This window comes from Janthinobacterium sp. BJB304 (assembly GCF_002735765.1).
In the GTDB taxonomy this organism is placed as follows: Bacteria; Pseudomonadota; Gammaproteobacteria; order Burkholderiales; family Burkholderiaceae_D; genus Janthinobacterium.
This window is the reverse complement of sequence record NZ_PDZN01000014.1, coordinates 1-55197: the sequence shown is the minus strand read 5'-3', so window position 1 is coordinate 55197 and position 55197 is coordinate 1. Positions and strand designations below refer to the sequence as shown.

The window sequence follows — 55197 nt, the reverse complement described above, 5'->3', positions numbered from 1 at the left end:
GCGCCCGTCCACCTGGCGCACGCGCAAGCCCGCATGGTGGCGGCACAGCTGCAAATCGGGCGTATCGACATAGATATCGTGCATCTGTAGCACCTGCACCTCTGCTTGCGCAGCCTGCGCCAAGAGCGGGTGGGCGCGCAGACGGGGTGCGTCCTCCGGCGCCAGCAGCAATTTCAATTCGATTTCCATGTCCGCTCCTTGCGAGATTCCTGAACGCCCATTGTAAGGCGCGTCCCGCCGCGCGCAAGGCGCACGCACGCACACCTTGATTTTGCGCCAAAATAGGCGATTCATTTACAAGGAGACGCCATGACCTATCACGCCGCCGAGAACCGCTACGACAGCATGCCATACCGCACGTGCGGGCGCAGCGGGCTGAAATTGCCGCTGCTGTCCCTGGGACTGTGGCATAACTTTGGCGACAGCAACAATCTGGCTTCGCAGCGCGACATGCTGCGCACCGCGTTCGACCTGGGCATCACGCATTTCGACCTGGCCAATAACTACGGCCCGCCGTATGGCAGCGCGGAAAGCAATTTCGGCAAGCTGCTGCGCGACGATTTTTTACCGTACCGCGATGAGCTGATCATTTCCACCAAGGCGGGCTGGGACATGTGGCCGGGCCCGTACGGCCAGGGCGGCGGTTCGCGCAAATACGTGCTGGCCAGCCTGGACCAGAGCTTGCAACGCCTGGGCCTCGACTACGTCGACATCTTTTACTCGCACCGCTACGACGCCGACACGCCGCTGGAAGAAACCATGGGCGCGCTGGCGACCGCCGTGCAGCAGGGCAAGGCGCTGTACGTGGGCCTGTCGTCGTATTCGCCGCAAAAGACGGCCGAGGCGGCCGCCCTGCTGAAGGAGTGGAAAGTGCCGTGTTTGATCCACCAGCCTGCCTACAATATGCTCAACCGCTGGATCGAGGAAGACGGCTTGCTCGACACGCTGCAAGAACAGGGCATGGGCTGCATCACGTTCACGGCGCTGGCGCAGGGTTTATTGAGCGACAAATACCTCGATGGCGTGCCGCAGGATGCGCGCGTCAACCGGCCCGGCGGCGGCTCGCTGCTGCAAAAGCATCTGAGCGCGGAAAACCTGGCCCGCGTGCGCGCGCTGAACCAGATCGCCGCGCAGCGGGGCCAGACCCTGGCGCAGATGGCGCTGGCCTGGGTGCTGCGCGATCCGCGCGTCACCTCGACCCTGATCGGCGCAAGCAGCAGCGCGCAAATCCGCGAAAACGTGGCCGCGCTGCAGCAGTTGTCGTTCACGGCCGACGAGCTGGCCGCCATCGACGTGCAGGCGCGCGAAGGCCATATCAATCTGTGGGAAGGCCCGTCGCGGGCCACCTGAGGATCGTCCCCCGCTTGTGGCGGCGGCAGCCAGCAGGTAGACTGCCGCCTCCCACGACATCCGCGACATCCGCGACAAGGTTTCATGCAAGCCATCACCGCCATCACCGTCTGTTTACTGCTTTCCTGTGCGGCCCCTGCCAGCGCGGCCAATTATTGCGACTCGCCGCAATGGTCGATCGTGCATAACAAGAGCTACGACGAGGTGATGCAGATCGCCACGAAGCGCGACAAGATCCGCGACGCCGAATGCAGTTTTACCGATGTGATCCTGCGCATCCAGAACGAGGAGGCCGGCATCGGGCGCTATCCGGGCATCCTGCTCATCGCCGACGCGCAGGATGAACGCTTCGTCGTCACCAGCCGCGTCGGCGCCTACACCATCTTCAGCTACCGCTATAACGACAAGCGCCTGCTGCAGTTTGCCATGAAGGATCACAGCTGGGAGGAAGGCGAAGCGTTCCAGGCCGGCGCCTACAAGATTACCGGCACCAAGGAGTTCAAGACCATCACGGGCTTTCCCGCCACCTTGCTGGTAGTACAGACTTTCCAGTTTTACGGCCCCAAGTAGGGCGGCAGCAGCGCGCCCAGCTCCTGCGCCACTTGCCGGCGCCGCTCGGGCGTGGCGAACAGGCCCACCGCCACATGACGGGTAGCATCACACATATCGTTGATGTGTATCAATTGGCGCGGCCCTTGCGGCACGGCGATGCGCGTGCGCCACGGCGAAAAGTGGTGGCGCCGGCAGCGGCCTGCGCTGACCTGTTCGACGATCAGCTCGCCGTCGCGCAGGGCGATGTGTTCATAGTCGCGCGCGTGGCGCAGGTAGTGCAGCAGAGCAGCGGCCACCAGGCCCAGTTCGGCGAACGAAAAGACGGGAATGTACCAGAGGCCGCGCAGCGCAAAGGCGGCGGCGACGACGAGGGAAAACAGGCATAGCAAGCCATAGGCGCGCAGCAACTGGCGCGCCGTCAAGGCACTGTGGCGCGCCAGCAGCCATTGCGGCTGCTCGCGCGAGTGATCGCGTGGCATGGCGCCTCCCGCACTATCGCTCCATCACCGCGGCGGCCTTCGCCGCCGCCAGGTTCCGCCAGATCGTTCAGCCAGCGTACGCCCGGGTCAGGCGCCCATCCTCACCAGCGCGTGGCCCACGTGCTGCCACCAGTGATCGCGCGACTTGACCTGTTTCAGGCAAGACGTGTCGATTTCCGTCGGAAACACGCGATCCTGGCACGCCTTCGTTTCCAGGGCATAGCGCTGGTTTTCCGCCGCCGCCAGGGCCACGATCAGCCAGAACGCCAGGGCCAGCAAGACCACCAGCGCACTCCAGGCCAGGTGATTGGTGTTACTTTTTTCGCCAAAAAACTCGCGCGGCCGCGTCTCGCGGTACATCGACATCAAGCCTTTTTCTTTCTCTTCCGACATCTGCGTTTGCATCCTCTGACATCCTATCCTGTGCCGGCCGGCTGGCCATGGCGGCAAGCACGCCGCCTTGCCAGCATTTTACGCTGATGGCGCCAGAGCGACAGCAATTTGCGGCCGGCCGCCGGCATCAGGGGCGCGGCGCTGGCGCCTGGGGAACGCCGGGTTCGCCATCGCCCTCCTCTGCGGGCCGCACGGGCGCCAGGCTTTCCACATGATCGACATCGATATCGCCGCCGTCGGGCGCCGTATTGCGCGGTTCCACGCCGGCCCGTTCGCCCGTGCCGGCCGCATCGCTGTCGTTATCGAGTTCTTCCGCATCCTGGCCGGGCACGCCCTGCATGTCGCTGCCGCTGTCGGAACTGTCGCTGGGACCGAGCGCGCCCTTGCCATGGCCGCTGCCCAGGACACGGTCGGGCGTGACGGGCAAATTGTCCGGATCGAGTGTGCTGCTGCTCATGGCTGACTCCCGTTAACAAAAAAACCAGCTTACTCTCCTGGCCAGTCGAGCGGCGCACGGCTGCCCGACCTTTTCCGAGGGGCAAATGCGGCGGCGCACAACTATTTTCAGAATTTACTTCACAAATGTAATATTCATTGCTATAGTTAATCCAAGTAAGCATCTTCTCATCCAGAAACTGCTTCATCGGCGGCACGGCGCCCACCAGCGCCATGCCGCCGAACCGACCGGTACGTGGCGATCCGGCCCATCCACCCAGCCATCATGCACATTTTGGAGTCTTATCATGCAAGCCAAATCACTCATCGCAGCATTGTTTGCCATCACCACCGCCACTGCGGCGTTTGCCCAGAGCGCCGCGCCTGCCGCTGCCACCCAGCAACTCACGCGCGCTGACGTCACGGCCGAATACATCCGTGCCCGCAACGCCGGCGAAATCGCCACCAGCGAAGTCGACTATCCGAAAACGCCGGCCACCGCCGCCAGCAAAGTGACGCGCGACCAAGTCATGGCCGAGTTCTACGCCGCCCGCAAAGCTGGCCTGATCCCGCAAACGGAAGCGGACTTTGATGTCGCGCAAACGGCCAAGCACGTCGTGCAATAAGAAACCAGTCAGCCGGTTTCTGTCAGTAACAACTCAGTTGCGGCGCAGCACTCGGGCCACTCCCGAAGCTCCCCGCGGCGAGCTGTGATACCCCAGCAGCACCCCCAACACCACCTCTCCCGGAGTCCCTGCATGTCCCTGCACCGCCGTTTGCTTGCCGCCAGCCTGATCCTTGCCTTGAGCGCTTGCGCCGACATGGGCCATATCGCGCCGCAATCGGCCATGCTGGACGCCAACAAACTGCAGGCGAGCCAGGCCATGGATGCCGCCGCCAGCGCCGCCATACAATGGCCGCGCACGCAATGGTGGCAAGACTTGCACGACCCTCAATTGAACCGTTTGATGGAGCAGGCGCTGGCCGACAGTCCCACCCTGCGCGGCGCCCAGGCGCGCGTGCGCCAGGCCGAGGCGCTGGCCGGCGCGGCGGAAGACAAGACCCGGCCGCAGGCGGACGCGAACGTCTCCATCAACCGCGAACTGTATTCGCAGCACGGCAGCACGCCGGCGCCGCTGGCCGGCAACTACGCGTGGCGCAACCAGGCCACCGTCACGGCCTCGTACGACCTGGACCTGTGGGGCCGCAACCGCGCCGCCCTGTCCGCCGCCCTGGGCGACGTGCAGATGGCGTCGGCCGAATCGCAGATGGCCCGCCTGGCCCTGGAAACGGCGCTGGTGCGCACCTACATCCAGCTGTCATACGAATTCCAGCTGCAGGACGTGATCGAACGCAGCCTGGCGCAGCGCGCCCGCATCCTCGACATCACGCGCCAGCGCAAGCAAGCCGGCATCGGCACGGACATTGACGTGGCGCAGATCGAAACCACCTTGCCGGCCGGCCGCCGCCAGCTGGAGCAGTCGGCCGAATCGCTGGCCCTGCTGCGTAACCAGCTGGCGGCCCTGGAGGGCAAGGGTCCGGCGGCTGGCGCGGCGCTCACGCGCCCCGTGCTGCGCCTGGACCAGCCGCTGGCCATTCCCGCCGCCCTGCCCGCCGACCTGATCGGCCGCCGCCCCGACATCGCCGCCCAGCGCTGGCGAGTCGAAGCGGCGGCGCAGCGCATCGACGCGGCCAAGGCCGAGTTCTACCCGAACGTCAACCTGGTGGCGTTCGCCGGCTTCCAGGCCTTCGGCTTCAGCCACTTTCTCGACGCCAACTCGGAGATCCGCGGCGCCTCTCCCGCGCTGAGCCTGCCCATCTTTGCCGGCGCCCGCCTGCGCGCCCAGCTGGGCAGCCAGACGGCCGTGTACGACGGTGCAGTGGAGCAGTACAACGCCACCGTCATCAATGCCATGTCGGATGTGGCCAACGCCGTCACCCGCGCACAGTCGCTGGCCAAACAGCATCAGCTGACCGTGCAGGCGCTGGCCACGGCGCAGCGCGCGCGCGACCTGGCGGAAAAAGCGTACAAGGCGGGCATGAGCGACGCCATCGCCATGCTCAACACGCAAGTGGCGCTGCTGGCGGAAGAACAGCAGCAGGCGCAAAATGGGGCGCGCGAGCTCGATCTGTACGTTTCCTTGATGAATGCATTAGGAGGCGGCATCTAAGCTTGCAATCCTGGCATTGCCCTAGCCCAACAAGATACAATCGGAACTTTATTCACACATGAAGGAATATGACATGACCGCTTTTGACGCCACCTCCAAGCGGCTGCAAAACATCCGCACGCGCATGCCAGGCTTCCCCATGGAACTGATGCGCCTGCTGCGCATGACGTACCACATCCAAAAAGGCATGAAGGACCTGACCAACGCGGCGCTGAAAAAGCACGACCTGGTCGATGCCAGCTACATGGTGCTGGCCGTGCTGTACGGCACGGACGACGAAACCTCGAACGCCTGCACCCTGGGCATGGCGTGCCATGAAAAGCCGGCCAACCTGACGCGCGTGTGCAACGACCTGGAAACGCGCGGCCTGATCCACCGCGGCACGCGCCCCGGCGACCGCCGCTCCGTGATGATCTCGCTGACCGACAAGGGCCGCGCGCTGATCGAAACGGCGCTGCCCGACGTGTACCAGGAAACCTCGGCCCTGTACGACGGGTTCACGGAAGAAGAGCTGCAAGTGCTCGACAAGCTGTACATGCGCCAGCTGCGCAACCTCAACAATCTCAACAACCAGAACTGATAGCCTATCGATGACGCCAGCCACAGCAACAAAACCCACATATGGCCCCCTGAACCGGGCGGCCCACTGGCTGGCGCAGGCGCTGCAGGACTGGCGCGCGACGGAAGGCGAACGCTGGATCTACGTCGGCAAGAACCTCATCGCATCGTTCTGCGCGCTGTGGCTGGCCTACCGCCTGGGCCTCGATTCGCCGAGCACGGCGATGACCACCACCATCATCCTGGCCCTGCCCAGCAGCGGCATGGTGCTGGAAAAAAGCTTTTACCGCCTGTGCGGCACCCTGCTGGGCTGCACGGCCGCGCTGACCCTGATCGGCCTGTTCCCGCAGCAGCCCGTGCTGCTGTTCGCCGGCCTGGCCCTGTGGGTGGGCCTGTGCACGAGCGGCTCGGCCCTGCACCGCAACGCCCAGTCCTACGTGTACGTGCTGGCCGGCTACACGGCCTGCATGATCGTGCTGCCCGCCATCGAACAGCCGATGCAGGTATTCTCGCTGGCCGTCACGCGCGTGGCTGAAGTGAGCCTGGGCATCATCTGCTCGGCCGCCGTCTCCAGCGTGCTGCTGCCGCGCCACCAGGGCACGCAGGTGATGCGCACGGTGCAGGCGCGCTACGGCAAATTCCTCGCCTTCTGCCATGACGTGCTGCAGCAAAAGCTCACGCCGGCGCAGGTGGAACTGACGCATCTGCAGTTCGCCGCCGACGTGGCGGCGCTGGAACTGGGCCGCTCGGCCGCGCTGTTCGAAGTGACCAGCAAAGTGAGCCACGTGCGCGCGCAAAACCGCAAGCTGCACGCCTTCAACGCCACCTTCATGACGGCGCTGACCACCTTCTACACCTTCCACCGCCTGTTCGACCGCCTGCAGCGCGATGGCGAAACCCAGGTCATGCAGGCGTGCGCGCCCCTGTACGCCATCGTCGCCGAGGCGCTGCAAACGACGCCTTCGCAAGACTCGCTCGACACCATGCAGCGGCATTTGCAGGCGGCGCTGGCGCAGGCGCGCGCGGACATCGACGGCGCGGCCATCGTGCATGCGCAGCGCATCGACTTCGACACCGTGTGCGAGCTGCTCGAGCGCTTCGCGCGCGACATGAGCCGCTTTCACGAAGTGTATTTCAGTCTCGTGCACGACACGCCGCTCGACGTGAGCACGCCGCAGGCATATGCGCCGAAGACGCCGCCCGCGCTGGTGCTCGCCAGCGGCGCGCGCGCCGGCATCAGCCTGGCCCTGCTGGCGCTGGGCGCCTACTTCCTCGCCTGGCCCTACGCCAGCACGGCGATGTTGATGGCGGCCGTGTTCTGCGCGCTGGCCTCTTCCTCGCCGCGCCCCATCATGATGATCCGGCAAGTGCTGACGGGCTTTTTGATCGCCATGCCCCTGTCGCTCGTCTGCGTGTATTTCGTGCTGGTGCACGGCGACGGCTTCCCCATGCTGGTGCTCAGTTTTGCGCCCTTCCTCGCCCTCGGCCTGTACCTGATGACGAATCCGGCCAAGCTGGGCGTGGGCCTGGGCGTGTCCACCTTCATCACGCAGATGGCGCCGACGAATCTGATGCACGTCGACGGCGCGGCCTTTTTGAACACGGGCATGGCGCTGATCGTCGGCCTGATGCTGGCCGCCCTCGTGTTTGCCGTGCTGCTGCCCGAGCACACGATGGGCCACAAGGACCATATCGGCCCGGCCCTGTGGCGCGAAGCGCTGCAGGCGTGCACGGCGCCGGCGCGCCGGGTCAAGCATCGCTTCGACAACCGCGTGCGCGACCTGCTCAGCCAGCTCAATGCGGCGGCCGGGCCGGCGCCGGGCGAGGCCACGCGCGCCGTCGTGCGCCAGGCCCTGACCCTGCTGGAAATCGGCCATTCCGTGATCGAATTGCGCGAACTGATCGCGACCGCCCGCCCGGGCGCCACGCGCCATGCGCTGCAGCAGTGCGTGGACGGCATCGCCGCCTGGCTGCGCACGCGCGGCGATGCGCAACTGCAGGCGGCGCTGGCCGCCACCCTGCAGGCGGGCGCCGTGGTGCGCGCGGCGCAAGCGGAAGCGGAAGCGGAAGCGACAGCCGAACGCAGCGCACGGTTGCAGACGGCCTTGGCCGACCTGCATTCGATCTACACCTCATTACTCGACCATATGGCGCCTGGCGCCGGAGACCACCATGCCGCGTGAATTCGCCCTGTTCGGAATTCTGATTCCTACCCTGCTGCCCCTGTTCATCCTCAGCATCGGACTGCAAACCCTGCTCGACCGCGTGCTGGGCTGGCTGGGCGTGTACCGCATGGTGTGGCACCCGTCGCTGGCGCGGCTGTGCATCTTCATCGCCATCTTCGGCGCGCTGGCTCTATCGCTTTACAAATAAAAAAAACTGTTCAACCTGATCAAGGAAAGGCTGCCGACATGGTAAGCAAACTGACCCGCTATGCAATCACCCTGCTGCTATTGGCCGCAGCCCTGTGGATAGGCAAGACCGTCTGGGACCGCTACATGGAGTCGCCATGGACGCGCGACGGGCGCATCAAGGCCGACATCGTCAACATCAGCGCCGACGTGGCCGGCACCGTCACGGACGTGCTGGTGCGCGACAACCAGGTGGTGCAAAAAGGCGACGTGCTGTTCGTCGTCGACAAGGAACGCTACACCAGCGCGCTGGCCCAGGCCGACGCCGTGCTGGCCACACAAAAAACGGAAATGGGCCGCCGCGGCAAGGAAGCGCAGCGCCGCGCAGGCCTCGACGCCAGCATCATCTCGACGGAAAGCCGCGAAAGCGCGGCCTACGCCGCCAGCTCGGCCTCGTCGCAAGTGCAGGCCGCCGTGGCCGCGCGCGCGCTGGCCCAACTGAACCTGGAACGCACCACCGTGCGCGCCCCCGTCAGCGGCTACGTGACGAACCTGAACGTGCACAAGGGCGATTTTGCCGCCGTCGGCGCGCCCAAGCTGGCCGTCATCGACAGCGCCTCGTACTACGTCGTCGGCTACTTCGAAGAGACCAAGCTAAGCATGCTGGCGCAGGACGACAAGGCGGAAATGAATTTGATGAGCGGCGGCACCCTGCACGGCCACATCGAGAGCATCGCGCGCGGCATTACCGACCGCGACGCCGCCACGGGCCGCGAACTGCTGGCCGACGTCAATCCCACCTTCAACTGGGTGCGCCTGGCGCAGCGCGTGCCCGTGCGCATCCACATCGACGAGCAGCCGAAGGGGCAATTGCTGGTAGCCGGCACCACCTGCACCGTGGTGATCACGCCCCATTCGGCACCGGCGCCGAAACCGGCGGCGGCGCACCCCGCATGATGCGCGGCGGCGCCGGGCGCCTGGCGGAAATCGCCCTGTTCCTCGACGCTGCGGTGCTGGGCAGCTTTTCCGCCGCCGGCCGCAAGCACGGCCTGTCGCCGGCCGCCGCCAGCGCCGCCATCGCGCGCCTGGAAACGGCGCTGGGCGCCACCCTGTTCGAGCGCACCACACGCCAGCTGCGCCTGACGGAAGAAGGTTTGCACTACCGCCAGTACAGCGAACAGGCGCTGGACTTGCTGGCGCAGGCCGAAGACGGCTTGCACGCGGGCGGCGGCGCCGTGCGCGGCATGGTACGAATCTCGGCGCCGTCCGACATCGGCCGCCAGCTGCTGCTGCCCATGCTCGACCGCTTTGCCGCGCTGCACCCGCAGCTGCGCCATGCGCTGACCCTGACGGACATGACGGCCAATCTGGTGCAGGACGATATCGACCTGGCCATCCGCTACGGCGAGCTGCCCGACAGCGACATGGTGGCGCGCCTGCTGCACCGGGGCCGGCGCGTCGTGTGTGTGGCGCCCGCGCTGGCCGCCAAGGTGGGCGTGCCGGCCGCGCCGCGCGACCTGGCACAGCTGCCGACGCTCGTGCTCACGGCAGGCGACGGCGCGCCGCAGGAATGGCGCTACCGCGAAAACGGCAAGCGCCACAGCCTGCGCCTGCCGGGGGACTGGCACAGCAACGACGGCGAAATCATCCGCCGCTGGGCCGTGGCCGGCCATGGCTACGCCTACAAATCGCTGCTCGACATCGGCGACGACCTGCGCGCGGGGCGCTTGCAGACGGTGCTCGACGATTATTTTGCCGACAGCGTCCCCCTGAACCTGCTGTACCGGCGCAGCCGCTTCCAGCCGCCGCGCGTCGCGCTGCTGGCCGACTTCCTCGTGCAGCAGTTCGCCGCGCTGCAAGCCTGACGGCCGCCCTTACTGCGGCAGCACGCCCAGCTGGCGCAGCAGGGTCAGGTTGTCTTCCAGGTGCCAGTTGTCGCTGATGCGCCCTTGCGCATTGACACGGTACAGATCAAACGCATGGAAATCGACGGCTTGTCCCTGCCCCTGCAAGGGTCCCTGCGGCGTGGGGAAGACACCCGTGAAGCGGCCCGTGAAATGCAGGCGCAAAGTCACCCGGTCGCCCGCCACCAGCATCTCCTCGATGGCCACCTTCAAGTCCGGCACGGCCGCGTGGAACGCCTGCGACGCCTGCAGCGGGCCGGCCAATCCCTGCGGGCGGCCGGCAGGCAAGGTACGGTCCGTAAAATCGTCGGCCAGCGCCAGGCGCGCCAGGGCCGGGTCGCCGCTTTCCCAGAACGCGGCATAGCGGCGCGCGGCCAGCGCCACCGCGGCGTCGGCTTTCGCGCCGGACAAGTGGGCGGGCAGGGGCAGATTGATGGCGGAATGGGCCGGCGCGGCGGCCAGCAGGGACAGGGCCAGGATGGCGGGAGCAAAAGCGGACATGGTGGTTCCAAATGAGTTGATCGGCGTGCAATGGCACACCGTCATTCTGAACTCGCTTGCCCTGCTTGATAATTGGCCCCGCACTTGAAGCAATTGCTTGCAAGGGTTGAAAATAAGTTGAAAATGCGTTGAAAATCAGCGCCCGCCCGCCACGTCGAGGATACTGCCCGTCACATAGCTGGCCCCCGGCCCCAGCAGGTACAGGATGGCGTCGGCGATTTCTTCCGGCTGGCCGCCGCGCTGCATGGGCACGCCCGATGCCAGGCGCGCCACCCGTCCCGGTTCGCCGCCCGAAGCGTGGATGTCCGTGTAGATGATGCCGGGCCGCACGCCGTTGACGCGGATGCCTTCGGCCGCCACTTCCTTCGCCAGCCCCAGGGTCAGGGTATCGACGGCGCCTTTCGAGGCCGCGTAATCGATGTATTCGCCCGGGGAGCCGATGCGCGCGGCCACCGACGAGACATTCACGATGCGTCCGCCCTGCCCGCCATTCGCCGTCGACATGCGCCGCACGGCCTGCTGGCAGCACAGGAAGTAACTGATCACGTTGGTGCGCAGCACGCGTTCGAGGCGCTGCACGGACATGTCGGCCAGCCGGCATTTCTGCTCCAGCACGCCCACGTTGTTGACCAGCGCCGTGAGCGTGCCCAGGCGCGCATCGACTTCATCGAACAGGCGCGCCACGTCCGCCTCGTCGCTGACGTCGGCCTGCACGGCGATGGCCTCGCCGCCCTCGGCCGCGATTCGCGCGCACAGTTCCCCGGCCGCCTGCGCATCGCGCACATAGTTGATGCAGACGGCATAGCCCTGGCGCGCCGCCAGCAGCGCCGTCGCCGCGCCGATGCCGCGGCTGCTGCCCGTAATCAGGATCACTTCCTTCATTGTCCCTCCTTGGTGGTTGTCACATCATCATACGCGGACGAAAAAAAACCCGCGCAAGGCGGGTTTTTCTGGCAGGCGCATTCAATTTCGGAAGTGCGTCATGGCGTAAGTCAGGTGCTGCCACCAGTGTTCGCGCGTCTGCACGCTGGACAGGCATTTCGCATCGACCTCGTTCTTGAAAGCGGGGTCCACGCAAGCCTTGCTGGCCAGCGCATTGCGCTGGTTTTCCACGTTGACGATGGCAATCGACAACCACGCCACGAGGGCGAGGGCCAGCACGCACAAGGTCCAGGGCAGCTGTTTCATGGTTTTCTCCAGTGTTACTTCTTCGCTGGCGCGGGAGCGCGCTCTTTCAGGACGCGCGCCACCAGTTCATCCATCACGCGCAGGGTCGCCGCCTGGGTTTGCGGCTCGGACTGGCCAGGACGCGACAACTGCGCCGGCGACGTCACGAAGCGGCCATCGATGACGATGGTCGGCGCGCTGTCGATCTTGCTGGCGGCGATCAATTGTTCATTGCGTTTCAGCTTGGTCTGCACGCCGAACGAGTTGAACATCTCCAGGTATTTCGCCTTGTCGATGCCGTTCTTGACCAGCAGGTCGAGGATGGCGTCATCGCGGTTCAGACGATTGCGCTCGACGTGGATGGCGCGGAAGATCTTGTCGTGGAACTGGTCCAGCTGGCCCATCGCTTCCAGGGTGGCGTAGGCGTGCGCCTGCGGATCCTTCGGACCCGAGAAGGCCAGGTGGATGCGGCGGAAGGCGATCTTGTCGCCCTGCTTCTTGACCCAGTCGTGCATCAGCGGATCGAGCGCGTAACAATGCGGGCACGAGTACATGAAGTACTCGACCACTTCCACCTTCTTGCCCGTGTCCGTGCGCACTGGCGTCGGGAGCGTGGTAAAGCCGGTATCGGCCGCCATGGCGCCGCCGGTGGCCGCCACCAGGGTGACGGCGGCAAGCAGGGGACGCAAGAAACGCAGAAAACGCATAATAATCCTTCATCATAAGTGGTCGTGAACGGGGCGAGATTACCACTTTTTGCGCCGGGCGATGAACCCCGGGCGGAAAAAAGGCGCTTTTGCGCGCTCCGTTTGCGCCCGATTAAGCCGCTCTTAAGCGCCGCCGTGCCGCTGCCTCAGAAATGGTAGCGCGCGGCCACGCGCAACTGGCGCGCATCATTGAGGTAAATGCTGGAGCGGCAGCCCGGCGCATCGCCGTAATGGCGGCGGTTGGCCAGGTTGCTGCCGGCCAGCTCCAGCTCCCACGCGCCCAGCTTGCGCACGTAACGCCCGTCCACGGTGGCAAACGCAGGCACTTGCGCCAGGCAGCTGCCGGCGAAATCGGGGCCGTAGCGCAGGGCGCGCAGCCATTGCACGCCTACGTCGGCACTGGCGCCGCCCTGCCCCGTCCAGTACAGGCGCAGGCTCGCCAGGGTTTTCGGCACGAGCGCGATGTCCGGGCCGTCATAGGCGTAATCGTCATAGCGCGCATGCACTTGGCGCAGCTGAGCGTCGAGGCGCCAGTCGCGCGCCAGCGCCATGCCGGCCTCGATGGCGATGCCTGCGCGGCGCGAGGGGTCGAGGTTGCCCGCAAAGCCCAGCTGGCCCAGGTTCTGGTCGAAGACGATCTGGTTGCTCAGGCGCTCGCTGAACACGCGCACGGAAGCGCTGCGCGCCGCGTCGCCGTAGGTGGCGCCCACTTCCATTTCGCGCCGCAGCTGCCCCGCCAGGGGACGGTAGCCGGCGCGGGTATAGCCATCGTCATCGATGCGGTAGCTGCGCGCGGCCCTGGCGTACACGCTCAGCTGCGGGCGCAGCTGCAGGCTGCCCTGCAAGTCCCACGCATTCTGGTTTTCCCAGTCGCTGCCGCCGGCGGGCATGTCGGCCGGGTCGAGCTGGAACTGTTCATGCCGCAGTCCCAGCAGCAGTCGCGGCGCATATGCGCCGCCGAAGGCCAGCTCTTCGCGCAGCAGCAGCGCGCGCGAATACTGGCGGCGCTGCGCATCGCCCGCGCGGCCCGAGCGCCGCTGCCACTGCATCAGGTCCAGGCCCACTTCCGTGTCCGTGCCCACGCCAGCCACCTTGCCGTAATGGCGCAGGCGCGGCGCCAGCTGACGGCGGCGGCTGCTGTACGTCGATTCGGTGCTACCGTCCTCGCCCGCATAGTGGGCCGTGGCGCGCTTTTCCCGCTGCGACATTTCCACGCCCAGCTCGAAACTGCCCACATAGCGCTGCACGAAGGCGCTGGCGCGCCGCACCTCATAGCGGTACAGGTCTTCCGGGCGGGCCGCCAGCAAGGACAGGAACGGTGCTTCGGGCGCGGGATAGCGGGTGTCCTGCTTCAGCTGGTCGGCGCTGAAGCCGAAGCGGCCCTGGCGCAGCTTCCATTCCGCGCCGCCGTTGAAGCCGCGCTGGTGAAACACGCTGCCATCGCGGTAATTGCCGTTACGCAGCCCGTCGATGGCCACGTCGAGCGACATGCCGCCCTGGTCGCGCGACAGGGCGCCGCGCATGCTGTGCTGGCCGCCCTGCGCCAGTTCGGCGGACAAGTCGCCGTGCGTGACGCCGTCCGCGCCACCATCCGCGCCGTCCTGTGCGCGCGCCGGCATGGCCAGGGTGCACAACAGCAAGATGCGCGCGGCGATGGTCAGGGCGGAAGGGGCAGGCATCATGGCGGAAAGCTGGGTGCGCTACCTGGGCGCGAACGCACGGTAGTAGGAGGATGGCAAAAGCGAATCATTATACGCACGGCGCGCGGCGCCGCAACAGCGAGCTGGGCTCGCCAGCATAATCCATTGCTTATTTGTAATTTTTATAGGTATATTAACGAGCGCCCGGCGATCCTGGGCGCAGCCGACTGCATTTGAAAATCAACAAGTCACTGTGGGAGTCACGCATGGAAAGTCGTAGCACGCCGCGCCGCCGCATTGTCCCCCTCGCAGGCAAGCTCAAAGCCCTTGCCATCGCCGCCCTGCTGCTGGCCGGCCTGGCCCTGCAGGCCGAGCTGTTCGCCCAGCCGGACCAGGGCAAGCCGGCCAGCGCACCCATGCCGCCGGCGCCGTCGGCCGACGGCATCGCCCTCGCCTCGCCGCATGCGGCCGCCGTCACCACGCCCAGCGCCAGCAACGCCTGGGGCGGCGCGCACACGGGCGCGCAAGCGACCCTGTCGGACCGCGTGGTCGACTACCAGATCGAAGCGACGCTCGATCCCGTCAAGCACACGATAGACGGCCGGCAGAAACTGCGCTGGCGCAACCGCAGCGCGCAAGCCGTCAGCAGCGTGTACCTGCACCTGTACCTGAACGCCTTCGAGGGCGAGCATTCGACCTTCTTTACCGAGAAGCGCAAGTTCGATACGGGCTTTCGCTCGGGCGTCGGCACGCGCGACGGCGAGTGGGGCTACATGGAACTGCGCAGCATGACGCAGAACGGCGCCACGGCGCCCTGGCATTTCGTCCAGCCCGACAACGGCCCGGCCACCGACCGCACCGTGGTGCGCGTCGACTTGCCGCAGGCCGTCGCGCCGGGCGCCGAGACGACGCTCGACATGCGCTTCTTCGACCAGCTGCCGCGCGTCATCGCGCGCACCGGCTATTTCGGCAGCTTCCACCTGGTGGGCCAGTGGTTCCCGAAGATCGCCGTGCTGGAACTGCCCGGCGAACGGGGCGCCACCGCGCCGCGCTGGAACGCGCATGAATTTCACCTCAATTCGGAGTTCTACGCCGACTTCGGCCGCTACGACGTGAAGCTGACCGTGCCCAGGGAGTACACGGTGGGCGCCACCGGTGAATTGCAGGGCGCGCCGCAGGAGAAAAACGGCATGCTCACGCACCACTATGTGCAGGGCGACGTGCACGATTTCGCCTGGACGGCCGACAAGCGCAGCGCAGCGCCATTGACGGGCAGCTGGAGCGCCCCTGGCAGCCCGCCCGTGGCCATCAAGGTGCTGTACCCGCCCGAGTATGCGTCGAACGCGGCCCCCGCGCTGCAGGCGGCGAAAGACTCGCTGACATATTTCTCGCGTACCCTGGGCACGTATCCGTACAAGACCCTGACGGTGGTGATCCCGCCGTTCAATGCGGCCGAAGCGGGCGGCATGGAATACCCGACCTTCATCACGGCCTCGAGCTTCGCCAGCCTGCAGCCGAAGACCCTCGCCGGATTCGGCCTCGACTTCGTCACCATCCACGAATTCGGCCATGGATATTTTTACGGCATCCTGGCCTCGAACGAATTCGAGGAACCGATCCTCGACGAAGGCTTGAACGAGTACTGGGACCAGCGCATGCTGCGCGCGCGCGGCCAGGACATCCACGCCACCACGCCCCTGCTCAAGCGCCTGGGCTTCGCTCCCGCCTTCAAGGTCTTCGAGGCCGAACGCATGGCCGCGCCGCGCCAGGATGCGGCCGACCCGCTGGGCCAGAATGCGTGGGACCGCCTGCAGGGCGTAGGGCCCGTCTACAGCCGCACGGCCGTCACCCTGCGCGACCTGGAAGCGCGCATCGGCAGCGAGGCCATGGAGCGGGGCTTCAAGGCCTATTACGAACAATGGAAATTCCGCCACCCCAGCGTGGCCGACCTGCGCGAAGCGCTGGCCGAAGCGACGGGCCAGCGGCGCATCGTGGAACAGGTCTTCGCGCAGCAAGTCCATGCCAGCGCGAATATCGACGACCGCATCGGCAGCTTCACCAGCGAAGAGCAGACGCCGCTGGCCGGCCTGGCGCTGGTGAACGGCAAGCGCGTGGAACGCACGCCCGAGGCGCTGGAAAAAGAAGAGGACAAGGTGCGCGCAGCATGGGACAAGGCGCACCCGGACGCCAAGCCCGGCACCGGGCCCTATCCCTATCTGACCAGCGTGGTGCTGCGCCGCCGCGGCGCGCCCGTGCCGCAGGTGCTGCTGGTGAAATTCGCCGACGGCAGTTCCGAACGCATGGTGTGGGACAACGGGCAGCTGTGGCAGCGCTACACCTGGAGCAAGCCCGTGAAGGCCGTCTCTGCCGAACTCGATCCCGACCGCGTGCACTACCTCGACGTCAACAAGCTCGATGACAGCCGCACCCTGAAAGCCGACACGTCCGCCGCGCGGCGCTGGAGCCTCGACATCGCCGCCGCCTTCCAATACCTCCTTTGCCTGATCGCCATCGTATGAGCGCCACTTCCACCACACGGGCCAGCGGCCTGACCCTGACCACGCGCGCCAGCCGCGCCGCCCTGCAATGGCGCTTGCTGCTGCTGTGGGCCGGCCTGCTGCTGATCCCGACCATCGTTGCCGTCATTCCCGTCTGGCGCACCTTGAGCGCCAGCCTCGATCAGGCCGTGCATGCGGCAGCGCTGGCACAGCGGCTCGACCTGATGACGGTGGCCGACCTGGCCGCCAATGCCAGCCGCAACGGGGCCGCCATCAGCCAGGCCGTCATCGCCGCCATCGCCCTGACCCTGCTGCTGTCGCCGCTGCTGAGCGGCCTGGTGGTGACGGCCGCGCGCGCCCTCGCGCCGCCCGGCTTCGGTGCCCTGCTGACGGGCGCCTTCAGCGAATACGGCCGCATGCTGCGCATGCTGTTGTGGAGCATCGTGCCGCTGGGCGTGGCACTGGCGATCGGCGCCGCCGCACTGAAACTGGCCAACAAGCATGCGGCGACAGCCATCCTGGAAGCCGACGCCGACCTGGCCCGTCACCTGGCCTTGCTGCTCGCGGGCGTGCTGTTCCTGCTGGCCTGCGCCACGCTCGACGCGGGCCGCGCGGCGCTGGCCGTCGACCGGCGCCGCACGTCGGCCGTCAAGGCCTGGTGGCGGGGTCTGGGCATGCTGCGCCAGCGTCCGCTGGCCTGCCTGGCCATCTACCTCGTCATCACCGTGCTGGGACTGGCCCTGTATGCGCTGCTGGGCGTGGCCCGGCTGAACCTGGCCGGCCCCGGTCCGCTGGCCATCGCGGCCGGCTTGCTGGCGACGCAGCTGGCGGCGCTGACGCTGGCGTGGATGCGCAGCGCGCGCCTGTTCGCGCTGATCGACGTCAGGCGTTCAATCGCCTAGTCAGGCCCCCAGGCGCCCTTCATCGGCGAGGAAGTCGATGAAGGTGCGCACCTTCGAGGATAGGTAGCGGCGGCTCGTATAGACGGCGTACACCTTGCCGCCCGCCAGCTTGAAATCGTCGAAGAGGCGCACCAGCCGCCCCGCCGCCAGGTCGTCATCCGTTTGCCACGACGGCAGCAGGGCGATGCCCATGCCGTCGAGCGCGGCCGCGTGCAGCAGGCTTTCGTTATTGCATTGCAGCACGGGCGTAAACTTCACCGTCTCGCGTCCCTGCGGCCCGTCGAAGGCCAGCTCATTGCCGTTCGCCAACAAGGAATAGCTGATCATGGCGTGCTGCGTGAGGTCTTGCGGCAGCTGCGGCCGGCCCGCGCGCGCCAGGTAGGCGGGCGCGGCCACCAGGTGAAAGGCAATGCTGCCGATGGGCCGCGCGATCAGGGCCGGCGACGGCGCCTGGCTCACGCGCAGGGCCAGGTCGAAACCTTCTTCCACCAGGTTGACCACTCTCCCGCTCAAATCGATGTCGAACGTGACTTCCGGGAAGCGCTCGCGGTAAGCCACCAGGGTGCGCGTAAAGATGGCGTTGGCGAACCAGACAGGGGCACTCAGGCGCAGCATGCCGCGCGGCACCACCGTCGTGCGGCCTACCGTCGCTTCCACTTCGTCGAGGTTGTCGAGCATGTCGCGGCACTGTTCAAAATACACCTTGCCGATTTCCGTCAGGCTCAGGTGGCGGCTGCTGCGGTTCAGCAGGCGCGCGCCCAGGTGGCGTTCCAGGTGCATCACGTGCTTGCTGACCATGGCCGGCGACAGATCGAGGCGCTCGCTGGCCCGCACGAAACTGTCCAGTTCCACCACGGCGCGAAACACGCGCATGCTGCGCAAGGTATCCATGACTGCCCAATCATCAACAAAATGGAAATGATATATCAATAATAGCGATCTTGATCAACTGACCGCGCATGACTATCATCGATAGCATCAGTCATTCCACTCCGGAGCCGCCATGCAAGAGCACACCTTCCCCACCTACTTCCTGTCGCACGGCGGTGGCCCGTGGCCCTTCATGAAGGAGCAGTTCGGCGGCCGCTACGACGTGCTGGAAGCATCGTTACAGGATATCCCGCGCCAGATCGGCGCGCGTCCGAAAGCCGTGCTGGTGGTCACGGCGCACTGGGAAGGGCCGCAATTTCTCGTCTCGGCCAGCCCCAAGCCGGGCATGATCTACGATTATTCGGGCTTTCCGCCGCACACCTATCAAATCCAGTACCCGGCGCCTGGCGCGCCGGAGCTGGCGGCGCAGGTAAAACAGTTGCTCGATGCGGCTGGCCACCCGGCGCGCCTGGACCACGAGCGCGGCTTCGACCACGGCACCTTCAGCGCCCTGTTCCCCATCTACCCGCAGGCGGACGTGCCGCTGGTGCAACTGTCGCTCAAGCACGGCTACGACCCGCTCACGCACGTCGAAGTGGGCCGCGCGCTGGCCGGCCTGCGCCGGCAGGGCGTACTGATACTGGGCAGTGGCCTCAGTTATCACAACCTGCGCCAGTTCGGCCAGGCGGGCGCCGTCGCCTCGCACCAGTTCGACGCCTGGCTGCGACAGACGATGGCCTTGCCGCCGGCACAACGGCTGCAACAGTTGCTGGCCTGGGACCGGGCCCCGGGCGCGCGCCAGGCCCACCCGCAAGAAGACCATCTGCTGCCACTGATGGTGGCGCTCGGCGCGGCCGAGCAGGAAGCGGCGCACGTCGTCTACCACGAAGAGGATTTCTTTGGGGCGCTGGCCGTGACCAGTTTCAGGTTCGGATAATCCGCCAGCACAGAAAAAAAGCGCCGCGACAGCAATGTCGCGGCGCTTTTTGTAAGAGCTGGGTTCAGACGGAGACACCGGAAGCCGGGGTCAGACGGGGACGCCGAGTCCCGCAACACCGCCAACGGCAGGTTCGACGCCTACGTCACCGGGGGTCTGACCCCAGAATTTGCTTTGGGGTGAATTGGCGGCCGTGAATTACGTGCCGCGCTTGCCCCGCGCCGCATTTTTCGCCTTTTCAGCGGCAATTTCCGCCGCCTTCGCCGCTTTTTCCGCCATCTCGGCCGCATGCTGGGCCATCAGGGCCGCGCGCGTGTCCGGCGTTTCCAGCGAGATGCGGCCCAGGATGCCGCTGCGGTAGTCGAGCAGCAGGGTATGCGACGCTTTCTCGAAATCGTAGTCGCCGCCCTTGATGCGGAAGCCGCGCTTGGCGGCGATGCCTTCGACCACGCCGATGGCGTCGACTTCGCCGATCTTGGTGCCGTAGCGGGTTGCCAGCAAGTCCGGGTAGCGCTTGAGCAATTCCTCGGCCAGGAACACGGCCACTTCCTCTTCGATCAGCGCGTTCGAGCCGATGGCGTGGCTGGCCGCCAGCATCAGGCCGTCGCTGGGGATGGCGATCTTCGGCCACAGCATGCCTGGCGTGTCGACGAGAATGGTGTTCTTGTCCAGGTACAGCTTTTGCTGCATTTTCGTCACGGCCGGCTCGTCGCCCACCTTGGCCACGCGCTTTTTCAGCAGCGCGTTCATCAGCGTCGACTTGCCCACGTTGGGAATACCCATGATCATGATGCGCAGCGGCTTGGTCGGCACGCCGCGGTGCGGCGCCAGCGACTTGGCCAGGTCAGGAATGCGCGCCACATCGCCCGGCTTCTTGGTCGTCATCGCATACGCGGTCACGCCTTCCTGGGCATTGAAATAGGCCACCCAGGCGGCGGTGGCGGCAGGGTCGGCCAGGTCTGTCTTGTTGAGGATTTTCAGGCAAGGGCGCTGGCGGAACAGGCGCAGCTCGTCCACCATGGGATTGCAGCTGGCTGCCGGCAGGCGCGCGTCCACCACTTCAATCACCAGATCGGTGTTTTCCATGGTTTCGGCCGCTTTCTTGCGGGCCGCGTTCATGTGTCCTGGGTACCATTGTATCGCCATGCTCTTGCTTTCAAAATCGTTCGGTCAATCCGCTATTTTACGTGGTTGCCGCCGCGACGTCCCATTTTCCGCCGCCAGCGCCAGCCGTGCGACGCGAACGAGACAATTGGTGATAATTTGGCAGTTACACGAATGATAAGATCCGCAGTCCGTCCAGCCTGGCCGGTTTCCACATTGCAAGTACAACCTGGCACGCATTCCATGCATCTTCCCCGTTTTTTCCTCCTCGTCCCCCTTTGCGCCTGTCTGCTGCCCGCCATGGCCCAGGAACAAGCGGCGGCGCCAGGCGACGCAGCGAACCAGGAAATACAACAGATTGTCGACGTGCAAGGCACGCGCGATCCCGACCTGCGCCCCTACCGCACCATGCTCAAGGGACTCGATGCGTACGCCGACTACCAGCGCCTGGCGCCAGGCGCGCCGCTGCGCTTCATGCTGATCCCCGCCACGCCGAAGGCCAGGCTCGAAGGCGTGACCCTGCACCTGTCGGCCGACAATCTGTCCATCCCCGTGCCGCTGGCAGCGGACGGCGGTTTCACCTTGACGCGCGACAAGACCGCCTACGATGCAAATGCCGACCTGGTCAGCAACAAGAAGCGCGACACCGTGCGCTGGCGCGCCGACATTCACACGCCCGGCCTGCCCCAGAACGTGCGCCGCCTGGGCGACTTGCGCCTGGAATGCGAAATCCGCTGGGCCGTCGAGCAGGATGACCTGCCGTTTGTGCGGCGCAACCTGTTCCGTCTGGCGGGCGGACCTTGCCACTCGTCGCTGATCCACGTGCCCTTTCCCGTATTCCGCAAGCTGCTTGCCGTGCAGGCGCGCTCGGGCGAGCGCACGCTGGACATCCGCATCACGGAAGACCGCCAGCGCTACGTGCCGCCGCTGCATGACGTGAGCTGGGACGACAATACCCTGCTGACCCTCACGTATGCCGATGACGGCAACATGGCGGAAGCCGCCCCGGCACCACCCAAGAAGGCGGCGCTGCGCCAGTGATACGCGCGCGGGAACCGGGTCAAATATTTCTACAAGGACTTTTATATTTACTGAAAGAAACAAAAAAGTATGCTCTAATATCGCCTCTTAAATGAAAAGCAATGTTTTCCGGACTGGCTGGCACAGGCGCACGGAGACAGGCGATGGGATAGCTCGATATGATGATGGAACACACTGGCATGGCGCTCAAGCGCGTGCCGCGCAATGACTGGAAGAAGGAATGCCGGCAGCTGCAGGGGCAGGTGGCGCAGCTCGAGGAGCGCTTGAAACGTCAGAGCGCCGACAGTTATGGCTTGCAAATGCTGTATGACCAACTGGTCAATGAAATCAAGCACCACCGCGACATGTTGCAGCTTGACAGCTTCGATGCGGATAAATCATCGCTCGTCTACACGCAAGCATGGCGCCGCTTCATGGCCGGCGACGCGCTCGACTATCAGACCCACCGCCACACGCATTCCAGCCGCCGTCCCACCTTGCTGTAGTGCGCTGCGCCGTTACAGTTCCGCCAGCGCCTTCACGTGCGCCGCCACGCTGCGGCCCAGGGACGACAGGTTGTAGCCCCCTTCGAGACAGCTGACGATGCGGCCCTTGCCATACTGATGGGCCACGGCCATCATCTGCTGCGTCATCCATGTGTAGTCGGCCTCCACCAGGCCCATGCCGCCCACGTCGTCTTCGCGGTGGGCATCGAAACCGGCGGAAATGAAAATCATCTGAGGCTGTTGCCGGTGCAGCGCCGGCAGCCAGTGGTCGAGCACCAGCTGGCGCACGGCGTCGCCCTTCGAGCGGGCCGGCACGGGCACGTTGACGCGCGTGTCGGTGTAGGATTCCACATCGCTGTACGGATAGAACGGGTGCTGGAAAAAACTCACCATCAGGATGCGCGGGTCGTGCGCCACGGACTCGGCCGTGCCATTGCCATGGTGCACGTCGAAGTCGACGATGGCAACGCGCTCGAGGCCACGCACGTCGAGCGCATGCTTGGCGGCGATGGCGACATTATTGAACAGGCAGAAACCCATCGGTTCGCTGGGCCGCGCATGGTGGCCGGGCGGGCGGATCGCGCAGAAGGCGTTGCTGATCTCGCCATCGATGACGGCATCCGTGGCTGCCACGGCCGAGCCGGCCGCAGCCAGTGCCGCCTCATAGCTGTGCGCATTGAGCAGGGTGTCGCCGTCGAGCGGATAGTAGTCGCCCTCCTGCGGCACATTGTCGCGCACCAGGCCGATGGCCGTGGCACTGTGGTTGCGCTCGATATCGGACAATTGCGCGCGCACGCCGTCACGATGCTCGACCAGGTCGCTGATGTGCGCAAGGATCAATTGATCGTTGATGGCCTGCAAGCGGGCCGGTGATTCTGGGTGCCAGTCGCCCATTTCATGGCGCTGGCAATCGGGATGGGTATAAATGGCTGTGCTCATGCGCTGTACTGGTTACCTCTGTCTCTGTCCATTCTCCGGGAACACTGCATGGCATTCCTGTTCGCCCTGCGCGTTCTCGCATAAAATCACTGGCTGGTCTGTGCCGCCGTCGCTGCCTCTCTAATCTACCACGTGCGCGCAACGGGCGGGCGGCACGACTTGACCTGGCCAAAGCGATTGTAAATTAAATAATCCGACTTACTGTGATAGAAATAGCATGTTTTCGAAAATACACCAGGCCGCACAGCAGATCGGCGAAGTTCTCGTCGGCAAACACTTGCAGATCCGCCAGGCCCTCGCCTGCGTGCTGGCCGGCGGCCACCTGCTGATCGAAGACGTGCCCGGCGTGGGCAAGACAACCCTGGCCCACGCGCTGGCCATCTCGCTGGGCCTGCAATGGAAGCGCCAGCAATTCACCAGCGACCTGCTGCCCGCCGATGTGGCCGGCATGAGCGTGTATGACCGGGGCAGCGGCAGCTTCCTCTTTCATCCCGGCCCCCTGTTCACACAAGTGCTGCTGGCCGACGAGATCAACCGCGCCACGCCGAAGACGCAATCGGGCCTGCTCGAAGCGATGGAAGAGCGGCAAGTGACGCTCGACGGCGTCACGCATGCGCTGCCGCAGCCGTTTTTCGTCATTGCCACGCAGAACTGCGCGCACCAGCTGGGCACCTTCCCCCTGCCCGAATCGCAGCTCGACCGTTTTCTCATGTGCGTCACCCTGGGCTACCCCGATGCGGCCGCCGAACGGGCGCTGCTGCTGGGCGCCGACCGCCGCGCCATGCTGCACACCTTGCCTGCCGTCATGAACGCGGAAGAATTGCTGCAGGCGCAAGCGGGCCTGCGCGCCATCCACGCCTCGGCCGCCGTCGTCGACTACGTGCTGGCCCTCGTGCATGCCACGCGCGCGCCGGGCGTGTTTGCCGATGGCCTGAGCCCACGCGCCGCATTGGCGCTGCTGCAGGCGGCGCGCGCCTGGGCCGCGCTGGCCGGACGCGACCACGTCACGCCCGACGATGTGCAAGCCGTGCTGCTGCCCGTCTGCGCCCACCGCCTGCATGCGGCGCAAGGCTCGCTGGATAGCCGCGCGCTGCTGCAGCACATGCTGTTGAGCATTCCCGTCTGAGCGGCATGCGCTGGCGCAATATCTCTTGGCTGCCGGCGCGTCCCTGGCTGGGCGCGCAGCGCGTGCACATCCGCCCTTCGCGCGCGGGCCTGGCGTTTGCCGCGCTGCTGCTGGCGCTGTGGATCGCCGCCGTCAATTACCGCCTGGGCCTCGGTTATGCGCTCACGTATTTCGCCGCCGCCTGCGCCATCGCCGACATGCTGTTTGCCAGCCGCAACCTGGCGGGCCTGGCGCTGGCCGCCACGCCGGGCAGCCCCGTGTTCGCGGGCAGCCACGCCTTGTGCACCTTGCGCCTGATCAACCGCAGCGCGCGCCCGCGCCATGCGATCCACCTTGCCATCAGCGGTGTAGAGGCAGCGCCCAGCCTGGCCGATATCGCCGCCCACGGGGAAACGGCCGTCAGCATCGTCGTAACGGCGCGGCAACGCGGCTGGCTCGATGCGCCCTCCGTGCGCCTGTCCGGCAGTTTTCCGCTGGGCCTGTTTGTGGCATGGTGCCACTGGCAGCCCGACGCGCGCGTGCTCGTGTATCCGCAGCCAGAACAGGGCGCGCCGCCGCTGCCCTTGCCTGCCTTCACGGTGCGGCCGGCAAAGCAGGCATGGCAGCCAGACTCGCCCGATGGCACCCTGGAACTGGCCGGCGTGCGCGCCTACCGGCCCGGCGACCCTTTGCACCGCCTGGCCTGGCGCCAGATCGCCCGCCACGACGGCGAGCACGTATTCAGCAAGCAATTCCAGCCTGCCGCCGGCGCTCCCGCAGGCGCAGCCCATGGCAGCATCGTGTTCGAGCACGCCTCGCTGCACGCGCTGGCGCCGGAAGCGCGCCTGTCGCGCCTGGCCGCCTGGGTGCTGCAGGCGGAACGCAAGGGCCTGCCATATGGCTTGCGCCTGGGCGCGCTGACCTTGGCGCCGGCCCTGGGCGCCAGCCACCGCGACGCCTGTTTGCGCGCACTGGCCCTGCACGACTTACCTCCCAGCAAGGAGTCACCATGATCCGCTGGTTCAACAGCTTGCCGCGCGAGAAAGCCGACATTGTGCTGCTGTTGCTGGCGGCCGCCATGGTGCTGGCTCCGCACGCGCTGCACCTGCCCCCATGGCTGTCGATGGCAAGCGCCGCCCTGCTGCTGTGGCGCGCCGTCATTACCGTGCGGGGCAGGCGCCAGCCGCAGCTAACCCTGCTTGCGCCGCTGGCCCTGCTCGGCATTGCCGGCGTCTACGCCAGCTATGGCACCGTGCTGGGACGCGATCCCGGCGTGACCATGCTGGCCCTGCTGCTGGCCTTGAAATCGCTGGAAATGCATGGCCGGCGCGACATCTTCGTCTTCGTCTTCCTCAGTTTTTTCCTTCTGCTGGCGAACTTTTTCCATACGCAAGGCATCCTCAGCGCTGCCTGGATGCTGGCCACCGTCATCGTCCTGCTGGCCGCCCTGCTGTCGGCACAGTACGGCGCCGTGCAGCCCCGCCTGGCGCAACGGTTAAATTTGCTGGGACGCATGCTGGCACTGGCCGTCCCCCTGTCGGCCGTCATGTTTCTTGCCGTGCCACGCGTCGACGGCCCCCTGTGGGGCGCCGCACCAGAAGACGCGCAGGCACGCACGGGCTTGTCCGACAGCATGCAGCCGGGCGCCATCGCCTCGCTGGCCCTGTCAAGCGACCCTGTCTTCACGGCCCGTTTCAGCACGCCGATCCCGCCGCAAGACCAGCTGTATTGGCGCGGCGTGGTGCTGGGCGACTTCGACGGCGCCACCTGGACGCGCAGGGGGGCGAAGGGGCGCGCGCCTGCCAGCGACAGCCGCATCGACATCGCGCTGGAAGGCCAGCCCAGCCAATACGAAGTGACCTTGCAGGCGAGCGGCCAGCGGCGCATCTTCGCGCTTGACGTGCCGCGCAGCATCGAACGCTTGCCCGGCAACCCGTATGTCGTGTCTTCGGCGCTGGAAGTGCTGACCATACAGCCCATTACTTCGACCGTGCGTTACCGCGCCAGTTCCCAAGCGCGCTACCGGCTGCAGGCCGGCTTGTCGGCCGCGCAGCAACAGCCATGGCTGGCCTTGCCCGCTGGCAGCAATCCGCGCAGCGTGGCCTGGGCCCGTGCCCTGCGCGGCCATGGCGCGCACGCGCTGGCGCCCGCCGACGCCGTCGCCGCCGTGCTCGAGCACTTTCGCCGCGCGCCCTTCCGCTACACCCTGCAGCCGCCGCTGCTGGGCAAGCATGGCGTCGACGACTTCCTGTTTCGCACGCAGGCGGGTTTTTGCGAACATTACGCGGGCAGCTTTGTCGTGCTGATGCGCGCCATGGGCATCCCCGCGCGCGTCGTCACCGGTTACCAGGGCGGCTCACGCAACAGTGACGGCGCCAGCCTGACGGTGCGCCAGTCCGACGCCCATGCGTGGAGCGAAGTGTGGCTGGCGGGCCGGGGCTGGGTGCGCATCGATCCCACCGGCGCCGTCGCGCCCCTGCGCACGGAGCGCAACCTCGACGCCGCCCTGCCGCCGGCCCCGTCGCCGCTGACGGCGTGGCGCGCTCTGGCCGGCCTCGACGGCGGCGCGCACGGGGCGCTTGCCGCCTGGCGCCAGCAATGGCAGCAGGCCGAGCACGCCTGGAGCAGCTGGGTACTCGACACCACGCCGCAACGCCAGCGCGCCATGCTCGATCACTTGAAAAACTTGCCAGCGAAGCAGCTGGCATGCGCTTGCGCCGTGCTGGCCGTGCTGTCCGCCGTGGCCGGTGGACTGGTCTGGTGGCGGCAGGCGCGGCAAGGCGATCCGCTCGACGCCCTGTATGCACAATTTTGCCGCCAGCAGGCGCGGCGCGGCTACAGCCGTGCGCCGCATGAAGGTCCGCACGGTTATGCTGCACGGTTGGCCGCAGGCAAGGCCACACAAGAGGCGCATGCCGCCATCGCACAGTTTCTGGCAATCTATGCCGCGATGAAGTATGGTAATGCCCACCCAGACGAACAACTCCGCGCGCGGCGCAGCTTGCGCCGCCTGTTAACCCAATGCCGATGAGACGCTCCTTGTTACCGATCAAAACCTCCGCCCTGTCCCTGCTCCTCTCCCTTCCCCTGTGCCTGACGACCGCGCACGCTGGCGAAAACAGCCATATTTCCGCTGCCGACCGCGCCCGCGCCGTGCGCGCGGCCAAGGCCCCGCCCGCCAAGGCGACAGCCAAGAAAGCACCGGCAAAATTCGACTTCGAAGGCGAGTTTGTCGACTATGCCAACTGGAAAGAAGTACGCGCCTTCCTCGACGACATGTCCGCCAAGCATGGCTTTGACCGCGCCGGGCTCGATACCCTGATCGGCAAGGTGCGCTATGTCGAGTCGACCGTGCAGCTGATGAAGCCGGCGCCGCCCGGCAAGCCGAAGAACTGGCAAGCGTACAGCGCCCGCTTCATCGAGCCGGTGCGCATCAATGCGGGCGTGAAATTCTGGGAAGAGAATGCGGAAGCGCTGGGGCGCGCCGAGCGCGAATATGGCGTGCCGGCCGAGATCATCGTCGGCATCATCGGCGTGGAAACCGTGTACGGACGCAATACGGGCCGTTTCCGCGTGCTCGACGCGCTGACGACCCTGGCATTTTCCTATCCGGACAGCCCGACCCGCGCCGCGCGCATGGAATTTTTCAAGGGAGAACTGGAAAGCGCGCTGCTGTACGCGCGCAAGGATGGCATCGATCCCTTGACCCTGCTCGGCTCGTATGCGGGCGCCATCGGCCTGCCTCAATTCATGCCCAGCAGCATCATGAAATATGCGGTGGACTTCGATGGCGATGGCCATATCGACCTGCGTAATTCCACGGCCGACGCCATCGGCAGCGTCGCGCATTTCCTCGTCGAACATGGCTGGCGGCGCGACGACCCGGCCATCAGCACGTATCCCGTCACCGTGTCGGCCAGCCGCACGTGGGAAAAGTTCGTCGGCCAGGGCTTGCAAGCCAAATACCGGCTGGGGGAATTGCAGGAAGCCGGCGTGAGCGCCGCCCCGTCCACGCCCCAGAACATGTTGTTTGGCTTGATCGATTTACAAAATGGTTCAGAAGCAACTGAGTATCACTTGGCAACCAATAACTTCTTTGCTATAACTCAGTACAACAGAAGTTATTTTTATGCCATGTCAGTGATTGACCTGGGCAAGGCCATCACTCAAGTGCGCGCACACTAACCGAAAGTCAGTGTAAAGTTATAATATTACTTGTAAGAAAGCGTAAGCGATGTTGAAGCGACCGGCAAACAGGTCTATGGTGGGGCCGATAACATGTGCCAGCCTTGCTCGCCAGCCTTTGTGCGGCACGGGATGCAGTAGTGGTTTTATACTTAACTTTTGTCAAAGTACAATTTTTGTTCTATCATAGAGCATAATAAAGAATAAATAGGTGTTGCAGCTAGACAACACCGGTTCTGTACAAAGCAAGATTAGCGGGCTTTCCCGCCTGAAATTGAATCCTGTTGTACAATTGTGTATATATCATGAAAAACTGTATCCCGGATCGTACCGTGTGTGAATTCGTTCCTTTTAGTAAAGAATGAACATGAACGCAGCAAGAGCGAGCTCCGAGTGTTTTTTACTTTGCAGTGCAACTACAGAAGGAACAATAACATCATGACAAACCAAGTCGGCATTGATATGAACAGCGATTCGGACTCCGACGATCTGCTTCAGTACAACCCAAACAGACTGCTCGATACCCTGATCGAAAACCTGCGCCTGAAAAACGACGCAGCCTTGTCCCGCGCGCTGGAAGTGGCGCCACCGGTCATCAGTAAAATTCGCCACCACCGCCTGCCGGTCGGCGCATCGCTGCTGATCCGCATGCACGAAGTCAGCGACCTGAGCATCCGCGACCTGCGTTACCTGATGGGTGACCGTCGTAACAAATTCCGCATCAGCGACAAACAATTCAAGCCAAAAGAAGGCGAAACGCCACAAGGCTGATCCTGCCAGTTCGCAGGTTTTCCCTCCCCGCCATGGGGAGGGGGTATTTCCAGCAGTTCTCAGGCCGTTCTGGCCGATCTCACTTCACATCCTTCGCCGTTACGCAGGGAAAACACCTGTGGACAGATATCTGTCGCCGCGGTCGCAGACGACGAACACGATGGTCGCGTTTTCCACCGTTTGCGAGATGCGCAGCGCGATTTCGCACGCGCCGGCCGCCGAGATGCCGCAGAACAAGCCCTCTTCCGCCGCCAGGCTGCGCGCCATGCGCTCGGCCACGCCCTGGCTCACGTACTCCACCTGGTCCACGCGCGATTTGTCGTAAATTTTCGGCAAGTACGCTTCCGGCCACTTGCGGATGCCGGGAATCTGCGAGCCTTCCTCGGGCTGGGCGCCGATGATCTGGATGGCGGGATTTTGCTCCTTCAAATAGCGCGACACGCCCATGATGGTGCCCGTCGTGCCCATGGCGCTGACGAAATGCGTGACCTGGCCATTCGTATCGCGCCAGATTTCCGGTCCCGTGCTTTCATAGTGGGCGCGCGAATTGTCTTCGTTGGCGAACTGGTCGAGGATGACGCCGCGGCCGTCCTTCTGCATCTGCTCGGCCAGGTCGCGCGCATATTCCATGCCGCCCGTCTTCGGCGTCAATAAAATGTCGGCGCCGTAGGCGGCCATGCTCTGGCGGCGCTCCACGCTCAGGTTGTCAGGCATCAGCAACAGCATCTTGTAACCGCGCAAGGCGGCGGCCATGGCCAGCGCGATGCCCGTATTGCCGCTGGTCGCCTCGATCAGGGTATCGCCCGGCTTGATGACGCCGCGCTCTTCAGCGCGCTTGAGCATGGACATGGCCGCGCGGTCCTTCACGGAGCCGGCCGGATTGTTGCCTTCCAGCTTGCCCAGGATGACGTTGTTGCGCGCAAGCGCATCGGCACCCGGCAAGCGCGTCAGTTGCACCAGCGGGGTATTGCCTATCGTATCTTCAAGTGTCTTGTAAGCCATCGTGTCTGTTTGAGTAGATTCAACAAAGACCCATTCTAATATGAGATGCTGGACGGCGTATCGCTGATCGGCGGCGGCATTCGGGCCCGCGCGCGTGCGCGGCTGCGCCGCCATTGGCCGCATGGCGCCTGCCGCCCCGCCATTTCCGGGCGTGCGCAAGGGGTATTGCGGCAGGCGCGCGCCGCATGCGCTAGACTCGCCACTGTTAGTTATTTTTGTTATTTGCTTATTCAGCCTCCGAACGGACCCGCCATGGCCAGCAGCACACCCGAATTCATTCCCGAAACGACGCAGGACGATCCCGTCCAGTTCGCCACGCTCGACTTGCAGGGCCGCAGCCACCAGATCTCGCCCGTTTTCAATGCGCTCGAACTGCAGCGCTTGCAGCGCTACGGCACGCGGCGGCGCTTTGCCGACGGCGAAACGCTGTTCGAGGCGGGCAGCAGTAGCTTTGGCATGCTGGTGATACTGTCCGGGCGGGTCAGCATCACGCGCCACGAAGTGCTGGGGCAGGCGTCCGTGCTGCGCGAAGTGGGCGTCGGCCACTTCATTGCCGAGGTGGCGCAATTGTCCGGCCGCCCCACCCTCGTCAACGGCAGCGCCGTGGGCGAGGTGGAATTGCTCGACATCAGTTCGGAATCCTTGCGCGCGCTGATCGTGGCCGAGGCGGAGATGGGCGAACGCATCGTGCGCGCCCTGATCCTGCGCCGCGTGGCGCTGATCGAATCGAATTCGGGCGGCCCCGTGCTGGTGGGCCCGCGCGGCAATGGCAATCTGTTCCACCTGCAAAGCTTTTTATCGAGCAATGGCCATCCGCACACGGTGCTCGATCCGGCCAGCGATGCGGCGGCCGCCGCGCTGGCCGGGCGCTACCAGCCCACGCCGCAGGAATGGCCGCTGGTGGTCTGTCCGGACGGCAAGATCATGAAGAATCCCGGCAATGCGGAACTGGGACGTTGCCTGGGCATGCTGCCCGATTTGTCCGGCGACAAAATCTTCGACGTGCTGGTGGTGGGCGCCGGTCCCGCCGGCCTGGCCACGGCCGTGTATGCGGCCTCGGAAGGGCTATCGGTGCTGGCGCTCGAGCAGCGCGCGTACGGCGGCCAGGCGGGCGCCAGCGCGCGCATCGAAAATTACCTGGGTTTTCCCACCGGCATCTCTGGCCGGGCCCTGGCAGGACGGGCCTACGTGCAGGCGCAAAAATTCGGCGTCGAGATCGCCACGCCGGCCAGCGCCGCCAATTTGCTGTGCGACAGCTGGCCGCTGCGCGTCAAGCTGTGCGACGGCACCCAGGTGCGCGCCCGCACGGTGGTGCTGTCGTGCGGCGCGCGCTACCGCCGCCCCTCGCTGGCCAACCTGAAAACGTATGAGGGACGGGGCGTGTATTACTGGGCGTCGCCCATCGAAGCCAAGCTGTGCCGGCAGGAAGAGATCATCCTGGTCGGCGGCGGCAATTCGGCCGGCCAGGCCGCCGTGTTTCTCTCAAGCCATGCCGCAAAGGTCCACATGGTGATCCGCGGCGAGGGCCTGGCGGCCAGCATGTCGAGCTATTTGATCGAGCGCATCGCCGCCACGCACAACATCACCTTGCACACGCACACGGAAATCATCGCCCTCGAAGGCGATGACGATGGCTTGACGGAGGTGCGCTGGCGCAACAACCAGACGGGCAAGGAATGCGATTGCGCCGTGCGCCGCGTATTCCTGTTTGTCGGCGCCGATCCGAACACGGACTGGCTGCACGACTGCGCCGTGGCCGTCGACGAACAGGGCTTTATCCGCACGGGCTTCGACGTCACGCGCGCCGAATGCCGCGCCCACGGCCATGCCGCGCATTTAGCCTACCCGCCCCCCGACTTGCCGGAACGGGCCGCGCTGGAAACGAGCGTGCCGGGCGTGTTCGCCATCGGCGACGTGCGGGCCGGTTCCACCAAGCGCGTGGCTGCCGCCGTGGGCGAAGGCGCGGCCGTCGTTTCCCAGATCCACGGTTTCCTTGCCCGCTTGCCTGTCAACAGCGCCTAGCGCAAGGGCATGGGATAGGTGGCCACGCTGACATTGCCGTCGCGGTCGATGGCCTGGACGCCAAAGAAATAATTGTCTTTCGACAGCTTGACCTTGGCCTCGGTGACCTTGCCCACATCCTGCGCGCCCTGCCACTGGTCGGCCGTCGTGGCGCGCCACACGATGCGGTAACCGGCCAGATCCGGTTCCGTGTTCGGCTGCCAGACCAGTGCAGTGGCGTTTTCCAGCTGGGCCGTGCGCACCTGCACGCCGGCGGGCGCGGCCGGCGCCAGGGCCAGTGACGCGAGCGCCGCCGCATTTACGCGCGCCACTTTCGCCACGTAGTCATAGTCGACGAATTGCGGCAGGTCGCCGTACTGCACGCCATTTTCCACGCGCACATCCTGGTGCTGGTGAGCAAAATCCTCGTGCGGTTCCGTAAAGCGCAGCGCCGCGTAGCCTTGCGCCAGAAACGGCATATGGTCGCCGCCGCGCAGGTAGCGGTCGGCGCGCTGGATGACGTTGACCTTGAAACCGGGAACGTAGCGCTCGCCCACCTGTTTCACATGGCGCGCCAGCTGGCGCGAGAGCGAATCGTTTTCGCCGCCCGTCGCCACCAGGGCACGCACGCCGTCGCTCATCTCCTTCACGGCCGGGATACCCTCGGCAAACAGCCGCACCTGGCCGCCATCGACCGTTCCGTCTTCCGCGCGCGAACTGCCGATGATGTCGTTATTGAGCATGCCGGCGATGTTGAGTTTATTTAACTTCGCCTGCTGCGCCCAGTGGCCGGAACCCAACAAACCCTGTTCCTCGGCCGCCACGGCCATGAAGACGAGCGTGGCGTCGAACTGGTGGCGCGCCATCACGCACGCCATTTCAATGACGGCCGCCGTGCCCGAGGCGTCATCGTTGGCCCCGGGCGCGTCGCCCTGCGCATCCATCACGTCGGTGGCGCGCGAGTCATAATGGCCGCTGACGACATAGATGCGCCCGGCCGACTGCGGCTGGCTGCCCGGCAGGGTCGCCACCACGTTGACGATTTCCGTCGGCCGCGCAATGCGTTTCGACACTGGCGCGATATGGCTGTCGAACGCCACCTGCAGCCGTCCGCCCGCCTGCGCGCCGCAGCGTTCCAGTTCCGCCTTGATCCAGCGCCGGGCCGCGCCGATGCCGCGCGTGTCGGACACGGTATCGGACATGGTGTGGCGCGTCCCGAAACTGACCAGCTTGCGCACATGCGCCTCGATGCGCTGCGGCGAGATGTCGGCCACCAGCTGCCGTATCTGCTGCTGCGCCGGTTCGGCGCCCGGCGCAGCCGCCACACTCGCCGACAGCATGGCTGCCGTCATTGCCGTCATTGCCGTCACAATCCCTGCCATGCCGCCGTCTCCCGATGATTGATTGAGTTGGCCATTCTCGCATTTTTGACGGCAGGCAAGGATGTTCCAGGTCGAAAATCGTGCATTGTAGAAACTGCTACAATCGGCCACTCCCCCGTTCACGAAAGACACTGCATGCGCCAGACTGCCCTCCATCCCGCACGCCGCAGCATGTGCGCGGTCCGTTGACGGTGCGCAGCATGCTCGTCAAATTGCTGCTGCTGGCCACCTTGTTTGCCGTGCTCAGCATCGCTGCCCTGTACAGCTACGGGCGCTTCGCCGAACGTTCGCTGGGCGCGCCGGGAACGGCCTTGCCCGTGGCGACGGATGCCACCCTGCTCGACCGCGTGCTGGCGCCGCAGTTGGCACAACGCCCGGGCCACAGCGGCACGGCCCTGATCGACGACAACCTGGAAGCGTTTGCCCTGCGCGCCCTGAGCGCGCGCGAAGCGGGCCGCAGCATCGACCTGCAATACTACATCTGGCATAACGACGTCACGGGACGCCTGCTGGTGCGCGAACTGCTGCGCGCGGCTGACCGCGGCGTACGCGTGCGCGTGCTGCTCGACGATATCAACGCACGGGGCCAGGACGCCGCCATCCTCGCGCTCGACAGCCATCCGCTGATCGACGTGCGCATCTTCAATCCAAGCCGCAACCGCGACGGCATCTGGTGGCGCGCCGTGGAAATGGCCTTGCGCGCCGTCAGCCTGAACCGGCGCATGCACAACAAGGCCTGGATCGTCGACGGCAGGGTGGCCCTCGTCGGCGGGCGCAATATCGGCGATGAATATTTTGATGCCGCCGAGCAAGTCAATTTCCAGGATGCCGACTTGCTGCTGGTCGGACCCGCCGTGCAGCAGACGAGCGACATCTTCGACCGCTTCTGGAACAGCCGCGCCGTCCTCCCCATCGGCGCCTTGCACGCCGGCAAGGACGCGGGCGCGCCGGAACTGCAGGCTGTGCGTGCGCGCCTCGATGCGCTCACGGGCGAAGTGGGCGCTTCCCCCTACCTCCAGCAGCTGACCGATGCGGGCCAGCTGCAGGCCCACCTCGATGGCCGGCTGCGCCTGCACTGGAGCGGGCAAGTGCAGGTGCTGTCGGACCCGCCGGAAAAAGCCGCGCCCGTGGCCAGTTTGCAGCGCAGCGAGCACTGGCTCATGCACAGCCTGCTGCCGCTGCTGACGGACGCGCGCGAGGAAGCGCTGCTGACCTCGCCCTACTTCGTGCCCGGCGCGGCGCTGAGCACGATGCTGGCCGACAAGGTCGCGGCCGGCGTCCAGGTCCAGGTGCTGACCAACTCGCTGGCCGCCACCGACGTGGCCCTCGTGCATGCGGGCTATGCGCGCTACCGCCAGGCGCTGTTGGGTGGCGGCGTCGCCCTGTTTGAATTGAAGACCCAGCACCGCAAGCGCATCAGCCTGATGGGGTCGAGCCGCGCCAGCCTGCATACCAAGGCCGTGGTGGTCGATGGCCAGCGGGGCTTCGTCGGTTCCTTCAACCTCGATCCCCGCTCGGCCCAGCTGAATACGGAAATGGGCGTGCTGTTCGACGATGCCGCGCTGGCGGCCGACATGCGCGCGCTGTTCCTGCATTCGACGGCGAGCGACACCAGCTATCGATTGTTCCTCGACAACGGCGCCCTGCGCTGGTCCGACGCCACCGAGCAGCCCGCCAAAGTGTGGACGCACGATCCGGAGTCAGGCTTCTGGCGCCGCCTGCTGGTGTCCGTGATGCGCTGGCTGCCGATCGAATCGCAGCTGTAGGTGTATAAAAAAAACCCCGCGCGGCCGGTACCACGCGGGGTTTTCTTCTCGTGCTGCGCGGCACCACCACGCAACACGCTTTACGACAAAACGCTTATTTTTTCTCGGCTTCCGCTTTCTTCGCCTCGGCGGCAGCCAGTTTCGCTTCTTTCTTCGCGGCAGCGGCAGCAGCCTTCGCTTCTTTCTTGGCAGCGGCAGCTTCCTTCTTCGCTTCGGCAGCCGTTTTCACGGGAGCGGCATCGGCCGCTGCGGCGGCAGGTGCGGCGGCAGGCACCACCTTGGCGGCGGCAGCTTCTTTCTTGGCGGCAGCGGCGGCAGCCTTGGCTTCTTTCTTCGCGGCAGCAGCTTCTTTTTTCGCTTCAGCGGCTGTCTTGGCTGGCGCCGCAGCGGTGTCGGTCGCAGCAGCTGGCTTCGGTGCGGCTTCTTTCGCTGCAACTTCCTTCACAGCAGCCTCCTTTTTTGCCGGGGCAGCTTTCGCCGCCGGAGCGGGCGCCGCCGGCGCGCCGGACTTGGCCTGGCCATTCACTTGCAAGCCCGCTTCCGACAACTTCACGGAACTTTTCGGACCGATGCCCTTCACGCGGCTTTCAAAATCGGCCCAATCCTTGAAGGCGCCGCCCTTGGCACGCTCGTCGATGATGGCTTTCGACGTCACGGGGCCGATGCCCTTGACGCTGTCGAGTGCCGCCTGGTCCGCCTTGTTGACATCGACCTGGGCAAAGGCAAAGCCCATCGTCGCGATCAAGGTGGCGATGGCCAGCAGTATTTTTTTGAACATGGGTATCTCTCCGTGGTGTGGTTTCAAGATGACTCGAACGCAAGGGAAGAGCAGCGCCTTAACGGCTTTAACGGCTGTAGCGTGATACGGTTGACAAGACGGGACAGCGGAAGGATAGGAAAACCTGCGCCAGATCAAACGCTCCGGCGCAGGTGGTACAGCATGCTTACTGGGAGAACAGCTCGTCGCGGGTGACGGTGGCCGTGCCCAGCTTGCCGACGACGATGCCGCCGGCCCGGTTGGCCGTGCGCACGGCGTCGCCCAGGCCCATGCCGGCGCCCAGCATGGCCGCCATGGTGGCGATCACCGTGTCGCCGGCGCCCGAGACGTCGAACACTTCGCGCGCATCGGTGGGCATGTGCAGCACCTCGTCGGCCGTGTACAAGCTCATGCCTTCCTCGGAACGGGTCAGCAGCAAGGCGTCCAGGCCCAGCTGCGCGCGCATCTGCTGCGCGCGTTCCGTGAGCTGCTCTTCCGTGCTCCAGTTGCCGATCACGCGGCGCAGTTCCGACTTGTTCGGAGTGAGCACTGACGCTCCCGTATAGCGGCTGAAATCATCGCCTTTCGGGTCGACCATGACAATCTTGCCGGCCGCCCGGGCCGCCTTGATCATCTCGGCCACGTTCACCAGGCTGCCCTTGGCGTAGTCCGACAGGATCACCACGTCGTAGTGCGGCAAGAGGGCATTGAATTGCTTGAGCTTGTCGCGCAGCACGGTATCACTCGGTGCATCCTCGAAGTCGATGCGCAGCATCTGCTGCTGACGGCCAATCACGCGCAGCTTGATGATGGTGGAAATGGCCGCATCGCGCTGCAGATAGCTGTGGATACCGCCGCCTTCGAGCAGGCGCTCGACCTGGCTGCCGGCCTCGTCGTCGCCCACCACGCCCAGCAAGCTCGTCTTCGCTCCCAGCGCGGCCGCGTTGCGCGCCACGTTGGCCGCGCCGCCCAGGCGCTCTTCGCGCTTCTCGATACGCACGATGGGCACCGGCGCTTCCGGCGAAATACGGCTGACATCGCCGAACCAATAGCGATCCAGCATCACATCGCCCACCACCAGCAGGCGTACCTGGGCCAGCGCGGCCGGCGCCGTCAAGGCGACTACCTCCTGGGCGCTCATGCGCGCGTCAGGATCGAGCGACCGATCCCGTGGTATTCGATGCCGTTCTCGGCCATGACGGTCGGCTCGAACAGATTGCGCCCATCAAAGATCACGGCCTGCTTCAGACGCGCCTTGACCTGCTCGAAGTCGGGGCTGCGGAAGGCTTTCCACTCGGTCACGATGACCAGCGCATCGGCGTCCTGCAGCGCATCCTTCGGGCTGTCGGCAAAGCGCACCCTGGCCAATTGCGCCGGCGTCAAATCGAGCTGCAGCACGCGGCGCGCCTCGGCCATGGCGACGGGGTCGTACACGGCCACGCTGGCGCCGCGTCCCAGCAGGTCGGCCAGCAGCACGCGGGCCGACGCTTCGCGCATGTCGTCCGTATTCGGCTTGAAGGCCAGGCCCCACACGGCGAAATGCCGGCCCGTCAAGTCTTCGCCGAAGCGAGTGACCACTTTGCGGCCCAGCACCTGTTTCTGCTGGTCGTTGACGGCTTCGACGGCGCGCAGGATCAGCAATTCCTGGCCGTGGCCGCGCGCCGTGCGCTCGAGCGCCTGCACGTCTTTCGGGAAGCAGGAACCGCCATAGCCGCAGCCCGCATACAGGAAGCTGTGGCCGATGCGCGGGTCGGAACCGATGCCGTGGCGCACGGCTTCGATATCGACGCCCACCTTGTCGGCCAGGTTCGCCAGTTCATTCATGAACGAGATGCGTGTGGCCAGCATGGCGTTGGCCGCATATTTCGTGAATTCGGCCGAGCGCACATCCATCCAGTAAGTGCGTTCATGGTTGCGGTTGAACGGCGCATACAGGCTTTTCAGCAATTCGCGCGCGCGTTCGCCGTCCGGCGTGGCGTCGACGCCGATGACGATGCGGTCGGGGCGCATGAAGTCTTCGACGGCCGCGCCTTCCTTGAGGAATTCCGGATTCGATGCCACCGAGAACGTGGCGGCCACGCCGCGCGCATCGAGTTCGCCCTGGATGGCGGCGCGCACTTTTTCGGCCGTGCCGACGGGCACGGTCGACTTGTCGACGATGACCTTGAAGTCCGTCATGTACTTGCCGATGCCGCGCGCGGCGGCCAGCACGTATTGCAGGTCGGCCGAGCCGTCTTCATCGGGCGGCGTGCCGACGGCGATGAATTGCATCGCGCCGTGCGCGGCGGCCGCTTCGACGTCGGTGGAAAAGGTCATGCGTCCGGCGGCGCGGTTACGCGCCACGACTTCTTCCAGGCCCGGTTCATGGATGGGGATGCCACCGCTGTTGAGCAAGGCTACCTTCTGTGCGTCCAGGTCGAGGCAAAAGACGTCGTTGCCCAGCTCCGCCAGGCAGGCGCCGGTCACGAGGCCAACATAGCCGGTGCCGATAATAGTGATTTTCATGGATGTACCGTATGGATAAAAAGCAGGTCTTACATAGAAGTACACGCCACATTGCTCAGGGCAAGGTGACGTGTACGAATCAGTTCATGACGTTAAGTTCTTCTGTGCGGCGCGGTGGATACGTTTCCCACTTGTTACAGCCAGGGCAGTGCCAGTAGAACTGGCGTGCCTTGAAGCCGCAGTGGCTGCACTGGTAGCGGGCCAGCTTCTGCGTGTAGCCGTGCACGAGGTTTTTCACCATCGACAGCTCGGACCAGATGGCGGCCGGGGCGTCCATCATGCGCGCTTCCAGCAGTTTGTCGAGGCCCAGCAGGGTCGGCGTGCGGCGCAGCTCGGCGCTGACCAGCTGCTTCGCCGCTTCCACGCCGTCGAGCTCGATAACGGCCTTGAAGACGACTTCGATCAGGTCGATCGACGATGCCTCTTCCAGGTAGGAACGCAGCAGGTTGACGCCTTCCTGTGCACGGCCCAGCTTGGTGTAGCCATCCATCAGGCGCTGCGCGACCAGGGCCACGTGCGGCACGCTTTGCTGCTCCACGCGGCGCCAGGTGGTCAGCGCGCCTTCCACGTCGCCGCGCGCCAGCAGCACGTCGCCCGTCAGGATGGTGGCGCGCACGCTCTTGCGGTCCGTCTGCAAGGCTTTTTCCAGCAGCGGCATGGCGTCGTCCGGCTTCATGTGCACGAGGGCGTCATGCGCCAGTTCGCAATAGAACTGGGCGATTTCCTTCTGGCGCGCGCCGGCGCCCGATTCCTGCAAGCCCACGGCCGCTTCGATGGCGCGTGGCCATTCCTTTTCGCGCTGGTAGATTTCCAGCAGCGCGCGGCGCGCCTGGGCCGCATATTGCGTGTCGACCAGGCTGTTGAAGGTTTCTTCGGCGCGGTCCAGCAAACCTGCTTTCAGGTAATCCATGCCCAGCTCGTAGGCGGCGTGGCCCTGCTGTTCCAGCGGCAAGTCCGGACGGGCCAGCAAGTTCTGGTGCACGCGGATGGCGCGCTCCGTTTCGCCGCGGCGGCGGAACAGGTTGCCCAGCGCAAAGTGCATATCGGCCGATTCCGGGTCCAGCTTGACGACTTCGATGAAGGCGTCGATGGCCTTGTCATGCTGCTCGTTGAGCAGGAAATTCAAGCCCTTGAAGTAATTGCGCGGCAGGCTGCGCGATTCCGACACCAGTTGATGAATGTCCACGCGCGCGGCGATCCAGCCCAGCGCGAAAAACATCGGGATACCCAAGAGCCACCAGAGTTCAAAATCCATGCGATTGTTTTTATTCGAGTAAGAGAGATAGGAGCGACGGCGCCGCTTACTGCGCGCTCACGCTGTCCGGTTGCGGCTGGACATTGCTGGCCACGCCAACGGTCTGCAGCGCGGCAATGGTGGTCTTTTGCTTGTTCGCTTCGCGGCGGTGACGGAACACGGTCGGCGTCAGCGCCAGTACGCCCAGGCTGGCGCCGGCGACAAAAAAGCCCAGCAGCATCAGGACCAGGGGGCCGCGAATTTCATAATTGAGGAAAACATGCAGGTCGACAACCTGCGCATTCTTCAGCGCAAAACTGAAGAACAGGACGAAAAGAACACAGCCAACGATGGTGGAGATGATTTTCATCGATACGCCCAGAAAGTACAAAAAATGCCGTATGGCACAACCTCGGAATGCCTGACAGAAGCGTAGCGAGCGTCAGTGATTTGTGGCCGAGAAGCGCAACCGTACTGAAGTACGGTGAGCATCGCAGGCCGCAAAGCGCGACGCGCAGCAGCTTATGTCAGGTATTCTCAGCATATTAACAAAAAAAAGCGGCATCCAAGGACGCCGCTCTTTATGTCGCCTTCCAGCAGACGATTAATCCTCGATGATCGGTTGCCCGACCATCGCGTCCACCCGCTCGCGCAACTGTTTGCCCGGTTTGAAGTGCGGTACCCGTTTTTCAGGAACCATCACCTTGTCGCCGGATTTCGGGTTGCGGCCGATGCGCGGGGGCCTGCTGTTCAGGGCAAAACTGCCAAAACCGCGGATCTCGATACGCTGACCGGTCGCCAGGGCGTTGGTCATCGCATCGAGAATGGTCTTGACGGCATACTCCGCATCCTTCGCCACCAGCTGAGAATAACGCTCAGCGAGGCGGTTGATCAGCTCGGACTTTGTCATCTGCCGTATCCGCAGTCTTAGTTCTTGTTATCGAACTTAGCTTTCAACAAGGCGCCCAGGCTGGTGGTACCCGAAGCTGCGTTGTTGTCGGTAGCTGCCATCTTCTGCATGGCTTCCTGGGTTTCAACGTTGTCTTTCGCTTTGATCGACAGTTGGATACCACGGGCTTTGCGGTCGATGTTCAACACCATCGCTTCGACGGTGTCGCCGACTTTCAGGTGCGTACCAGCATCTTCAACGCGGTCGCGCGAGATTTCGGAAGCGCGCAGGTAGCCTTCAACTTCTTCGGACAGTTGGATCACGGCGCCTTTAGGCTCAACCGATTTAACGGTACCGGTGACCAGCGAGCCTTTGTCGTTCATGGCTGCGAAGTTGTTGAATGGGTCACCTTCCAGTTGCTTGACGCCCAGGGAAACGCGCTCGCGCTCAACGTCGATGGCCAGAACGATGGCTTCCAGTTCGTCACCTTTCTTGAAGCGACGCACGGCTTCTTCGCCGGTTTCGGTCCAGGACAGGTCGGACAGGTGCACCAGACCGTCGATGTTGCCGGCCAGGCCGATGAATACGCCGAAGTCGGTGATCGATTTGATCGCGCCGCGGACTTTGTCACCTTTCTTATGGGTAACACCGAAGTCGTCCCATGGATTGGCTTTGCACTGTTTCATGCCCAGCGAGATACGACGACGCTCTTCGTCGATTTCCAGAACCATCACTTCTACTTCGTCGCCCAGTTGGACAACTTTGTTAGGAGCAACGTTTTTGTTCGTCCAGTCCATTTCGGAAACGTGTACCAGACCTTCGATACCCTGTTCCACTTCAACGAACGCGCCGTAGTCGGTCAGGTTCGTTACTTTACCGAACAGACGGGTGCTTTGTGGGTAACGACGGGACAGACCGGTCCAAGGATCGTCGCCCAGTTGTTTCACGCCCAGCGAAACACGGTTTTTCTCTTGATCGTATTTCAGGACCTTGGCGGTGATTTCCTGGCCAACCGTCAGTACTTCCGACGGGTGACGTACACGGCGCCATGCCAGGTCGGTGATGTGCAGCAGGCCATCGATACCGCCCAGATCCACGAACGCGCCGTAGTCGGTGATATTTTTGACGACGCCGGTCACGACCGTGCCTTCTTTCAGCGTTTCCATCAGTTTCTGACGCTCTTCGCCCATCGAAGCTTCGATGACGGCGCGGCGGGACAGAACCACGTTGTTACGCTTGCGATCCAGCTTGATCACTTTGAATTCGAGGGTTTTGCCTTCGAATGGGGTGGTGTCTTTGACAGGACGGGTATCAACCAGCGAGCCCGGCAGGAATGCGCGGATGCCGTTGGTCAACACGGTCAGACCGCCTTTGACTTTACCATTGACGGTACCGACGACGATTTCGCCCGATTCCATCGCTTTTTCCAGAGCCAGCCACGAAGCCAGACGCTTGGCTTTATCGCGCGACAGGATGGTATCGCCGAAACCGTTTTCCAGCGATTCGATCGCCACGGAAACGAAGTCACCAACTTTGACTTCCAGTTCGCCGTGGTCGTTCTTGAATTCTTCGACAGGGATGAATGCTTCGGATTTGAGGCCAGCGTTCACGATCACGAAATTGTGGTCGAGGCGCACGACTTCAGCGGAAATAACTTCGCCGGAGCGCATATCTTGACGCGACAACGATTCCTCGAAGAGCGCAGCAAAACTTTCCATACCGGTAGATTCGTTAGTTGTAACAGTAGACATAGGGTTCACACAGGTTATCCAGCAGAGATCGCACGATGCGACTTAAACTGGGTTAGGTTTTTGACACACCCGGACAGGCCAGGAGCCGTCAACGGGCACCACATAGCACAACAACACGCTATTTTGCTGCAGCTGCATACCATTTCAACACGGCTTCAACGGCATCATCTGCCGTCATTGCCGACGTATCGAGGACATGCGCTCCTTCCGCAGGGACCAGCGGCGCAATCGCACGGTGAGTATCACGTTCGTCCCGCGCCTGCAAATCCATCAGAAGGTCTTCCATATTAGCAGAAAAACCCTTGTCTATCAATTGCTTGTAGCGCCGTTGCGCGCGCGCCTCGACGCTGGCCGTGAGGAACACCTTCAATTGGGCATGCGGGAAGATCACCGTGCCCATGTCGCGCCCGTCGGCCACGAGGCCCGGCGTCTTGCGAAAACCCAGCTGCAAGCTGACCAGGGCATGGCGCACAGTTGGCAATACGGCAATTTTCGACGCCGTATTGCCTACCTCTTCGGCACGGATCTGCTCGGTGACGTTTTCCTGCGCCAGCAGGATCTCGCCATTGGCGAAGTGGCAAGGCAAGTGCTCGGCCAGCTTGGCCAGCGCGTGCTCGTCGCGCAAGTCCGTGCCGCGGCGCAGCGCGCTCAAGGCCGTCAGGCGGTACAGCGCGCCCGAATCCAGGTAATGAAAGCCCAGCTTGTCGGCCACGCGGTGCGCCACCGTGCCTTTGCCGGAAGCGGTGGGGCCGTCGATGGCGATGACTGGGATGGTGGATGTTGGCATTATTTTGTCACTTTAAAAAAACTAAACCCAAAAGGGCTGGGGTCAGCCCCCCGCTTGCGTCAACGCCTGAACTGGCGTTGCAGGTGGAGAGAGCCTGACCCCGGATTTCGGTTAAATAAGAGTATCTTTGGCAATCCCCGCGAAGGCGGCGAAATACTCGGGGAAGGTCTTGGCCACGCATTTCGGGTCGTTGATGCGCATCTCGTTGCCGCGGCGGGCGGCGCCGTCCAGCGAAGCGAGCGAGAAGCACATGGCCATGCGGTGGTCGTCATACGTGTCGATGGTCGCTGCCTGGATTTCGGCCGGCGGCGTCACGCGCAGGTAGTCCGCGCCCTCCTCCACTTCGGCGCCCAGTTTACGCAATTCCGTCGCCATGGCGGCCAGGCGGTCCGTTTCCTTCACTCGCCAGCTGGCGATATTGCGCAAGGTCGAGGTGCCGTCCGCGTACAGGGCCGCCACGGCGATCGTCATGGCCGCGTCGGGAATATGGTTAAAGTCCATGTCGACGGCTTTCAGCACGCCGTTCGAACGCGCCTCGATCCAGTTCTCGCCCATGGTGATGGTCGCGCCCATCTGCTGCAAGGCTTCGACGAAACGCACGTCGCCCTGGATGCTGTCGCGCCCCACGCCTTCCACCCGCACGGGACCGCCGCCGATGGCGCCGGCCGCCAGGAAATACGAGGCCGACGAGGCGTCGCCTTCCACGTGGATCGTGCCCGGGCTTTGATACTGCTGGCCCGGCTGCACGATGAACGACTGCCAGCCGTCATGCTCGACGGTCACGCCGAAGCGGCGCATCAGGTTCAGGGTGATCTCGATATACGGCTTCGAAATCAGCTCGCCCGTGACATCGATGGTCACGGCATGGTCGCGCGCCATCAGCGGCGCCACCATCAGCAGGGCCGTCAGGAACTGGCTCGACACGTTGCCGCGCACGGCGATGCGTTGCGCGTGGATGTGGCCGCGGCGGATGCGCAGCGGCGGGAAGCCCTGCTCGCCCGTGTACTCGATCTGCGTGCCGACGGCGTTCAGCGCGTCGACCAGGTCGCCGATCGGGCGCTCGTGCATGCGCGACACGCCGTGCAAGGTGTAGTCGCCGCCGATCACGGCCAGCGCCGCCGTCAGCGGGCGGATCGCCGTGCCGGCGTTCCCCATGAACAGGTCCGCCTCGTGGTGCGGGAACACGCCGCCGCAGCCTTCCACGTGGTGCACCTGGTGGGCCGTGGCCGGGTCGCCCGTCAATTCATCCTGCGTCCATTTGACGCCCAGCGACGTCAATGCCGTCAGCATGACGAAGGTGTCGTCGGAGGCGAGCAGGTCGATGATCTTCGTCGTGCCCTTGGCCAGCGCGGCCAGCAGCAGCACGCGGTTGGAAATGCTTTTCGAGCCGGGCAAGCGCACCGTGCCTTCGGCATGCATCACCGGCTTCAGATCGATATGGTGGGGGTAGTGCTTGGTCTGGGTCATGCTGGAATCCTTGAGTATTTATCGTGTGGGCGCGGCCGGTATTTCCGCCGTTTCGATCGCCTCGATCCATTGCTGGCGCGCGTGCTGGGCGTTCGCATACACGCCCTCGATGGCGGCGCCGTCGTGCGCGGCCAGGTGAGCGCGCAAGGTCGTCAACTGCGCCAGGTAGGCGTCCAGTTCATGCAGCAGCGCCGGCTGGTTGGCCAGGCTGATGTCGCGCCACATTTCCGGCGATGAGCCGGCGATGCGCGTAAAGTCGCGAAAGCCGCTGGCCGCGTATTGGAACAGCAGGCCCGCGTGCGGTTTCTTGGCGATGTCGTCGACCAGCGCAAAGGCCAGCAAATGCGGCAGATGGCTGACGGCGGCAAACACCTTGTCATGTTCTTCGGGGCTCAAGGTGTGCAGGATGGCGCCGCAGGCGCGCCACGCGACCGCCACGCGCTCGACGTCGACCGCGGCGTTCTCCGCCAGCGGCGTGAGCACCACTTTCTTGCCTTGATATAAATCAATGATGGCCGCATCGGGGCCATTCGTCTCGCGTCCCGCGATCGGGTGGCCGGGCACGAATTGCGCCACTTTGCCACCGAGCGCCGCGCGCGCTGCCGCCACCACGTCGCTTTTCGTGCTGCCCGCGTCGGTCACGATGGTGCCCGGCTGCAGATGCGGCGCGATGGACGAGAGGATGGCGCCCGTCTGCGCCACGGGCGCGGCAACCAGCACCAGGTCGGCGCCAAGCAAGGCATCAGCCATGTCACCGCCGATTTCGTCGATGATGCCCAGCTCCAACGCGCGCGCCATCGAGGCCGGCGAGCGGCCCATGCCGACCACCGTGCCGACAGTACCCGCGTGCTTCAGGGCGCGCGCGAACGAGCCGCCGATCAGGCCCACGCCGAAAATGACGACCTTCTTCAGTGCAGGCGTCGTCATATGGTCAGGCCAGCGCTTTCGTCAGCGCGGCGATGAAGATGGCGTTTTCCTGCGGCAGGCCGATGGAAATGCGCAGCCATTGCGGCAAGCCGTAGCTGCCGACGGGGCGCACGATCACGCCCTGTTTGAGCAGCGCCAGGTTCACGCGCGCGCCGGCGCCGTCGTCGTCGCCCACCTTCACCAGCACGAAATTGCCGTGCGACGGCACGTATTCCAGGCCCAGGGCATCGAACGCCTCCGTGAACTGCTGGTAGCCGGCTGCGTTGTTGCGCGCGCTTTGCTCGAGGAATGCCTTGTCGTTCAGGGCGGCGATCGCGGCGGCCTGCGCCAGCGAATTGACGTTGAACGGCTGACGGATGCGGTTCATCAGGTCCGTCAGCACCGGCTGGGCGATGGCAAAGCCGATGCGCAAGCCGGCCAGGCCATACGCCTTCGACAAGGTGCGCGACACCACCAGGTTCGGATACTGGCGTACCCAGGCCGTCGACTCGTACTGGTCGTCGGCCGACAGGAATTCGTTGTAGGCTTCGTCGAGCACGACGACGACGTGCGCCGGCACTTTCTGCAGGAAGGCTTCCAGCTGCGCGGCCGACAGGAAAGTGCCGGTCGGGTTGTTCGGGTTGGCGATGAAGACCAGACGCGTGTCGTCGGCAATCGCCGCAGCCATCGCGTCGAGGTCATGGCCGTAGGCTTGCGCCGGCACGACGATGTGGCGCGCGCCCAAGCCTTGCGTGGCCAGCGCGTACACGGCAAACGAGTACTGCGAGTAGACGACGGATTCGCCATGCTGCACGAAGGCGTGCGCGGCGATTTCCAGGATGTCGTTGCTGCCGTTGCCCAGGGTGATCCAGTCGGCCGGCACGTCGTAGCGCTTCGACAGCACGGCTTTCAAGTCGAAGCCGTTGGCGTCCGGGTAGCGGCCCAGGTCGTCGATGGCGGCGATCATCGCCTGCTTCGCTGATTCCGGCATGCCGTACGGGTTTTCATTCGACGCCAGCTTGACGATGGCTGCCTCGTCGAGGCCGAATTCGCGCGCGACTTCCGCGATCGGTTTGCCGCTCTGATAAGGGGCGATGGCGCGGACGTATTCTGGACCGATATTTTTAGACATGGTGTTCTTTAAAAGTTGGTGAATGATTAGGCTGGTGGCTGTTGTTGGGTTACGCTGCCCAACCCAAGCTACGGCTTACCGTGGTTGTTTGTTGGGTTACGCTGCACTAACCCAACCTACAGCTTACCGTAGGTCGGATTAGCGCAGCGTAATCCGACACCAGTCAACGAAGTCACAGACTGACCGGATACGACCCCAGCACCTTGAAAAACGCCGCATTGCTCTGCAGTTCGGCCAGCGCCTGGGCGACGGCCGCGTCGTGCACGTGGCCCTCCACGTCGACATAGAAATAATACTCCCAGCTGCCCATGCGCGCCGGGCGCGACTCGAAGCGCGTCATCGACACGCCGTGCTTGGCCAGTGGCGCCAGCAGCTGGTACACGGCGCCCGCCTTGTTCGGCACGGCCAGCACCAGCGAGGTCTGGTCCTTGCCCGACGGCGCCGTCTGCAAGGTGCCCACGACGGCAAAGCGCGTGCGGTTGTGCGGGTCATCCTGGATATGGCCCTTGACCACGCCCAGCTTGTACTGCGCGCCGGCCAGTTCGCTGGCAATCGCCGCCACCGTGCCGTCTTCGCCGGCCATGCGGGCCGCCTCGGCATTCGAGGCTACGGCGCGGCGCTCGATGTGCGGGTAGTTCTGGTTCAGCCAGACCTGGCACTGCGCCAGCGCCTGCGAATGGGCGCAGATGGACGTGACGCCATCCATGTTGCCGCTCTTCGTCATCAGGCTGTGGTGCACGGCAATGGCGACTTCACCGCTGATGATGAGACTAGTCTGCAGCATCATGTCCAGGGTGCGGTTGACGGCGCCTTCCGAGGAATTTTCGATCGGCACGACGCCAAAGTCCGCCGTTCCCGCCTCGGCGGAACGGAATACTTCATCGATGGACGCGCACGGCAAGCCTTCGACGGCGCTGCCGAACTGCTGATACACGGCCTGTTCGCTGAAGGTGCCGGCCGGGCCAAGGTAGGCCACGGTCACGCGCTTTTCCAGCGAGCGGCAGGACGACATGATTTCGCGGAAGATGGTCTGCACTTCGCGGTTGCCCATGGGGCCGGGATTGCGCTCGGCCACGCCGCGCAGCACCTGCGCTTCGCGCTCGGGACGGAATACGGGCGCCTGCGTCTCGGCCTTCACGTGGCCCACCTGCTGGGCGATTTGCGCGCGGCGGTTCAGCAGTTCGAGGATTTGCGCGTCGATCGCATCGATCTGTTCGCGCAGCGGTTTCAATTTATCGGTCATGGATGGTTTGTTTCGTCAGCTGTACTTCAATCATGGCCGCGCGGCCTGCGCCGGCGGCGGGCCGGCGCGGTCGGTTAAGCGACTCAGCGTCCGGCAAACTCGTTCAGATAATTCACCAGGGCTTGCACGCCCTCGATCGGCATCGCGTTATAGATCGATGCACGCATGCCGCCGACGGACTTGTGGCCCTTCAGTTGCAGCAGGCCGCGCTGCTTGGCGCCGGCCAGGAATGCGTCGTTCAGACTTTCATCGCGCAGATAGAACGGGATGGTCATGCGCGAACGGTATGCGGGGTCGACCCGGTTCTGGTAGAAGTCGTCCGCGTCGAGCGCCGCGTACAGCAGCGCCGCTTTCTCAATATTACGCTGTTCCATGGCTGCAACGCCACCCTGGCGTTTGAGCCACTGGAAAACCAGGCCGGCGATATAGATGCCGTAGGTGGGCGGCGTGTTGTACATCGACTCATGTTCGGCCACGATGGTCCAGTCAAAAGCCGACGGGCAGATCGGCAGCGCCTTGCCCAGCAAGTCTTCGCGCACGATGACCAGGGTCAGGCCGGCCGGGCCGATATTTTTCTGCGCGCCGCCGAAGATCACGCCGTATTGCGACACGTCGATCACGCGCGACAAAATGTGCGAGGACATGTCGGCCACGATGGTGGTGCCTGCCGGCACGTTCGGCGCCTGCTGGAATTCCACGCCGTCGATGGTTTCATTGGTGCAGATGTGCAGGTAGGCGGCGCCCGGCGTCAGCTTCCATTCGGCGACGGGCGGCACGCCAGTGAAACGGGCAGCCTTCGAGGACGCGGCCACGTTCACATTGGCATACTTGGCCGCTTCCTGGATCGACTTGCCCGACCACGAGCCCGTGTGCACGAAGTCGACGGTGGCCGGCTGCTGCGCGGCCAGGCCCACCAGGTTCATCGGGATGATGGCGTTCTCGCCCAAGCCGCCGCCCTGCAGGAACAGGATTTTATAGTTCTCGGGCACGGCCAGCAGCTCGCGCAGGTCGGCCACGGCCTGCTTGTAAATGGAAATGAATTCGGGACCACGGTGGCTCATTTCCATCACCGACATGCCGCTGCCGTGCCAGTCCTGCATCTCGGCGGCCGCTTGCGCCAGCACTTCCTTGGGCAGGACGGCGGGGCCGGCGGAGAAGTTGTAAATAGGGCTTAAGGCTTGATGGGTCACGATACAGTCCTTGGCGAAAATAAGAATTATTGGGGCGACTGCGTGGCCGCCCGCATGACCTGATCAAGCACGGCGTTCACGCGGGGGATCAGCACGCGCTGGCTGATGGCCATCGATTCGGCCGACAGCTGCGGCATGGTGGCCAGCATCTTGCGGCCCAGCGGCGTCTTGTAAAAGGCCGTCAGCTGCTCGACTTCCGGCACCGTGTAAAAACGCGCATACAGGGGCACCATTTCGTCGCCCAGCTCGTCGATCAGGGTCGGGTCGGCCAGTACCTGCGTCAGGGTGGCGATGGCCAGGGGGATTTCTTCCTCGGCGCTGGCCAGCGCACGCGCCTTGCGCTGCTCGTCCAGTTTCGGGTTGCTGTTGATTTGCTGCTGCGCCGACTGGCGGATCATGGCGGGCACCGATTGCAGCATCTGGTCGAAGATGCTGCGCGTCAGTTGCGGGAACTGCATCGCGTCGAGCATGCGCCGCACGGCCACTTTCATGGCGGGGCTGGGCGCCGCCTGGCGCGCGGGTGTGGCTTGCGTGCTCTGGGCCAGGGCCGGCAGGCTCGCGAGGAAGGCCAGCGAAAACGCGGCAAAGAAGGTGGCGACGATTTTTCTCATGGCATGCGGGATGTTGAATGAATGGTAAAAGGGCACTGCCGGATGCATGTCGGCTTACGCCCGACGGGCTAAGCCGACCTACGAAATTCTGCTGGCGGCACCACGAAAAGACGCGCCAATAGCAATTGGGGCTCCCGAAAGAGCCCCAATCATCTTACTCCGGCTGGGCCGGGTCAACAGGATCGGCTGGTTCGGCCGCTGCCGGCGCGGCATCCGTACCCGCCTCCGTCGTCAGCTCGACTTCGTCGATATCCGTTTCCACCACGCGCTGCAGGCCGGATAGCTTGGTGCCGTCTTCCACGGCGATCAGGGTCACGCCCTGTGTCGCGCGGCCCATCTCGCGGATTTCCGACACGCGGGTGCGGATCAAGACGCCACCGGTGGTGATCAGCATGATTTCATCGCTGGCATCGACCAGGGTCGCGGCAACCACTTTACCGTTGCGCTCGCTGGTCTGGATGGCGATCATGCCTTTCGTGCCACGGCCATGACGCGTGTATTCAAGAATCGGCGTACGCTTGCCGTAACCGTTTTCCGTAGCCGTCAGCACCGACTGCTGCTCGTTCTCGGCCACCAGCAGGGCGATCACGTGCTGGCCTTCTTCCAGGTTCATGCCGCGCACGCCGCGCGCCGTACGGCCCATCGGACGCACATCGTTTTCGTCGAAGCGCACTGCCTTGCCCGAATCGGAGAACAGCATCACGTCGTGCTGGCCGTCGGTCAGCGCCGCGCCGATCAGGAAGTCGCCGTCGTCCAGGTCGACCGCGATGATGCCGGCCTTGCGTGGATTGCTGAAGTCCTTCAGCGGCGTTTTCTTGACGGTGCCGAGGCTGGTCGACATGAACACGTAATGGTCTTCCGGGAACGTGCGGTTCTCGCCCGACAACGGCAGGATCACGGTGATCTTTTCGTTGTCCTGCAGCGGGAACATGTTGACGATCGGCTTGCCGCGCGAGTTGCGCGAGCCTTGCGGCACTTCCCATACCTTCAGCCAGTACATGCGGCCGCGATCCGAGAAGCACAGGATGTAGTCGTGCGTGTTGGCGATGAACAGCTGGTCGATCCAGTCTTCCTCTTTCGTCGCCATCGCCTGCTTGCCGCGGCCGCCGCGCTTCTGCGCGCGGTATTCGGTGATCGGCTGGGCCTTCATGTAACCGGTGTGCGACAGGGTCACGACCATGTCCTGCGGCGTGATCAGGTCTTCCGTTTCCAGGTCGGTCGCGTTCAATTCGATCTGCGAGCGGCGCACATCCTTGTTGCCGGCGCCGTATTCGTTCTTCGCCGCCGTCATTTCATCGGTGATGATGACGGTGACGCGTTCCGGCTTGGCCAGGATGTCGAGCAAGTCGGCGATATGTTCCATCACGTCCTTGTACTCGTTGACGATCTTGTCCTGCTCCAGACCGGTCAGGCGCTGCAGGCGCATCTGCAGAATTTCCTGCGCCTGGTCGTCCGACAGCTTGTACAGGCCATCCGTCTGCATGCCGTAGTGCTTCGGCAGGTTTTCCGGACGGTAGGCATCGACGCCGCCCGGCGTCGTGCCGTCGCCCGTACGGGCCAGCATTTCGCGCACGACGGACGAATCCCAGGCCTTGGCCATCAGCTCGACCTTGGCGATCGGCGGCGTCGGCGCGGCCTTGATGATGGCGATGAAGTCATCGATGTTGGCCAGTGCGACCGCCAGGCCTTCGAGCACGTGACCGCGTTCGCGCGCCTTGCGCAGTTCGAACACGGTGCGGCGCGTGACCACTTCGCGGCGGTGCGACAGGAAGCATTGCAGCATCTGCTTGAGGTTCAGCAGCTTCGGCTGACCATCGACCAGGGCCACCATGTTCATGCCGAAGGTGTCTTGCAACTGGGTCTGCTTGTACAGATTGTTCAGCACCACTTCCGGCACTTCGCCCCGCTTCAGCTCGATCACCACGCGCATGCCCGACTTGTCGGATTCGTCGCGGATGTCGGAAATGCCGTCGAGCTTCTTGTCGCGCACGTTTTCAGCGATGCGTTCCAGCAAGGATTTCTTGTTGACCTGGAAGGGCAGCTCGTCGACGATGATGGCGATGCGGCCGCCATCCTTGCCGTATTCCTCGAAGTGGGTCTTGGCGCGCATGACAACGCGGCCGCGGCCCGTGCGATAGCCGTCGCGCACGCCGGACACGCCATAGATGATGCCGGCCGTCGGGAAGTCCGGCGCCGGGATCAGCTCGATCAATTCATCGATCGTGCAATCGGGGTTGCGCAGCACGTGCAGCGCGCCGTCGATGACTTCGGTGATGTTGTGTGGCGGAATGTTCGTCGCCATGCCGACGGCAATACCGGACGAGCCATTGATCAGCAGGTTCGGGATACGCGTCGGCAAGACCGTCGGTTCCTTTTCCTTGCCGTCGTAGTTGGGCTGGAAGTCGACGGTGTCCTTGTCGATATCGGCCAGCAGCTCGCCGGCGATCTTGTCGAGGCGGCACTCGGTGTAACGCATCGCCGCGGCGCCGTCGCCGTCGACGGAACCGAAGTTGCCCTGGCCATCGACGAGCATGTAGCGCAGCGAGAAATCCTGCGCCATGCGCACCAGTGTGTCGTAGATCGAGGCATCGCCGTGGGGATGGTATTTACCCATGGTTTCGCCGACCACGCGGGCGCACTTGACGTAAGGGCGGTTCCACACGTTATTCATTTCATGCATCGCGAACAAGACGCGGCGGTGCACTGGCTTCAAGCCATCGCGCGCATCGGGCAAGGCGCGACCGACGATCACGCTCATGGCGTAATCGAGGTAGCTCTTGCGCATCTCTTCTTCGAGGGAAATAGGAATTGTTTCTTTTGCGAATTGATCCATTGGCGGTTCGACTGATCTCAGGCTGTGGTTAACTTATCTGTTACGCAATGTATGACGCAATACTGCATATCCTGGGTGGCTGTCGTCGTGGACGCCGCGCCGCGCGCTGCTGGCGTGGCCCGGCTTCCATGTCGCAGAGTGCCGAAACAAATCGGCGGGCTGGTGGCAAAGCCAGTACGGGTACCGCAAGGGTACGTGCTGGCCATGCAGTGCCGCCGTGGGCATTTGCCCGGCACTCTTAACAGTCAAGCGCACGATTTTAGCATGCGCGCCCAGCTACCTGTACAAATTGGCCAGACCAGCAACATTGGCAGTTTGCACCGGGGTCGTGCATGTTGCTCTGCCGATAATGCACAACGGCAATGTCAGTTCAAGATACCTGCCCTTAAAAGTGGCAAGAAAAGCGATCAATTGTTACAGATGCGTTACAAATGGGCATTTTCGTTGCGCAAAAACAACGCACGGTCTAAAATCGGGCAAGCTTTGATTTAACCACGGTCGTGCGCCCCTGATGCGTGTGGCAAAATGACTGGGAAGTTAATTGCTAGTTTCGCAATCTGAAACGAGCGCATATGGTCTACATGATAAAATCTTGGCACGTAGCACCAGTAGCGCAGTGTTGTTCTGCGGATATCACCCCCCGAAAGGAAAAAAGAATGAATAAATTTGTAACGCTGTTTTTCGCTGCATCCGCAGTGATTGCTGGCTCGGCTTCGGCCCAAACCCCAACCTCCCCACCATTCGCGCCAGTTACCACTGACATCCAAGCACCAAGCCCAAAAAGCGCTTACGTGCAAGATGCCCGCGGCGTGATCGTGCGTGACCCATTCGGCCTGTGCTGGCGCACCGGCTACTGGACACCTGCTGACGCAGTGCCAGGTTGCGACGTACCACTGTGCGTAGAGCCAGAAACCCTGCAAGACGGCAAATGCGTAGCACCTCCAGCGCCAGTCGTACCAGCACCAGCACCAGCACCTGTCGTGCCAGTGCCAGTCGTTGTTGCTCCTACCTCGGAAAAAGTCAGCTTCGCTGCTGATGCATTCTTCGATTTCGACAAAGCTACGCTGAAGCCAGAAGGCAAAGCCAAGCTGGACGAGCTGTCCGCACAACTGGGCGGCATCAACCTGGAAGTCATCATCGCTGTGGGTCACACCGACTCCGTCGGTACCGATGCTTACAACCAAAAACTGTCGGTACGTCGTGCTGATGCTGTCAAAGCCTACCTGGTCACCAAAGGCGTTGAAAGCAACCGCGTGTACACCGAAGGCAAAGGCGAGAAACAACCTGTTGCTGATAACAAAACTGCCGAAGGCCGTGCGAAAAACCGTCGCGTGGAAATCGAAGTTGTTGGTACCCGCAACAAGTAATAGCTGCCCCCTCGACTCGCCGCAAATCATCGCGCAAGTCAAGAACAGCTGAAAAACCCCGCCACGGCGGGGTTTTTTTTCGTCCGTGGCTGCCCAATTGTAAAATTGCCGCTATTATTCGACCTATGAACGCCGACCCTCTCGAAATCCAAAAATTCAGTGAGCTGGCCCACCGCTGGTGGGACCCCACTTCCGAGTTTCGTCCCCTGCACGAAATTAATCCCCTGCGCCTCGAATGGATCAACGCGAAAGTGCCGCTGGCCGGCAAACGCGTGATCGACATCGGCTGCGGCGGCGGCATCCTGGCCGAATCGATGGCCCGCAAGGGCGCCGACGTGACGGGCATCGACCTGTCCGACAAGGCATTGAAAGTGGCCGACCTGCACAGCCTGGAATCAGGTGCCAAGGTACGCTACAAGCTGATCGCCGCCGAAGCCATGGCCGCGGAAGAGCCGGGCCAGTACGACGTCGTGACGTGCATGGAAATGCTCGAGCACGTGCCGGACCCCGCCGCCATCGTCAAGGCTTGCGCCACCCTGGTGAAACCGGGCGGCCACGTTTTTCTGTCGACCCTGAACCGCAACCCGAAAGCGTATCTGTTCGCCATCCTGGGTGCCGAATACCTGCTGCGTCTGCTGCCGAAAGGCACGCACGACTATGACAAATTCATCACCCCGGCCGAACTGTCGCAATACCTGCGCAGTGCCGGCCTGGACGTCAACAGCATGCGCGGCATGGGCTACAATCCGCTGACCAAGATTTACTCACTTAATAGCGATACCAGCGTCAATTATCTGGTGGCCTGCACCCGGCCGCTGTAACCATCACGCACAATACAAGGCGGCTGCGGCCGCCATTTTTCATTCCTACTTGACACACTTTGCCCGCCATGATCACTGACCATCTGCCAGCCCCGCGCGCCATCCTGTTCGACCTCGACGGCACCCTGGCCGACACCGCGCCCGACCTGGCGGCGGCCATCAACCTGCTGCGCGCGCGCGCCGGCCTGGCGCCGACTCCGTATGACATCCTGCGCCCCACGGCCTCGGCCGGCGCGCGCGGCATGATCGGCGCATCGTATGGCGTCCAACCGGGCGAAAGCGGCTACGAAGCCCTGAAAGACGGCTTCCTGAACAATTACGAAGCGGCCCTGGCCGTGGAAAGCCGCTTGTTCGACGGCATCCCCGCCATGCTGGAAGGCTTGCAAGCGCTGGGCCTGGCCTGGGGCGTGGTCACCAACAAAGCCGCCCGCTTCACCGACCCGCTGGTGGGCCAGATCGGCCTGGGCGGCGCCGGCTGCGTGATCTCGGGCGACACCATGCCCCACCC

General features: G+C 64.2%; 54 protein-coding genes (1 of these 54 only partly in view). 25 read left to right on the top strand and 29 right to left on the bottom strand.

Going from position 1 to position 55197, the window contains the following annotated elements; translation table 11 throughout:
* Nucleotides 1-189 carry the 5' portion of a CYTH and CHAD domain-containing protein gene (locus CSQ95_RS17315; protein WP_180279084.1) on the bottom strand. It extends 1419 nt beyond the left edge of the window, so the window shows 189 of its 1608 coding nt (coding positions 1-189); its start codon is at nt 187-189; its stop codon lies beyond the left edge, outside the window.
* A gap of 120 nt (nt 190-309) precedes the next feature.
* On the opposite strand from CSQ95_RS17315, the gene mgrA reads away from it, so the two are divergent.
* Nucleotides 310-1350, top strand: coding sequence for an L-glyceraldehyde 3-phosphate reductase (gene mgrA / locus CSQ95_RS17310; protein ID WP_099410395.1), 1041 nt, complete (start codon nt 310-312; stop codon nt 1348-1350).
* A gap of 84 nt (nt 1351-1434) precedes the next feature.
* The gene (locus CSQ95_RS17305; RefSeq protein ID WP_099410394.1) at nt 1435-1920 is read left to right on the top strand and encodes a hypothetical protein; all 486 of its coding nucleotides are present in this window, start codon (nt 1435-1437) and stop codon (nt 1918-1920) included.
* Here CSQ95_RS17305 and CSQ95_RS17300 read toward each other — a convergent pair.
* The 3 genes from CSQ95_RS17300 to CSQ95_RS17290 all read right to left on the bottom strand — a co-directional run bounded on the left by CSQ95_RS17300 (nt 1905) and on the right by CSQ95_RS17290 (nt 3231).
* Nucleotides 1905-2381 carry a DUF2244 domain-containing protein gene (locus tag CSQ95_RS17300; protein WP_099410393.1) on the bottom strand — a complete coding sequence of 159 codons (477 nt, stop codon included), beginning with the start codon at nt 2379-2381 and terminating at the stop codon, nt 1905-1907. The genes CSQ95_RS17305 and CSQ95_RS17300 overlap by 16 nt on opposite strands.
* Before the next feature lie 87 nt (nt 2382-2468).
* On the bottom strand, nt 2469-2786 hold the full coding sequence (locus tag CSQ95_RS17295; protein WP_070224630.1) for a hypothetical protein: 318 nt from the start codon (nt 2784-2786) through the stop codon (nt 2469-2471).
* A 115-nt stretch (nt 2787-2901) separates the two neighbouring features.
* Entirely contained in the window at nt 2902-3231 is a 330-nt protein-coding gene (locus CSQ95_RS17290; protein WP_099410392.1) for a hypothetical protein, read from the bottom strand.
* A 286-nt stretch (nt 3232-3517) separates the two neighbouring features.
* Here CSQ95_RS17290 and CSQ95_RS29690 point away from each other — a divergent pair, with 286 nt between their 5' ends.
* From CSQ95_RS29690 to CSQ95_RS17255, 7 genes are all read left to right on the top strand, one after another.
* On the top strand, nt 3518-3835 hold the full coding sequence (locus CSQ95_RS29690) for a DUF4148 domain-containing protein (protein ID WP_180279083.1): 318 nt from the start codon (nt 3518-3520) through the stop codon (nt 3833-3835).
* A 132-nt stretch (nt 3836-3967) separates the two neighbouring features.
* Nucleotides 3968-5380, top strand: a complete 1413-nt coding sequence (locus tag CSQ95_RS17280; RefSeq protein ID WP_099410390.1) for an efflux transporter outer membrane subunit — start codon at nt 3968-3970, stop codon at nt 5378-5380.
* A gap of 73 nt (nt 5381-5453) precedes the next feature.
* Entirely contained in the window at nt 5454-5960 is a 507-nt protein-coding gene (locus CSQ95_RS17275; RefSeq protein WP_070224646.1) for a MarR family winged helix-turn-helix transcriptional regulator, read from the top strand.
* Nucleotides 5961-5970: 10 nt separating this feature from the next.
* Nucleotides 5971-8121 carry an FUSC family protein gene (locus tag CSQ95_RS17270; protein ID WP_257218092.1) on the top strand — a complete coding sequence of 717 codons (2151 nt, stop codon included), beginning with the start codon at nt 5971-5973 and terminating at the stop codon, nt 8119-8121.
* The gene (locus CSQ95_RS17265; protein WP_070224633.1) at nt 8111-8311 is read left to right on the top strand and encodes a DUF1656 domain-containing protein; all 201 of its coding nucleotides are present in this window, start codon (nt 8111-8113) and stop codon (nt 8309-8311) included. Before CSQ95_RS17270 ends, CSQ95_RS17265 begins: the two co-directional genes overlap by 11 nt.
* A 38-nt stretch (nt 8312-8349) precedes the next feature.
* Nucleotides 8350-9246 carry an efflux RND transporter periplasmic adaptor subunit gene (locus tag CSQ95_RS17260; RefSeq protein ID WP_099410389.1) on the top strand — a complete coding sequence of 299 codons (897 nt, stop codon included), beginning with the start codon at nt 8350-8352 and terminating at the stop codon, nt 9244-9246.
* The gene (locus CSQ95_RS17255; RefSeq protein ID WP_257218091.1) at nt 9243-10154 is read left to right on the top strand and encodes a LysR family transcriptional regulator; all 912 of its coding nucleotides are present in this window, start codon (nt 9243-9245) and stop codon (nt 10152-10154) included. Before CSQ95_RS17260 ends, CSQ95_RS17255 begins: the two co-directional genes overlap by 4 nt.
* Nucleotides 10155-10163: 9 nt before the next feature.
* On the opposite strand, the gene CSQ95_RS17250 is transcribed toward CSQ95_RS17255, so the two are convergent.
* The 5 genes from CSQ95_RS17250 to CSQ95_RS17230 all read right to left on the bottom strand — a co-directional run bounded on the left by CSQ95_RS17250 (nt 10164) and on the right by CSQ95_RS17230 (nt 14250).
* Nucleotides 10164-10694, bottom strand: a complete 531-nt coding sequence (locus CSQ95_RS17250) for an ester cyclase (protein WP_070224635.1) — start codon at nt 10692-10694, stop codon at nt 10164-10166.
* A gap of 135 nt (nt 10695-10829) precedes the next feature.
* Nucleotides 10830-11576 carry an SDR family oxidoreductase gene (locus CSQ95_RS17245; protein WP_099410388.1) on the bottom strand — a complete coding sequence of 249 codons (747 nt, stop codon included), beginning with the start codon at nt 11574-11576 and terminating at the stop codon, nt 10830-10832.
* Nucleotides 11577-11657: 81 nt separating this feature from the next.
* On the bottom strand, nt 11658-11882 hold the full coding sequence (locus tag CSQ95_RS17240; protein ID WP_099410387.1) for a hypothetical protein: 225 nt from the start codon (nt 11880-11882) through the stop codon (nt 11658-11660).
* A gap of 14 nt (nt 11883-11896) precedes the next feature.
* A complete protein-coding gene (locus CSQ95_RS17235) occupies nt 11897-12568 on the bottom strand; it encodes a thiol:disulfide interchange protein DsbA/DsbL (protein WP_099410386.1) in 672 nt (223 codons plus the stop codon).
* A 146-nt stretch (nt 12569-12714) separates the two neighbouring features.
* Nucleotides 12715-14250 carry a TonB-dependent receptor gene (locus tag CSQ95_RS17230; RefSeq protein WP_099410385.1) on the bottom strand — a complete coding sequence of 512 codons (1536 nt, stop codon included), beginning with the start codon at nt 14248-14250 and terminating at the stop codon, nt 12715-12717.
* Nucleotides 14251-14474: 224 nt separating this feature from the next.
* Here CSQ95_RS17230 and CSQ95_RS17225 point away from each other — a divergent pair, with 224 nt between their 5' ends.
* Entirely contained in the window at nt 14475-16727 is a 2253-nt protein-coding gene (locus CSQ95_RS17225) for a M1 family metallopeptidase (RefSeq protein ID WP_099410384.1), read from the top strand.
* A complete protein-coding gene (locus CSQ95_RS17220) occupies nt 16724-17608 on the top strand; it encodes a hypothetical protein (RefSeq protein ID WP_099410383.1) in 885 nt (294 codons plus the stop codon). The genes CSQ95_RS17225 and CSQ95_RS17220 overlap by 4 nt, the downstream gene beginning before the upstream one ends.
* Here CSQ95_RS17220 and CSQ95_RS17215 read toward each other — a convergent pair whose 3' ends face one another.
* Nucleotides 17609-18499: a LysR family transcriptional regulator gene (locus CSQ95_RS17215; RefSeq protein WP_070289571.1), complete on the bottom strand. Its 891-nt coding sequence runs from the start codon at nt 18497-18499 to the stop codon at nt 17609-17611.
* A gap of 112 nt (nt 18500-18611) precedes the next feature.
* Between CSQ95_RS17215 and CSQ95_RS17210 the strand changes: the two genes are divergently transcribed.
* On the top strand, nt 18612-19415 hold the full coding sequence (locus CSQ95_RS17210; RefSeq protein WP_099410382.1) for a class III extradiol ring-cleavage dioxygenase: 804 nt from the start codon (nt 18612-18614) through the stop codon (nt 19413-19415).
* Between the two features lie 198 nt (nt 19416-19613).
* Here the strand turns inward: CSQ95_RS17210 and ylqF are convergent, their stop codons facing one another.
* Nucleotides 19614-20561 (bottom strand): ribosome biogenesis GTPase YlqF, encoded by a 948-nt coding sequence (gene ylqF / locus CSQ95_RS17205; RefSeq protein WP_071650173.1) that lies wholly within the window; start codon nt 20559-20561, stop codon nt 19614-19616.
* A gap of 201 nt (nt 20562-20762) precedes the next feature.
* Here ylqF and CSQ95_RS17200 point away from each other — a divergent pair, with 201 nt between their 5' ends.
* The gene (locus tag CSQ95_RS17200) at nt 20763-21560 is read left to right on the top strand and encodes a hypothetical protein (RefSeq protein ID WP_143449994.1); all 798 of its coding nucleotides are present in this window, start codon (nt 20763-20765) and stop codon (nt 21558-21560) included.
* A 158-nt stretch (nt 21561-21718) separates the two neighbouring features.
* Nucleotides 21719-22045: a hypothetical protein gene (locus CSQ95_RS17195; RefSeq protein WP_099410381.1), complete on the top strand. Its 327-nt coding sequence runs from the start codon at nt 21719-21721 to the stop codon at nt 22043-22045.
* 12 nt (nt 22046-22057) lie between these two features.
* On the opposite strand, the gene CSQ95_RS17190 is transcribed toward CSQ95_RS17195, so the two are convergent.
* On the bottom strand, nt 22058-22984 hold the full coding sequence (locus tag CSQ95_RS17190) for a histone deacetylase family protein (protein ID WP_070219411.1): 927 nt from the start codon (nt 22982-22984) through the stop codon (nt 22058-22060).
* 217 nt (nt 22985-23201) lie between these two features.
* Between CSQ95_RS17190 and CSQ95_RS17185 the strand changes: the two genes are divergently transcribed.
* The 5 genes from CSQ95_RS17185 (at nt 23202) to CSQ95_RS17165 (ending at nt 29045) form a co-directional block, all read left to right on the top strand.
* The gene (locus tag CSQ95_RS17185; RefSeq protein ID WP_070219410.1) at nt 23202-24110 is read left to right on the top strand and encodes a MoxR family ATPase; all 909 of its coding nucleotides are present in this window, start codon (nt 23202-23204) and stop codon (nt 24108-24110) included.
* Nucleotides 24111-24115: 5 nt separating this feature from the next.
* Complete coding sequence (locus tag CSQ95_RS17180) at nt 24116-25102, top strand: DUF58 domain-containing protein (protein ID WP_099410380.1); 987 nt, start codon at nt 24116-24118, stop codon at nt 25100-25102.
* Nucleotides 25099-27120 (top strand): transglutaminaseTgpA domain-containing protein, encoded by a 2022-nt coding sequence (locus CSQ95_RS17175; protein WP_099410379.1) that lies wholly within the window; start codon nt 25099-25101, stop codon nt 27118-27120. Before CSQ95_RS17180 ends, CSQ95_RS17175 begins: the two co-directional genes overlap by 4 nt.
* The gene (gene mltB, locus CSQ95_RS17170) at nt 27111-28274 is read left to right on the top strand and encodes a lytic murein transglycosylase B (RefSeq protein WP_099410378.1); all 1164 of its coding nucleotides are present in this window, start codon (nt 27111-27113) and stop codon (nt 28272-28274) included. Before CSQ95_RS17175 ends, mltB begins: the two co-directional genes overlap by 10 nt.
* A gap of 438 nt (nt 28275-28712) precedes the next feature.
* Nucleotides 28713-29045: a hypothetical protein gene (locus tag CSQ95_RS17165; RefSeq protein ID WP_034751784.1), complete on the top strand. Its 333-nt coding sequence runs from the start codon at nt 28713-28715 to the stop codon at nt 29043-29045.
* A gap of 99 nt (nt 29046-29144) precedes the next feature.
* On the opposite strand, the gene cysM is transcribed toward CSQ95_RS17165, so the two are convergent.
* Nucleotides 29145-30047, bottom strand: a complete 903-nt coding sequence (gene cysM / locus CSQ95_RS17160; RefSeq protein ID WP_035825682.1) for a cysteine synthase CysM — start codon at nt 30045-30047, stop codon at nt 29145-29147.
* 252 nt (nt 30048-30299) lie between these two features.
* On the opposite strand from cysM, the gene CSQ95_RS17155 reads away from it, so the two are divergent.
* On the top strand, nt 30300-32069 hold the full coding sequence (locus tag CSQ95_RS17155) for an FAD-dependent oxidoreductase (RefSeq protein WP_099410377.1): 1770 nt from the start codon (nt 30300-30302) through the stop codon (nt 32067-32069).
* Here the strand turns inward: CSQ95_RS17155 and CSQ95_RS17150 are convergent.
* Nucleotides 32066-33430, bottom strand: coding sequence for a M20/M25/M40 family metallo-hydrolase (locus CSQ95_RS17150; RefSeq protein ID WP_099410376.1), 1365 nt, complete (start codon nt 33428-33430; stop codon nt 32066-32068). The two genes, CSQ95_RS17155 and CSQ95_RS17150, sit on opposite strands and share 4 nt — an antisense overlap.
* A 200-nt stretch (nt 33431-33630) precedes the next feature.
* On the opposite strand from CSQ95_RS17150, the gene CSQ95_RS17145 reads away from it, so the two are divergent.
* A complete protein-coding gene (locus CSQ95_RS17145; protein ID WP_099410479.1) occupies nt 33631-35196 on the top strand; it encodes a phospholipase D family protein in 1566 nt (521 codons plus the stop codon).
* A gap of 94 nt (nt 35197-35290) precedes the next feature.
* Here the strand turns inward: CSQ95_RS17145 and CSQ95_RS17140 are convergent, their stop codons facing one another.
* The 15 genes from CSQ95_RS17140 to gyrA all read right to left on the bottom strand — a co-directional run bounded on the left by CSQ95_RS17140 (nt 35291) and on the right by gyrA (nt 52501).
* Nucleotides 35291-35974: a helix-hairpin-helix domain-containing protein gene (locus CSQ95_RS17140; protein ID WP_099410375.1), complete on the bottom strand. Its 684-nt coding sequence runs from the start codon at nt 35972-35974 to the stop codon at nt 35291-35293.
* Nucleotides 35975-36140: 166 nt separating this feature from the next.
* Nucleotides 36141-37094, bottom strand: a complete 954-nt coding sequence (gene rfaE1, locus CSQ95_RS17135; RefSeq protein WP_070219403.1) for a D-glycero-beta-D-manno-heptose-7-phosphate kinase — start codon at nt 37092-37094, stop codon at nt 36141-36143.
* Nucleotides 37091-38458 carry a UDP-glucose/GDP-mannose dehydrogenase family protein gene (locus CSQ95_RS17130; protein ID WP_099410374.1) on the bottom strand — a complete coding sequence of 456 codons (1368 nt, stop codon included), beginning with the start codon at nt 38456-38458 and terminating at the stop codon, nt 37091-37093. The genes rfaE1 and CSQ95_RS17130 overlap by 4 nt, the downstream gene beginning before the upstream one ends.
* Nucleotides 38459-38537: 79 nt before the next feature.
* Nucleotides 38538-39713, bottom strand: a complete 1176-nt coding sequence (gene lapB, locus CSQ95_RS17125; RefSeq protein ID WP_070219401.1) for a lipopolysaccharide assembly protein LapB — start codon at nt 39711-39713, stop codon at nt 38538-38540.
* 46 nt (nt 39714-39759) lie between these two features.
* Nucleotides 39760-40062, bottom strand: a complete 303-nt coding sequence (locus CSQ95_RS17120; protein ID WP_029496228.1) for a lipopolysaccharide assembly LapA domain-containing protein — start codon at nt 40060-40062, stop codon at nt 39760-39762.
* 234 nt (nt 40063-40296) lie between these two features.
* Nucleotides 40297-40602: an integration host factor subunit beta gene (locus CSQ95_RS17115; RefSeq protein WP_008446215.1), complete on the bottom strand. Its 306-nt coding sequence runs from the start codon at nt 40600-40602 to the stop codon at nt 40297-40299.
* Between the two features lie 17 nt (nt 40603-40619).
* A complete protein-coding gene (rpsA, locus tag CSQ95_RS17110) occupies nt 40620-42332 on the bottom strand; it encodes a 30S ribosomal protein S1 (RefSeq protein WP_071650172.1) in 1713 nt (570 codons plus the stop codon).
* Nucleotides 42333-42450: 118 nt separating this feature from the next.
* On the bottom strand, nt 42451-43119 hold the full coding sequence (gene cmk / locus CSQ95_RS17105; RefSeq protein ID WP_099410373.1) for a (d)CMP kinase: 669 nt from the start codon (nt 43117-43119) through the stop codon (nt 42451-42453).
* Between the two features lie 111 nt (nt 43120-43230).
* The gene (gene aroA, locus CSQ95_RS17100) at nt 43231-44586 is read right to left on the bottom strand and encodes a 3-phosphoshikimate 1-carboxyvinyltransferase (RefSeq protein ID WP_099410372.1); all 1356 of its coding nucleotides are present in this window, start codon (nt 44584-44586) and stop codon (nt 43231-43233) included.
* A gap of 18 nt (nt 44587-44604) precedes the next feature.
* Nucleotides 44605-45513 (bottom strand): prephenate dehydrogenase/arogenate dehydrogenase family protein, encoded by a 909-nt coding sequence (locus tag CSQ95_RS17095; RefSeq protein ID WP_099410371.1) that lies wholly within the window; start codon nt 45511-45513, stop codon nt 44605-44607.
* 4 nt (nt 45514-45517) lie between these two features.
* Nucleotides 45518-46624, bottom strand: a complete 1107-nt coding sequence (gene hisC / locus CSQ95_RS17090) for a histidinol-phosphate transaminase (protein ID WP_099410370.1) — start codon at nt 46622-46624, stop codon at nt 45518-45520.
* 172 nt (nt 46625-46796) lie between these two features.
* A complete protein-coding gene (pheA, locus tag CSQ95_RS17085; protein WP_099410369.1) occupies nt 46797-47867 on the bottom strand; it encodes a prephenate dehydratase in 1071 nt (356 codons plus the stop codon).
* A gap of 83 nt (nt 47868-47950) precedes the next feature.
* Entirely contained in the window at nt 47951-49057 is a 1107-nt protein-coding gene (gene serC, locus CSQ95_RS17080) for a 3-phosphoserine/phosphohydroxythreonine transaminase (protein WP_257218089.1), read from the bottom strand.
* A 26-nt stretch (nt 49058-49083) separates the two neighbouring features.
* Entirely contained in the window at nt 49084-49668 is a 585-nt protein-coding gene (locus CSQ95_RS17075; protein ID WP_162995581.1) for a DUF2059 domain-containing protein, read from the bottom strand.
* A gap of 154 nt (nt 49669-49822) precedes the next feature.
* Entirely contained in the window at nt 49823-52501 is a 2679-nt protein-coding gene (gene gyrA, locus CSQ95_RS17070) for a DNA gyrase subunit A (RefSeq protein WP_099410367.1), read from the bottom strand.
* A 51-nt stretch (nt 52502-52552) separates the two neighbouring features.
* On the opposite strand from gyrA, the gene CSQ95_RS29185 reads away from it, so the two are divergent.
* The 4 genes from CSQ95_RS29185 to CSQ95_RS17055 form a co-directional block, all read left to right on the top strand.
* Nucleotides 52553-52993 carry a hypothetical protein gene (locus tag CSQ95_RS29185; protein WP_143449993.1) on the top strand — a complete coding sequence of 147 codons (441 nt, stop codon included), beginning with the start codon at nt 52553-52555 and terminating at the stop codon, nt 52991-52993.
* A gap of 164 nt (nt 52994-53157) precedes the next feature.
* The gene (ompA, locus tag CSQ95_RS17065; protein WP_099410366.1) at nt 53158-53868 is read left to right on the top strand and encodes an outer membrane protein OmpA; all 711 of its coding nucleotides are present in this window, start codon (nt 53158-53160) and stop codon (nt 53866-53868) included.
* A 125-nt stretch (nt 53869-53993) separates the two neighbouring features.
* The gene (gene ubiG / locus CSQ95_RS17060; RefSeq protein ID WP_070219394.1) at nt 53994-54689 is read left to right on the top strand and encodes a bifunctional 2-polyprenyl-6-hydroxyphenol methylase/3-demethylubiquinol 3-O-methyltransferase UbiG; all 696 of its coding nucleotides are present in this window, start codon (nt 53994-53996) and stop codon (nt 54687-54689) included.
* Between the two features lie 68 nt (nt 54690-54757).
* Nucleotides 54758-55197, top strand: a 440-nt coding sequence (locus CSQ95_RS17055) for an HAD family hydrolase (protein WP_180279082.1), incomplete at its 3' end; no start/stop codon positions are given.

What these genes read in the sequence shown, in the direction of transcription:
- CSQ95_RS17245 (WP_099410388.1), bottom strand. Translation starts at nt 11,576, where the DNA reads ATGAAGGAAGTGATCCTGATTACGGGCAGCAGCCGCGGCATCGGCGCG.
- rfaE1 (WP_070219403.1), bottom strand. Translation starts at nt 37,094, where the DNA reads ATGAGCGCCCAGGAGGTAGTCGCCTTGACGGCGCCGGCCGCGCTGGCC.
- CSQ95_RS17190 (WP_070219411.1), bottom strand. Translation starts at nt 22,984, where the DNA reads ATGAGCACAGCCATTTATACCCATCCCGATTGCCAGCGCCATGAAATG.
- CSQ95_RS17115 (WP_008446215.1), bottom strand. Translation starts at nt 40,602, where the DNA reads ATGACAAAGTCCGAGCTGATCAACCGCCTCGCTGAGCGTTATTCTCAG.
- CSQ95_RS17155 (WP_099410377.1), top strand. Translation starts at nt 30,300, where the DNA reads ATGGCCAGCAGCACACCCGAATTCATTCCCGAAACGACGCAGGACGAT.
- CSQ95_RS17300 (WP_099410393.1), bottom strand. Translation starts at nt 2,381, where the DNA reads ATGCCACGCGATCACTCGCGCGAGCAGCCGCAATGGCTGCTGGCGCGC.
- CSQ95_RS17265 (WP_070224633.1), top strand. Translation starts at nt 8,111, where the DNA reads ATGCCGCGTGAATTCGCCCTGTTCGGAATTCTGATTCCTACCCTGCTG.
- CSQ95_RS17235 (WP_099410386.1), bottom strand. Translation starts at nt 12,568, where the DNA reads ATGCGTTTTCTGCGTTTCTTGCGTCCCCTGCTTGCCGCCGTCACCCTG.
- CSQ95_RS17145 (WP_099410479.1), top strand. Translation starts at nt 33,631, where the DNA reads ATGCTCGTCAAATTGCTGCTGCTGGCCACCTTGTTTGCCGTGCTCAGC.
- CSQ95_RS17175 (WP_099410379.1), top strand. Translation starts at nt 25,099, where the DNA reads ATGATCCGCTGGTTCAACAGCTTGCCGCGCGAGAAAGCCGACATTGTG.
- rpsA (WP_071650172.1), bottom strand. Translation starts at nt 42,332, where the DNA reads ATGTCTACTGTTACAACTAACGAATCTACCGGTATGGAAAGTTTTGCT.
- CSQ95_RS17075 (WP_162995581.1), bottom strand. Translation starts at nt 49,668, where the DNA reads ATGAGAAAAATCGTCGCCACCTTCTTTGCCGCGTTTTCGCTGGCCTTC.
- CSQ95_RS17200 (WP_143449994.1), top strand. Translation starts at nt 20,763, where the DNA reads ATGCATCTTCCCCGTTTTTTCCTCCTCGTCCCCCTTTGCGCCTGTCTG.
- CSQ95_RS17210 (WP_099410382.1), top strand. Translation starts at nt 18,612, where the DNA reads ATGCAAGAGCACACCTTCCCCACCTACTTCCTGTCGCACGGCGGTGGC.
- aroA (WP_099410372.1), bottom strand. Translation starts at nt 44,586, where the DNA reads ATGACCCAGACCAAGCACTACCCCCACCATATCGATCTGAAGCCGGTG.
- CSQ95_RS17260 (WP_099410389.1), top strand. Translation starts at nt 8,350, where the DNA reads ATGGTAAGCAAACTGACCCGCTATGCAATCACCCTGCTGCTATTGGCC.
- CSQ95_RS17270 (WP_257218092.1), top strand. Translation starts at nt 5,971, where the DNA reads ATGACGCCAGCCACAGCAACAAAACCCACATATGGCCCCCTGAACCGG.
- CSQ95_RS17120 (WP_029496228.1), bottom strand. Translation starts at nt 40,062, where the DNA reads ATGAAAATCATCTCCACCATCGTTGGCTGTGTTCTTTTCGTCCTGTTC.
- lapB (WP_070219401.1), bottom strand. Translation starts at nt 39,713, where the DNA reads ATGGATTTTGAACTCTGGTGGCTCTTGGGTATCCCGATGTTTTTCGCG.
- CSQ95_RS17230 (WP_099410385.1), bottom strand. Translation starts at nt 14,250, where the DNA reads ATGATGCCTGCCCCTTCCGCCCTGACCATCGCCGCGCGCATCTTGCTG.
- CSQ95_RS17140 (WP_099410375.1), bottom strand. Translation starts at nt 35,974, where the DNA reads ATGTTCAAAAAAATACTGCTGGCCATCGCCACCTTGATCGCGACGATG.
- CSQ95_RS29185 (WP_143449993.1), top strand. Translation starts at nt 52,553, where the DNA reads ATGACGCAATACTGCATATCCTGGGTGGCTGTCGTCGTGGACGCCGCG.
- CSQ95_RS17275 (WP_070224646.1), top strand. Translation starts at nt 5,454, where the DNA reads ATGACCGCTTTTGACGCCACCTCCAAGCGGCTGCAAAACATCCGCACG.
- hisC (WP_099410370.1), bottom strand. Translation starts at nt 46,624, where the DNA reads ATGTCTAAAAATATCGGTCCAGAATACGTCCGCGCCATCGCCCCTTAT.
- CSQ95_RS17280 (WP_099410390.1), top strand. Translation starts at nt 3,968, where the DNA reads ATGTCCCTGCACCGCCGTTTGCTTGCCGCCAGCCTGATCCTTGCCTTG.
- CSQ95_RS17180 (WP_099410380.1), top strand. Translation starts at nt 24,116, where the DNA reads ATGCGCTGGCGCAATATCTCTTGGCTGCCGGCGCGTCCCTGGCTGGGC.
- mltB (WP_099410378.1), top strand. Translation starts at nt 27,111, where the DNA reads ATGCCGATGAGACGCTCCTTGTTACCGATCAAAACCTCCGCCCTGTCC.
- ubiG (WP_070219394.1), top strand. Translation starts at nt 53,994, where the DNA reads ATGAACGCCGACCCTCTCGAAATCCAAAAATTCAGTGAGCTGGCCCAC.
- CSQ95_RS17215 (WP_070289571.1), bottom strand. Translation starts at nt 18,499, where the DNA reads ATGGATACCTTGCGCAGCATGCGCGTGTTTCGCGCCGTGGTGGAACTG.
- CSQ95_RS29690 (WP_180279083.1), top strand. Translation starts at nt 3,518, where the DNA reads ATGCAAGCCAAATCACTCATCGCAGCATTGTTTGCCATCACCACCGCC.
- CSQ95_RS17305 (WP_099410394.1), top strand. Translation starts at nt 1,435, where the DNA reads ATGCAAGCCATCACCGCCATCACCGTCTGTTTACTGCTTTCCTGTGCG.
- ompA (WP_099410366.1), top strand. Translation starts at nt 53,158, where the DNA reads ATGAATAAATTTGTAACGCTGTTTTTCGCTGCATCCGCAGTGATTGCT.
- cysM (WP_035825682.1), bottom strand. Translation starts at nt 30,047, where the DNA reads ATGGCTTACAAGACACTTGAAGATACGATAGGCAATACCCCGCTGGTG.
- CSQ95_RS17290 (WP_099410392.1), bottom strand. Translation starts at nt 3,231, where the DNA reads ATGAGCAGCAGCACACTCGATCCGGACAATTTGCCCGTCACGCCCGAC.
- CSQ95_RS17220 (WP_099410383.1), top strand. Translation starts at nt 16,724, where the DNA reads ATGAGCGCCACTTCCACCACACGGGCCAGCGGCCTGACCCTGACCACG.
- gyrA (WP_099410367.1), bottom strand. Translation starts at nt 52,501, where the DNA reads ATGGATCAATTCGCAAAAGAAACAATTCCTATTTCCCTCGAAGAAGAG.
- cmk (WP_099410373.1), bottom strand. Translation starts at nt 43,119, where the DNA reads ATGCCAACATCCACCATCCCAGTCATCGCCATCGACGGCCCCACCGCT.
- mgrA (WP_099410395.1), top strand. Translation starts at nt 310, where the DNA reads ATGACCTATCACGCCGCCGAGAACCGCTACGACAGCATGCCATACCGC.
- CSQ95_RS17225 (WP_099410384.1), top strand. Translation starts at nt 14,475, where the DNA reads ATGGAAAGTCGTAGCACGCCGCGCCGCCGCATTGTCCCCCTCGCAGGC.
- CSQ95_RS17165 (WP_034751784.1), top strand. Translation starts at nt 28,713, where the DNA reads ATGACAAACCAAGTCGGCATTGATATGAACAGCGATTCGGACTCCGAC.
- CSQ95_RS17195 (WP_099410381.1), top strand. Translation starts at nt 21,719, where the DNA reads ATGATGATGGAACACACTGGCATGGCGCTCAAGCGCGTGCCGCGCAAT.
- CSQ95_RS17130 (WP_099410374.1), bottom strand. Translation starts at nt 38,458, where the DNA reads ATGAAAATCACTATTATCGGCACCGGCTATGTTGGCCTCGTGACCGGC.
- CSQ95_RS17255 (WP_257218091.1), top strand. Translation starts at nt 9,243, where the DNA reads ATGATGCGCGGCGGCGCCGGGCGCCTGGCGGAAATCGCCCTGTTCCTC.
- ylqF (WP_071650173.1), bottom strand. Translation starts at nt 20,561, where the DNA reads ATGGCGATACAATGGTACCCAGGACACATGAACGCGGCCCGCAAGAAA.
- CSQ95_RS17185 (WP_070219410.1), top strand. Translation starts at nt 23,202, where the DNA reads ATGTTTTCGAAAATACACCAGGCCGCACAGCAGATCGGCGAAGTTCTC.
- CSQ95_RS17150 (WP_099410376.1), bottom strand. Translation starts at nt 33,430, where the DNA reads ATGGCAGGGATTGTGACGGCAATGACGGCAATGACGGCAGCCATGCTG.
- CSQ95_RS17295 (WP_070224630.1), bottom strand. Translation starts at nt 2,786, where the DNA reads ATGCAAACGCAGATGTCGGAAGAGAAAGAAAAAGGCTTGATGTCGATG.
- CSQ95_RS17095 (WP_099410371.1), bottom strand. Translation starts at nt 45,513, where the DNA reads ATGACGACGCCTGCACTGAAGAAGGTCGTCATTTTCGGCGTGGGCCTG.
- pheA (WP_099410369.1), bottom strand. Translation starts at nt 47,867, where the DNA reads ATGACCGATAAATTGAAACCGCTGCGCGAACAGATCGATGCGATCGAC.
- CSQ95_RS17250 (WP_070224635.1), bottom strand. Translation starts at nt 10,694, where the DNA reads ATGTCCGCTTTTGCTCCCGCCATCCTGGCCCTGTCCCTGCTGGCCGCC.
- CSQ95_RS17240 (WP_099410387.1), bottom strand. Translation starts at nt 11,882, where the DNA reads ATGAAACAGCTGCCCTGGACCTTGTGCGTGCTGGCCCTCGCCCTCGTG.